Source organism: Ruegeria sp. AG7, assembly GCF_056541545.1.
On the sequence record NZ_JBQFYP010000006.1, the window covers coordinates 225384 to 281642 of the forward strand.

The 56259-nt window shown below is 60.6% G+C and carries 55 protein-coding genes (2 of these 55 running past the window's edge); 32 read left to right on the plus strand and 23 right to left on the minus strand.

Features of this window, described 5'->3' with window-relative positions; translation table 11 throughout:
* A protein-coding gene (locus ACR0BF_RS10590) for a DUF1326 domain-containing protein (RefSeq protein WP_480624874.1) crosses the window boundary here: on the plus strand, positions 1 to 317 show its end. 319 nt of this gene lie to the left of the window's left edge; 317 of the gene's 636 nt are visible here — the last part of the coding sequence; the start codon falls outside the window, past its left edge; it ends in the stop codon at positions 315 to 317.
* A 12-nt stretch (positions 318 to 329) separates the two neighbouring features.
* On the opposite strand, the gene ACR0BF_RS10595 is transcribed toward ACR0BF_RS10590, so the two are convergent.
* Both ACR0BF_RS10595 and pnp read right to left on the minus strand, forming a co-directional pair.
* The gene (locus ACR0BF_RS10595; RefSeq protein WP_480624875.1) at positions 330 to 1334 is read right to left on the minus strand and encodes a Hint domain-containing protein; all 1005 of its coding nucleotides are present in this window, start codon (positions 1332 to 1334) and stop codon (positions 330 to 332) included.
* Between the two features lie 176 nt (positions 1335 to 1510).
* Positions 1511 to 3661 (minus strand): polyribonucleotide nucleotidyltransferase, encoded by a 2151-nt coding sequence (gene pnp / locus ACR0BF_RS10600; RefSeq protein WP_480493947.1) that lies wholly within the window; start codon positions 3659 to 3661, stop codon positions 1511 to 1513.
* Positions 3662 to 3992: 331 nt separating this feature from the next.
* Between pnp and ACR0BF_RS10605 the strand changes: the two genes are divergently transcribed.
* Positions 3993 to 5705, plus strand: coding sequence for an adenylate/guanylate cyclase domain-containing protein (locus ACR0BF_RS10605; protein ID WP_480605473.1), 1713 nt, complete (start codon positions 3993 to 3995; stop codon positions 5703 to 5705).
* A gap of 176 nt (positions 5706 to 5881) precedes the next feature.
* Entirely contained in the window at positions 5882 to 6781 is a 900-nt protein-coding gene (locus ACR0BF_RS10610; protein WP_480493945.1) for a hypothetical protein, read from the plus strand.
* Positions 6782 to 6850: 69 nt separating this feature from the next.
* Here the strand turns inward: ACR0BF_RS10610 and ACR0BF_RS10615 are convergent, their stop codons facing one another.
* The 7 genes from ACR0BF_RS10615 to rbfA all read right to left on the minus strand — a co-directional run bounded on the left by ACR0BF_RS10615 (position 6851) and on the right by rbfA (position 12386).
* Positions 6851 to 8026: a S41 family peptidase gene (locus ACR0BF_RS10615; RefSeq protein ID WP_480474256.1), complete on the minus strand. Its 1176-nt coding sequence runs from the start codon at positions 8024 to 8026 to the stop codon at positions 6851 to 6853.
* A gap of 196 nt (positions 8027 to 8222) precedes the next feature.
* A complete protein-coding gene (rpsO, locus tag ACR0BF_RS10620) occupies positions 8223 to 8492 on the minus strand; it encodes a 30S ribosomal protein S15 (protein WP_480474255.1) in 270 nt (89 codons plus the stop codon).
* Between the two features lie 143 nt (positions 8493 to 8635).
* The gene (locus ACR0BF_RS10625) at positions 8636 to 9670 is read right to left on the minus strand and encodes a calcium-binding protein (RefSeq protein WP_480624876.1); all 1035 of its coding nucleotides are present in this window, start codon (positions 9668 to 9670) and stop codon (positions 8636 to 8638) included.
* Positions 9671 to 9765: 95 nt separating this feature from the next.
* A complete protein-coding gene (locus ACR0BF_RS10630; RefSeq protein ID WP_480624877.1) occupies positions 9766 to 10269 on the minus strand; it encodes a DUF1643 domain-containing protein in 504 nt (167 codons plus the stop codon).
* Between the two features lie 21 nt (positions 10270 to 10290).
* Entirely contained in the window at positions 10291 to 11196 is a 906-nt protein-coding gene (gene truB / locus ACR0BF_RS10635) for a tRNA pseudouridine(55) synthase TruB (protein ID WP_480624894.1), read from the minus strand.
* Between the two features lie 54 nt (positions 11197 to 11250).
* Positions 11251 to 11994, minus strand: coding sequence for a phosphodiester glycosidase family protein (locus tag ACR0BF_RS10640; protein ID WP_480517979.1), 744 nt, complete (start codon positions 11992 to 11994; stop codon positions 11251 to 11253).
* The gene (gene rbfA, locus ACR0BF_RS10645) at positions 11991 to 12386 is read right to left on the minus strand and encodes a 30S ribosome-binding factor RbfA (protein ID WP_480474247.1); all 396 of its coding nucleotides are present in this window, start codon (positions 12384 to 12386) and stop codon (positions 11991 to 11993) included. Before rbfA ends, ACR0BF_RS10640 begins: the two co-directional genes overlap by 4 nt.
* 92 nt (positions 12387 to 12478) lie before the next feature.
* On the opposite strand from rbfA, the gene dapB reads away from it, so the two are divergent.
* Complete coding sequence (dapB, locus tag ACR0BF_RS10650; protein WP_480517976.1) at positions 12479 to 13288, plus strand: 4-hydroxy-tetrahydrodipicolinate reductase; 810 nt, start codon at positions 12479 to 12481, stop codon at positions 13286 to 13288.
* An 86-nt stretch (positions 13289 to 13374) separates the two neighbouring features.
* Here dapB and ACR0BF_RS10655 read toward each other — a convergent pair whose 3' ends face one another.
* The 3 genes from ACR0BF_RS10655 to tmpA are packed head-to-tail and all read right to left on the minus strand — an operon-like array spanning position 13375 to position 15763.
* Positions 13375 to 14043, minus strand: a complete 669-nt coding sequence (locus ACR0BF_RS10655) for an ureidoglycolate lyase (RefSeq protein WP_480474243.1) — start codon at positions 14041 to 14043, stop codon at positions 13375 to 13377.
* A complete protein-coding gene (gene tmpB, locus ACR0BF_RS10660; protein WP_480493940.1) occupies positions 14040 to 14630 on the minus strand; it encodes a (R)-1-hydroxy-2-trimethylaminoethylphosphonate oxygenase in 591 nt (196 codons plus the stop codon). The genes ACR0BF_RS10655 and tmpB overlap by 4 nt, the downstream gene beginning before the upstream one ends.
* Complete coding sequence (tmpA, locus tag ACR0BF_RS10665; RefSeq protein ID WP_480624878.1) at positions 14627 to 15763, minus strand: 2-trimethylaminoethylphosphonate dioxygenase; 1137 nt, start codon at positions 15761 to 15763, stop codon at positions 14627 to 14629. The genes tmpB and tmpA overlap by 4 nt, the downstream gene beginning before the upstream one ends.
* 99 nt (positions 15764 to 15862) lie before the next feature.
* On the opposite strand from tmpA, the gene ACR0BF_RS10670 reads away from it, so the two are divergent.
* Positions 15863 to 16717, plus strand: a complete 855-nt coding sequence (locus tag ACR0BF_RS10670) for a LysR family transcriptional regulator (RefSeq protein WP_480493939.1) — start codon at positions 15863 to 15865, stop codon at positions 16715 to 16717.
* 4 nt (positions 16718 to 16721) lie between these two features.
* Here the strand turns inward: ACR0BF_RS10670 and ACR0BF_RS10675 are convergent, their stop codons facing one another.
* Positions 16722 to 16904: a DUF1674 domain-containing protein gene (locus ACR0BF_RS10675; protein WP_480474237.1), complete on the minus strand. Its 183-nt coding sequence runs from the start codon at positions 16902 to 16904 to the stop codon at positions 16722 to 16724.
* 88 nt (positions 16905 to 16992) lie between these two features.
* Here ACR0BF_RS10675 and ACR0BF_RS10680 point away from each other — a divergent pair, with 88 nt between their 5' ends.
* The 7 genes from ACR0BF_RS10680 to ACR0BF_RS10710 all read left to right on the plus strand — a co-directional run bounded on the left by ACR0BF_RS10680 (position 16993) and on the right by ACR0BF_RS10710 (position 25464).
* Positions 16993 to 18252 carry an RsmB/NOP family class I SAM-dependent RNA methyltransferase gene (locus ACR0BF_RS10680; protein WP_480517971.1) on the plus strand — a complete coding sequence of 420 codons (1260 nt, stop codon included), beginning with the start codon at positions 16993 to 16995 and terminating at the stop codon, positions 18250 to 18252.
* An 89-nt stretch (positions 18253 to 18341) separates the two neighbouring features.
* Complete coding sequence (locus ACR0BF_RS10685) at positions 18342 to 20081, plus strand: heparinase II/III family protein (protein WP_480622584.1); 1740 nt, start codon at positions 18342 to 18344, stop codon at positions 20079 to 20081.
* Between the two features lie 22 nt (positions 20082 to 20103).
* Positions 20104 to 21693, plus strand: a complete 1590-nt coding sequence (purH, locus tag ACR0BF_RS10690) for a bifunctional phosphoribosylaminoimidazolecarboxamide formyltransferase/IMP cyclohydrolase (RefSeq protein ID WP_480624879.1) — start codon at positions 20104 to 20106, stop codon at positions 21691 to 21693.
* A complete protein-coding gene (gene lspA / locus ACR0BF_RS10695) occupies positions 21693 to 22169 on the plus strand; it encodes a signal peptidase II (RefSeq protein ID WP_480474233.1) in 477 nt (158 codons plus the stop codon). Before purH ends, lspA begins: the two co-directional genes overlap by 1 nt.
* 50 nt (positions 22170 to 22219) lie before the next feature.
* Positions 22220 to 22735, plus strand: coding sequence for a DUF3035 domain-containing protein (locus ACR0BF_RS10700; protein WP_480474232.1), 516 nt, complete (start codon positions 22220 to 22222; stop codon positions 22733 to 22735).
* Positions 22736 to 22816: 81 nt separating this feature from the next.
* Positions 22817 to 24157 (plus strand): M16 family metallopeptidase, encoded by a 1341-nt coding sequence (locus tag ACR0BF_RS10705; RefSeq protein WP_480624880.1) that lies wholly within the window; start codon positions 22817 to 22819, stop codon positions 24155 to 24157.
* On the plus strand, positions 24154 to 25464 hold the full coding sequence (locus tag ACR0BF_RS10710; RefSeq protein WP_480624881.1) for a M16 family metallopeptidase: 1311 nt from the start codon (positions 24154 to 24156) through the stop codon (positions 25462 to 25464). Before ACR0BF_RS10705 ends, ACR0BF_RS10710 begins: the two co-directional genes overlap by 4 nt.
* Positions 25465 to 25486: 22 nt before the next feature.
* Here ACR0BF_RS10710 and ACR0BF_RS10715 read toward each other — a convergent pair whose 3' ends face one another.
* The 3 genes from ACR0BF_RS10715 to deoC are packed head-to-tail and all read right to left on the minus strand — an operon-like array spanning position 25487 to position 29700.
* Positions 25487 to 26296 (minus strand): SDR family oxidoreductase, encoded by an 810-nt coding sequence (locus tag ACR0BF_RS10715; RefSeq protein WP_480554417.1) that lies wholly within the window; start codon positions 26294 to 26296, stop codon positions 25487 to 25489.
* A gap of 24 nt (positions 26297 to 26320) precedes the next feature.
* The gene (locus tag ACR0BF_RS10720) at positions 26321 to 28654 is read right to left on the minus strand and encodes an aldehyde dehydrogenase family protein (protein ID WP_480624882.1); all 2334 of its coding nucleotides are present in this window, start codon (positions 28652 to 28654) and stop codon (positions 26321 to 26323) included.
* Between the two features lie 47 nt (positions 28655 to 28701).
* Positions 28702 to 29700: a deoxyribose-phosphate aldolase gene (deoC, locus tag ACR0BF_RS10725; protein WP_480474226.1), complete on the minus strand. Its 999-nt coding sequence runs from the start codon at positions 29698 to 29700 to the stop codon at positions 28702 to 28704.
* 198 nt (positions 29701 to 29898) lie between these two features.
* On the opposite strand from deoC, the gene ACR0BF_RS10730 reads away from it, so the two are divergent.
* From ACR0BF_RS10730 to ACR0BF_RS10755, 6 genes are all read left to right on the plus strand, one after another.
* Positions 29899 to 30852, plus strand: coding sequence for a metal ABC transporter solute-binding protein, Zn/Mn family (locus tag ACR0BF_RS10730; RefSeq protein ID WP_480624883.1), 954 nt, complete (start codon positions 29899 to 29901; stop codon positions 30850 to 30852).
* Between the two features lie 3 nt (positions 30853 to 30855).
* Positions 30856 to 31659: a metal ABC transporter ATP-binding protein gene (locus tag ACR0BF_RS10735; RefSeq protein WP_480517955.1), complete on the plus strand. Its 804-nt coding sequence runs from the start codon at positions 30856 to 30858 to the stop codon at positions 31657 to 31659.
* 3 nt (positions 31660 to 31662) lie between these two features.
* Positions 31663 to 32868: a metal ABC transporter permease gene (locus ACR0BF_RS10740; RefSeq protein ID WP_480493931.1), complete on the plus strand. Its 1206-nt coding sequence runs from the start codon at positions 31663 to 31665 to the stop codon at positions 32866 to 32868.
* Complete coding sequence (locus ACR0BF_RS10745; RefSeq protein ID WP_480474222.1) at positions 32865 to 33794, plus strand: metal ABC transporter permease; 930 nt, start codon at positions 32865 to 32867, stop codon at positions 33792 to 33794. The genes ACR0BF_RS10740 and ACR0BF_RS10745 overlap by 4 nt, the downstream gene beginning before the upstream one ends.
* 261 nt (positions 33795 to 34055) lie before the next feature.
* Positions 34056 to 35918 carry a DNA mismatch repair endonuclease MutL gene (mutL, locus tag ACR0BF_RS10750; protein WP_480493930.1) on the plus strand — a complete coding sequence of 621 codons (1863 nt, stop codon included), beginning with the start codon at positions 34056 to 34058 and terminating at the stop codon, positions 35916 to 35918.
* A 52-nt stretch (positions 35919 to 35970) separates the two neighbouring features.
* Entirely contained in the window at positions 35971 to 37200 is a 1230-nt protein-coding gene (locus ACR0BF_RS10755) for a DNA recombination protein RmuC (protein WP_480517951.1), read from the plus strand.
* A 63-nt stretch (positions 37201 to 37263) separates the two neighbouring features.
* Here ACR0BF_RS10755 and ACR0BF_RS10760 read toward each other — a convergent pair whose 3' ends face one another.
* Both ACR0BF_RS10760 and ACR0BF_RS10765 read right to left on the minus strand, forming a co-directional pair.
* Positions 37264 to 37914: a ChrR family anti-sigma-E factor gene (locus tag ACR0BF_RS10760; protein ID WP_480554421.1), complete on the minus strand. Its 651-nt coding sequence runs from the start codon at positions 37912 to 37914 to the stop codon at positions 37264 to 37266.
* A gap of 10 nt (positions 37915 to 37924) precedes the next feature.
* Positions 37925 to 38581 (minus strand): sigma-70 family RNA polymerase sigma factor, encoded by a 657-nt coding sequence (locus ACR0BF_RS10765; protein WP_480517947.1) that lies wholly within the window; start codon positions 38579 to 38581, stop codon positions 37925 to 37927.
* Positions 38582 to 38732: 151 nt separating this feature from the next.
* Between ACR0BF_RS10765 and ACR0BF_RS10770 the strand changes: the two genes are divergently transcribed.
* The 3 genes from ACR0BF_RS10770 (at position 38733) to ACR0BF_RS10780 (ending at position 39764) form a co-directional block, all read left to right on the plus strand.
* Entirely contained in the window at positions 38733 to 39050 is a 318-nt protein-coding gene (locus ACR0BF_RS10770) for a DUF3775 domain-containing protein (protein ID WP_209505065.1), read from the plus strand.
* A 245-nt stretch (positions 39051 to 39295) separates the two neighbouring features.
* Complete coding sequence (locus ACR0BF_RS10775) at positions 39296 to 39523, plus strand: DUF1127 domain-containing protein (protein ID WP_480474217.1); 228 nt, start codon at positions 39296 to 39298, stop codon at positions 39521 to 39523.
* 37 nt (positions 39524 to 39560) lie between these two features.
* Entirely contained in the window at positions 39561 to 39764 is a 204-nt protein-coding gene (locus ACR0BF_RS10780; RefSeq protein ID WP_480474216.1) for a DUF1127 domain-containing protein, read from the plus strand.
* A 94-nt stretch (positions 39765 to 39858) separates the two neighbouring features.
* On the opposite strand, the gene ACR0BF_RS10785 is transcribed toward ACR0BF_RS10780, so the two are convergent.
* From ACR0BF_RS10785 to ACR0BF_RS10800, 4 genes are read right to left on the minus strand one after another with little or no spacing between them, the layout of a single operon-like run.
* A complete protein-coding gene (locus ACR0BF_RS10785; protein ID WP_480624884.1) occupies positions 39859 to 41001 on the minus strand; it encodes a saccharopine dehydrogenase family protein in 1143 nt (380 codons plus the stop codon).
* Positions 41002 to 41004: 3 nt separating this feature from the next.
* Entirely contained in the window at positions 41005 to 42060 is a 1056-nt protein-coding gene (locus tag ACR0BF_RS10790; RefSeq protein ID WP_480493926.1) for a saccharopine dehydrogenase, read from the minus strand.
* 14 nt (positions 42061 to 42074) lie between these two features.
* Positions 42075 to 42689, minus strand: coding sequence for a glutathione S-transferase family protein (locus ACR0BF_RS10795; RefSeq protein ID WP_480624885.1), 615 nt, complete (start codon positions 42687 to 42689; stop codon positions 42075 to 42077).
* Positions 42690 to 42710: 21 nt separating this feature from the next.
* Positions 42711 to 43361 (minus strand): histidine phosphatase family protein, encoded by a 651-nt coding sequence (locus ACR0BF_RS10800; RefSeq protein WP_480624886.1) that lies wholly within the window; start codon positions 43359 to 43361, stop codon positions 42711 to 42713.
* A 139-nt stretch (positions 43362 to 43500) separates the two neighbouring features.
* Here ACR0BF_RS10800 and ACR0BF_RS10805 point away from each other — a divergent pair, with 139 nt between their 5' ends.
* From ACR0BF_RS10805 to ACR0BF_RS10855, 11 genes are all read left to right on the plus strand, one after another.
* Complete coding sequence (locus tag ACR0BF_RS10805) at positions 43501 to 44697, plus strand: Zn-dependent hydrolase (RefSeq protein ID WP_480624887.1); 1197 nt, start codon at positions 43501 to 43503, stop codon at positions 44695 to 44697.
* A gap of 288 nt (positions 44698 to 44985) precedes the next feature.
* The gene (gene gcvT, locus ACR0BF_RS10810; RefSeq protein WP_480624888.1) at positions 44986 to 46080 is read left to right on the plus strand and encodes a glycine cleavage system aminomethyltransferase GcvT; all 1095 of its coding nucleotides are present in this window, start codon (positions 44986 to 44988) and stop codon (positions 46078 to 46080) included.
* Positions 46081 to 46098: 18 nt separating this feature from the next.
* Complete coding sequence (gene gcvH / locus ACR0BF_RS10815) at positions 46099 to 46464, plus strand: glycine cleavage system protein GcvH (RefSeq protein ID WP_480474211.1); 366 nt, start codon at positions 46099 to 46101, stop codon at positions 46462 to 46464.
* Between the two features lie 113 nt (positions 46465 to 46577).
* A complete protein-coding gene (gene gcvP, locus ACR0BF_RS10820; protein WP_480605527.1) occupies positions 46578 to 49433 on the plus strand; it encodes an aminomethyl-transferring glycine dehydrogenase in 2856 nt (951 codons plus the stop codon).
* Positions 49434 to 49629: 196 nt separating this feature from the next.
* Positions 49630 to 50784 carry a phosphoserine transaminase gene (locus tag ACR0BF_RS10825; RefSeq protein ID WP_480624889.1) on the plus strand — a complete coding sequence of 385 codons (1155 nt, stop codon included), beginning with the start codon at positions 49630 to 49632 and terminating at the stop codon, positions 50782 to 50784.
* A gap of 96 nt (positions 50785 to 50880) precedes the next feature.
* Positions 50881 to 52476: a phosphoglycerate dehydrogenase gene (serA, locus tag ACR0BF_RS10830; RefSeq protein WP_480493919.1), complete on the plus strand. Its 1596-nt coding sequence runs from the start codon at positions 50881 to 50883 to the stop codon at positions 52474 to 52476.
* Between the two features lie 120 nt (positions 52477 to 52596).
* Complete coding sequence (locus tag ACR0BF_RS10835) at positions 52597 to 53325, plus strand: metallophosphoesterase family protein (RefSeq protein ID WP_480624890.1); 729 nt, start codon at positions 52597 to 52599, stop codon at positions 53323 to 53325.
* Between the two features lie 35 nt (positions 53326 to 53360).
* Positions 53361 to 54239 (plus strand): phosphoserine phosphatase SerB, encoded by an 879-nt coding sequence (serB, locus tag ACR0BF_RS10840; protein ID WP_480546631.1) that lies wholly within the window; start codon positions 53361 to 53363, stop codon positions 54237 to 54239.
* Between the two features lie 41 nt (positions 54240 to 54280).
* On the plus strand, positions 54281 to 54610 hold the full coding sequence (locus tag ACR0BF_RS10845; RefSeq protein WP_480493917.1) for an ArsR/SmtB family transcription factor: 330 nt from the start codon (positions 54281 to 54283) through the stop codon (positions 54608 to 54610).
* A complete protein-coding gene (locus ACR0BF_RS10850) occupies positions 54598 to 55026 on the plus strand; it encodes an SRPBCC family protein (protein ID WP_480474207.1) in 429 nt (142 codons plus the stop codon). Before ACR0BF_RS10845 ends, ACR0BF_RS10850 begins: the two co-directional genes overlap by 13 nt.
* A 22-nt stretch (positions 55027 to 55048) precedes the next feature.
* Positions 55049 to 55369 (plus strand): YciI family protein, encoded by a 321-nt coding sequence (locus ACR0BF_RS10855; protein ID WP_480605543.1) that lies wholly within the window; start codon positions 55049 to 55051, stop codon positions 55367 to 55369.
* Positions 55370 to 55374: 5 nt separating this feature from the next.
* Here ACR0BF_RS10855 and ACR0BF_RS10860 read toward each other — a convergent pair whose 3' ends face one another.
* Positions 55375 to 56259: the 3' portion of an asparaginase gene (locus tag ACR0BF_RS10860; RefSeq protein ID WP_480474206.1), read on the minus strand. It continues 114 nt past the right edge of the window; the window shows 885 of its 999 coding nt (coding positions 115-999); its start codon lies off the right edge, out of view; the stop codon is at positions 55375 to 55377.

Here is a 56259-nt window from a genome sequence, read left to right on the forward strand (position 1 = left end):
GGTACGTGTTCAGGGCAATGTGCGAGACGGTCCATGACACGCTCTACCTGCCGATCGAATTCGAGATGGACCTCGAAGAACGCACGGCCAGCGTTTCCGTTGGTGATGTCCTGAAATCCACCGGACAGCCGATCCAGGCCCCACATGGCGGCGGCGCGCATCGTGTGCGCATCGATATCCCCGGCGGGATCGAGTTTTCCATTGCCGAGATCGGCAGCGCCTCGACCCGCTCTGATGCCGCGATCAAGCTGGACCTGAAGGACAGCTATGGCCAGTGGCATCTACTGAAACACGGCCCCGGCGGGGTTGCCCACTGATCGGCACCCCTGTCAGGCGGCGTGTGCAGATGTGTTCGGGACAGGAGTCCAGCAGGGCAGCGTCAGATCCGCCTTCAGCACCCGAACCTCAAAGGGTTTCAGCACCGGCAACGCGGTTGATCCATAGCCACCGGCACCGCAGGCCAGATCCGGGAACAGGGTGAACAGCTCGCGCCTTGTGGCGGGTGCCATCGCGCCCAATGTCGTGCCACCGGGATAGAAGGATTCGGACCAGATGCCTTCGACGTTCACCAGCTCATGCCGGTCAAAGAGGATATGGACGTATTCGACCCCTTGCGCGGGCAGCTCCTGAACGATTGTTCGCCCGTTGATCAGCCCCTTGGCCGGGGCCAGCATCGCGGTCTCGCAATGCATTAGCTCCATCATCGCCGAGGTGGCGGCGATCCGGTGTTGTGGTGAGACGACCAGATCACGGCTTGGGCTGTTTGTCCCGAAACACCCCGCCATGATCCGTACCGGGCAGAGATGAGGGTCCTGCTGCAACTCCTGCGCTGACAAGCGACGCCTGCCGATCCAGCGCACCGGGCGGGTATGGCCCTTGGCGTTGACAACCGGGTCGCCGGGATTCAGCGTCTCGACCCGGCGCAGCCCGACGGGCGTCCGGATCAGGGACCCGGCGGTGAAACACACGAAAGACGGCAAGGTCTGATAGGTGGTTGGCGCTGCCGTCCCGCCAAAGCTGGTCCCCGTGATCGTATCGTTCAACTGCGCCTGACCCGAGGTGACGATGATGTAGCGCGGGTTCGAGAACTGAACCAGAATGAAGGTGACAGGCGCCCCGTTCACCGTTCCCGAATAGCTTTCGAAGGTGCTGAAATTCTGGCTTGTCCCGGAAAAACCGGGCAGGGCCGACAGGTCAAGCTGCGCGCTGTCAGGGTCGGGATCCTGCAACAAGGCGTCATTGTCGGTGATGTCAACGGAATAAGCGGCGGTTATATCGACGCTTTTATTGCTGTAGGGGTCTGCGCTGATTTCGAAAACGGTAATCGAGGCCACGGTCGAAAAGCATCCCTGAATGCAACATGATCATCCTTATGGTTGAGTAAATACACGCATGAAGTGTTAACATTTGATTTACCAAGCCACGGGACACCCGGTGTTCTTGACCGCACGTACAAAAAAAGCCCCGGTCGAAACCGGGGCCTTTCGCATTCAATCTAAGGGTTGGCAGATTACTCGGCGCTTTCCTCTTTCTTTTCTTTCTTCTCGGGAACGATCTCTTCACCGGTTTCCTGATCGACCACTTTCATCGACAGGCGGACCTTGCCGCGATCGTCAAAGCCCAGCAGCTTGACCTTCACTTCCTGACCTTCCTTCAGAACATCCGACGGATGGTTCAGGCGGCGGTTTTCGATCTGGGACACGTGGACCAGACCGTCCCGCTTGCCAAAGAAGTTCACGAAGGCACCAAAATCGACAATCTTGACCACCTTGCCGGTATAGACCTGACCTTCTTCCGGCTCGGCCACGATCGACCAGATCATGTCATAAGCCTTCTTGATCGATTCCCCATCGGGCGATGCGATCTTGATGACGCCATCGTCGTTGATGTCGACCTTGGCACCCGAAACCTCGACGATCTCGCGGATGACCTTGCCGCCCGAACCGATCACTTCACGGATCTTGTCGGTCGGGATGTTCATGGTTTCGATACGCGGTGCGTGGACCGAGAACTCGTTGGTCTCGGACAGGGCTTTGCCCATCTCGCCCAGAATGTGCATCCGACCGTCCTTGGCCTGTGCCAGGGCGGTTTCCATGATCTGAGGTGTGATGCCCGCGACCTTGATGTCCATCTGAAGCGAGGTGATGCCGTTTGCAGTACCCGCAACCTTGAAGTCCATGTCGCCCAGGTGGTCTTCGTCACCCAGAATGTCGGTCAGAACCGCGTAAGACCCGTCATCTTCCAGGATCAGGCCCATGGCCACACCGGCAACCGGGGCTTTCAGCGGAACACCTGCATCCATCATCGACAGCGAACCGCCGCAGACAGACGCCATCGAGCTGGAGCCGTTGGATTCGGTGATCTCGGACACCACGCGGATGGTATAGGGGAAGTCGGTCGGCGCAGGCAGAACCGCCTGAAGTGCGCGCCATGCCAGCTTGCCGTGACCGATCTCGCGACGGCCGGGCGAACCCACGCGGCCCACTTCACCAACCGAATAGGGGGGGAAGTTGTAATGCAGCAGGAAGTTCGATTTGAAGTTGCCGTGCAGCGCGTCGATGAACTGCTCATCGTCGCCGGTGCCCAGCGTGGTCACGGCCAGCGCCTGGGTTTCACCGCGGGTGAACAGGGCAGAGCCGTGTGTGCGCGGCAGCAACGAGGTTTCGGCTTCGATGGCGCGAACATCGGTGGTCGAACGACCGTCGATGCGCTTGCCGCCCTTGACGACGTCACCGCGCAGAATGCCGGCTTCCAGCTTTTTCATCGCCGAACCAAGGTTGGCGTCTTCCAGCTGTTCCTCGGTCAGCGCTTCTTTGATCGTTTCACGGGCAGCGGCAACAGCGGCGGTGCGCTCCTGCTTGTCGGTGATCGCGAACGCGGCGCGCATCTGCTCTTCACCGGCAGCCGACACGGCGGCGTAAAGCTCCGAGTAATCGGGTGCGACGAATTCGAACGGCTCTTTCGCGGCGTCTTCGGCCAGCGAAATGATCAGGTCGATGACCGGCTGGATCTGCTCATGCGCAAAGTTCACCGCACCCAGCATTTCGGCCTCGGACAGCTCATAGGCTTCCGATTCAACCATCATCACGGCGTCTTTGGTACCGGCAACAACCAGATCCAGACGCTGTTCAGGGTTCAGGCGCAGGTCCTGCATGTCGTCCACGGTCGGGTTCAGGACGTATTCGCCATCCACGAAACCAACGCGGGCACCGGCGATCGGGCCCATGAACGGCGCGCCGGAAATGGTCAGCGCAGCCGACGCGGCGATCATCGCAACGATGTCGGGATCATTGACCAGATCGTGGCTCAGCACGGTGCACATCACCAGAACTTCGTTTTTGAAACCGTCAACGAACAGCGGGCGGATCGGACGGTCGATCAGACGCGCGGTCAGCGTCTCTTTCTCGGTCGGGCGCGCCTCGCGCTTGAAGAAGCCACCCGGAACCTTACCGGCGGCATAATATTTCTCTTGGTAATGTACGGTCAGCGGGAAAAAGTCCTGACCGGGTTTTTGGCTCTTGGCAAAGGTCACGTTGGCCATGACGCTGGTTTCGCCCAGCGTGGCAATCACGGTGCCGTCGGCCTGACGGGCAACCTTGCCGGTTTCCAGTGTCAGCGTCTCCTCGCCCCACTGCATCGATTTCTTCGTTACATCAAACATATGCGTATCCTAGAACGGAGCACTCCCGCCCCTGCGGGTCTCCGGTTTTGCATGGCGGCCCCATTGCCGCCGACCCCATTTATCTTCCGTTCGAGTGCCGGGGTCAGGGCACAACGTCTCAGATACCGCGCGCATACATGAGAATGCGTTGGAAGGAAAGCGAAACCGAAAAAGCTGGCCGGATCATGCTGAGGCAGGCCCTGACCCCTCGCAGCGCGATACAAGGCACAGGGGCCGCATGATGGTGCGATGCGTGCCATTGCCCCCCGTCCGGGAAATGGCCTGACAGAACCGGATCACTGCGCTAACCTCACTTTCATTGGGGGTGCGAATGAAAAGACGGCTTACGACAGTGCTGGCGGCTGACGTTGTCGGGTACTCGGCGCTTATGGATCAGGACCGGCAGGGTACACTTGCAGCGCTGAAATCGTTCCGTGACGACACGCTCACTGCCCTGCTGGAAACCCACAACGGCACATTGATCAAAAGCATGGGGGATGGCTGGATCGCCGAATTCCGGTCAACGTCCGACGCGTCGGATTTTGCGATTGCCCTGCAATCCTGCGACAAGCCCGAAGGGCTGCGGCTGCGCATCGGTATTCACACGGGTGAGGTCATCACGGAAGGCGAAGACATTTTCGGTGATGGCATCAATGTCGCTGCCCGGCTCGAAGCATTGGCCAAACCCGACCAGATCCTGATCTCGGACACGGCGCATCACAGCCTTGACCGGGGCGATGCGGCCCTGTTCGACGGCGGCGGGCAGGCCGAGCTGAAGAACATCACGCGCCGCGTTGGTGTCTGGTGCTGGCCAAAGGGTTCAACCGCCCATCTTGCTACACCCGCCGACACTCGTCCGGGGATCGCCGTTCTGCCCTTCGACAACATGTCCGGCGACCCCGAGCAAGAGTTCTTTGCCGACGGCATAACCGAAGACATCATCACGGAACTGTCGCGCTTTCGCTGGCTGATGGTCGTGGCCCGCAACTCGTCCTTCATTTTCAAGGGAAAAACGACGGATATCCGACAGGTCGGCCTGACGCTCGGGGTTCGGTATGTGCTGGAAGGGTCCGTCCGACGCGCGGGACAGCGTGTCCGGATCACCGGGCAGTTGATTGATGCGGAAAATGGCAGCCACCTGTGGGCCGATCGCTTTGACGGAGTGCTGGACGATATCTTCGACCTTCAGGACAAGGTCACGCAAGAGGTCGTCACAGCGATCGAGCCATCGCTGCGCCACGCCGAAACGAACCGGTCCCGCGCCAAGCCGACAGAAAATCTCGAAGCCTATGAACTCTACCTTCAGGCGCTGTCGCATTTTCATCTGCTGACAGATGACGCCAATCGCGAAGCCATCCGGCTGACAACGCTGGCGCTGGACCGCGACCCGGATTACGCCGCTGCCGCAGGGCTGCTGGCCTGGCTGCATATTCAGCGGCTTGTGCAGGGGCTTGATCCCATCGGCGAAGGGCCCAAGGCCGCCATCAGCGCGGCTGAACGCGTTCTCATGAGCGACCGCTCCGACGGCATTGCCATGGCTTATGCGGCGCATTCAATCTCGATGCTGGCCCGCGACCTGCCGCGTGCGCGTGCGGCGTTCAAACAGGCGCTGGCCGAAAACCCCAATGCTGCAAGTGTTCACATGCTCGCCTCCATCAACCTGTGCATGTTGAACCGACCGGATGAGGCTTTGGACCACGCAACACATGCCATTGAACTCAGCCCGAAAGACCCGATGCGTCATGCGGCACATATCGCCCGGGCAAGTGCACTGTTTCAGCTGTGCCGGTATGACGAGGCCGCCGCCGCAGCGCGTGACGCTCTGGCCGTTCGGTCCGGATTTGTCATGAGCCACCTGATGCTTATTGCCGCCTTGGGTCAAATGTCGGATGCCGCAGCGGCGCAGGCGGCGATAAGCGACCTGAAAGCATTGCGCCCGGATATCACCGCTTCCTCGGATCAGACCAGGCTGCCGATCTTTACCGTTCCGGCCTGTTCCGAAAGCTGGCGCGAAGGGTGGAAAAAGGCCGGTCTTCCCGAATAACGGCTGATCTACAGACACGCGTCCTGCTGCTGCCACGAAACGCCGCGCGCGCCCCGGCTGGCGGCGTCCGGGGGGGGCGACTGTCTGTTCAAGTGTGATGTTCACCACAGAGAGAATTCAAAACTCGTCTATTGTGCAGGCTTATTGTGTCAAAGTTAAAGAAAGTAGGTTTACCCATGAAGCTCCATTCCGCCTCTGGCATTTCATTCAACCCTGATGTGTTCGACGAGTCATTCATCGAGATGCTCGACAAGCTCCCCGAGGACGCGGTGGAGGACATCGACCTTGATGCAGGCCCCAAGATGCCGCTGATGACAGCCCCCGCCGCCGAACCAAGCGCGGCGGACGTGGCCGCGATCATGGAAAGCGCATGGGAAGAGCTTTATGCCTCAGACGAAGGGGCCGATATCCGCGCGCTACCGGCCGACCAGCAGGCGCAGATCAAGGCGCGGTTCCTGTCTCCCGACCCGATACCCGAGGCCGAAGCCGCCACGGTTCCCGTCGATGCCGCGCCGTTCTCGGTGCATGAAACTGCGGACAGCCTGATCCTGATGCAGGGGGACACGCCGCTTTTGGGGGCTCCGCTGGGCACCAGCAGGAAAAAGCGCAAGAAGGCCGCGCTGAACACCTTTATCGGGGCCGCCGCCAAGGCGTTTGCCGATATCATCACGATGGCCATGGCCGCGCTGGGGGTTTATCAGGCGCTCGGAACCAAGACGGTGACACGGGCCGGGGCCGGGATTGCCGTCAAATGCAGCGGCCCGATCAGCCGCCACGCCGGTGCAATCGCCAAGGCCGGAACGGCGGGCAGCGATCTGGCCATGATGAAGGCAATGCTGGGCGTCGCCAAGGCGTCCGTCGGGTTCACCAAACTTGCGGGCATCGTTCTGACCGACATGAGCGGCCTTGAAAAAGCCGCTGCGATTGCCACCTGCGTCGGCGGCATGACCCTGGCCGTCGCCTCGGCAAGCGGGTCGTTCTGGCTGTCGATGCTGGCGATGGTAACCGCGGTTGCGATGTTCGTGATCGACACCGCCTTGGCGGTCGATACCTACAAAAAGTGGCAGGCAATCTGACCAGAGACATCAAAAGCCATACCGAGCGGCGTCGCGGATGGGCACCGCGGTGCCGTCGCGGCTGTTTGCCTAAGTGCTCATGCTTCTGAGAACTCGTTGATAGAAGGCGCCGTCCGCATCCTCATCTGCACGACTTGCGACCCATTCCAAATCCAAATTCAGTGCCCCTACGGGAACGATCTTCCGCGCGATTTCGGGCGGAGTGGTTTTGTCAGTCCTTCCATTCTTCCAATCGTGAAAGGCTGATGAGTATCGAACAACCGCCCCGCTGGTCGGCAAATCGAGCAACCCGCCCTCGGCAAAGAACATCAACCCGTCACCCATTTCTTCCCCGATGAGTTTGAGCCTGTTTCCCAAACGATGTTTGAGGATGGCCACAAACACTATCGCCGCGGAAAACGTGAATTTATCAACAAGCACAACAACCTGCTTGCTTGCGATTTGCGAGATCGCGTCTATCAAAGGCATAGTCAGAAGAAAATCGCCGCCGGTGTTTCCGCGAACGTCAATCAAAAGCGTTCCGTTCGGACGGGCGCGCACGCGTTCCACCGCGGCTGAGACGGCTTTGTGCAGCGTTGTTTCGTTCGGAGCAAAAAAGCTCGGCAACGCTATTGATAGCCCAAGATCTTGCCAGTCCTTTATTTCCGCAAAAGTCTCAGGCACCCAGGTTGGATCATCCTTGCCGTGCTCATTTCTCGGGTAGAGCATCGATCCAGGAACAGTGTTTCCATTTGCCACTTTCAGATTGGTTATCTGCCCATTCTCGTCCTGCACACGATACTCGGTCGTTCCACCGTTTGACGAAAAACCCAAACGTGCCAAGGCGTACGGCCAAGCCAAAAGAATCGGTCCGATGACTCGCTTCCTTTGGCACGTTCCCGCAAGAAACTGCTCCGCCTTTGCTTCAATCTGGCTCAAAGCTGCGCCGTTAACCGCAATAAGTTCTCCTCGTGGTGCAGTTATCTCTGGAAACGCGCCGACGAGTTGCACAGAACGCCCTACGCTCACGAACCTCAGCGGAAGCACTTTGATCGCATCGTTCGGGATCAGCCGTGTGTGCCCATTGTCGGGAAGTGCCAGTAGACGCATCGCGGACATCAAGAAGGCTTCGGTGGAGCCTTCCAAGGCGTATCGCCGGGTTTCACTAATGCAATTGTCTATCACCGCATATTCGATCTGCTGAAAGCTGGGATCGGTCGGCAAGACAGTTTCTAAAATTTGGTTTAGGTCTTCCGTGAGCGACATGCCTCACGATGCGCATGGCCGTTCGTCAATGTCCAGATTGGGCTCACCTTGCCAACCAAGATTGAGTTTACCACTGCAGCTTTGGTCGGTTGGAATACTTGACATTCGTCCACATAAGAAAACGCCCGCCAATTGGGCGGGCGTACAAATCTTACAAACCGGGGTTCAGAACCGGTACAAAACGTAACAATTACGTTTAGCGGCGGATGCCCAGCTTTTTGATCAGGTCCTGGTAGCGCGCCTCTTCCTTGCCCTTCAGGTAGTCCAGCAGCTTACGGCGCTGAGCAACCATTTTCAGCAGACCACGACGACCGTGGTTGTCTTTCTTGTGGGTCTTGAAGTGCTCGGTCAGGGTGTTGATGCGCGAGGTCAGGATAGCAACCTGAACTTCAGGCGAACCGGTGTCGCCTTCTTTGGTTGCGAATTCTTGCATGACGCGTGTTTTTTCAGCGGCAGTGATCGACATCGGGGTCTCCTTTTAAGGTTAGAGTTGATGGCGCAGGCCGGGATGTCGTCCAGCACAGGCCCATGGAGAAGACCGCACCGATTCCGATGCGGATGGGCGCGTATAAGCGCATTTGACCCAAATGGCAAAGGGTTTCTGTGGGCTCAGATCATCTGACCGTATTGCGCCAACTGGGCTTCGGTGATCAGCTGAATGTCGGCCGCTGTCATCCCTTCGGCACCATATACCTGCGCAACTTCCTGGCCATCTATGAAAACCCTTGTCAGGTTGGCGTTTTCGGCGTCGACCTCAACCTCGATTGCCGGGTCGGTCTCATCCTCCCACGTCACCAGCAGCTTGTCTTCGCCGGGTTGAAAACCCATCACGGTCACCTGATCGTCGCCGGGGTTCAGCACGATATCATCGGCCCCGGCTCCGCCCGTCACCACGTCTTTGCCGCCTGCCAGAATGGTATCGTCACCCGCACCGCCGTTCAGGAAATCCCTTTCGGCGGCACCTTCTTCGATCCCGAAAACAAAGTCGTTTCCGTCCCCGCCAAAGACAGTATCCTCACCTTCGCCACCGTTCAGAACATCATCCCCGAACCCGCCCTGCAACGCATCATCCCCTGCGCCGCCGTCCAGCCTGTCGTCGCCCTGACCGCCAAACAGTTCGTCCTCACCCGCACCGCCATCCAGAGTGTCGTCACCAAAGTGACCGTAAAGGGCGTCATCCCCGTCATCTCCGAACAAAAGGTCGCCATCCGCCTCACCGTGCAGGATGTCATTTCCCTGCCCGCCCGATATTTCATCCGCGCCGTCGCCCCCGTGCAGAACGTCGTTGCCCTTGGCACCGTTTATCGTGTCGTCCCCGCCGTAGCCGTTGATCTGATCGACACCGTCCTGCCCGGTAATCACGTCCGAACCATCGCCACCGGCAATCACGAGATCGCCTTCAAATTCCGAGATCACAGTCCCGGTGGAGGGTGCCTCGCTACTGTCCGGCGAAGGTTCGGTGTTAGCGTTTTCCGGGTCTTCGACACCTTCACCGATGACCAGAAACTCACCGGTATCAACCTCAGCCGATGGCTCACCTTCCGGGTTTTCATCCGGCGTGTCGTCCTCTTCGATCAGAAAATCGCTCATCGCGTAAGCAGCGCCGCCGATGGCGGCCAGTCCAAGCAATCCGGCCAGAAACATTGAACCCCTCCGAAAGCATGATGCTCCGAGGGTGGAATATCCCATGTCGCCCGTCATCAGGTCAAAGGTAAACCTTTGAAATGGTTAATCCTTTGTCACCAGACCTCAGGCTGCCGCGTATAGGCGATATAAAGCGGATGTTTGGGGTGACCGTCTTTGGTCAGGCCCAGATGGAACAGCGATTGGCCGGTGCCTCGCAACAGGGTCTCGACCGCAGGGCCGCGCTCCAGATGCGCACCATGCGTGCCCCAGGCCGCGATGACCTGATCGGCCCATTGCACGCCGTCCAGAATGGCCGCGTCATTCTCGGGCCCGACCGGATCGGCGGCAGCCCGCATTTTGCGCGGGTCGGTGTCGCGCCAGGCAAAGATGTTCGTGACCTGAAACGCGCCGAACCCAAGCGCGCGTGCGCGCCGTTCACAGCGTTCCACTGTCGGATCGTTCTGCACCTCGGTCGCAGTTGACGGGTTCAGCATCACAAATAATGCCTTGCGCCCTGTCGGGTCCCACACACGGGTCAGGCTATAGCGGTATTTCTCGCAATCGGAATAGATGGCGGTCGAGGGCGCGTCGCCCTTGGTATGGGAACGGGTGATCATGCCCTTCGCCTAACACGGCTCTCAGTCGACGAACACCCGGCTGGGGTGCAATTCACCGGATTTATAGATGCCCACGGCCAGGGCCTTGCCGTCGAACGATGCCCAGGCCTCGTCGCCGTATTCCACGTCCCCAGCCAGAACCATGCCCGGATTGCCATTGCGCAGGCGGGTGGCGCCTTCGGGTGTGCATTTCAGTTCGGGCAGGTCGGACAGGCCGGTTTCCAGCGGGTGCAGATATTCGTCCAGCGCGGTTGTTTTCGCCATTTCGTCGATCTGCTCGATGCTTAACCCGTCCTCGGCCTCGAAGGGGCCGGACCAGATGCGGCGCAGTTCCTTGACGTGGGCGTGACAACCCAGCGCCTCGCCCAGATCGCGGGCAATCGAGCGCACATAACCGCCTTTGCCGCAGGTCATTTCCAGCAGCACGTGATCTTCGTCGGGGCGGTCGACAAGGATCAGTTCCTCGACCCAGAGGGGGCGGGCGGTCAGCTCCACGTCCTCACCATCGCGGGCCAGTTTATAGGCGCGCTGGCCGTCGATCTTCACCGCCGAGAATTTGGGCGGCACCTGCATGATATCGCCCAGAAACCGGGTCAGCGCCTGCTTGATATCGTCATCCGAGGGGCGCGTATCGCTTTGCGCGATCACTTCGCCCTCGGCATCGTCCGTGTTGGTGGCCTGCCCCAGGCGCACAGTGAAGGTATAGGCTTTCAACGCATCGGTGATATAGGGAACGGTCTTGGTTGCCTCACCCAAGGCAATTGCCAGAACGCCGGTCGCCTCGGGATCCAGCGTGCCTGCATGGCCCGCCTTTTTGGCATCCATCGCCCAACGCACCTTGTTGACCACGGCGGTCGAGGTCATGCCCGCGGGCTTGTCCACCACCAGCCAGCCGGAAATGTCGCGACCCTTGCGTTTACGTCCCATCATGCACCTTGAATCTTGCTAAGGCGCGCGAGTTAGCGGATCACTCTGCCGCTGTCAATTTGCGGGCATTTCTTCGACCACGCCGACAATCGGCCCCAGCGAGAATCCGAGATCCGAGCGGTTGCTGGCCCGCTCATACATCCGCGAGATATTGCCGTCGAAAAACAGCGCGTTTGGTGTGCCAAGCACATCGCGGAACAGACGCCCGAATTCGTGGAAGGTGACATAATCTTCCGAGATCGCAAACACCGCTCGCGTACCGTCGGAACTGGTGCCGACCCCATTGCGAACATAAAGCGAGGTCGAATCGGGCAGGAAGCGCGGGTGCAGTTCTCCGTCGATCACAAGCATAGGGCCGGATTGGGTAGCAAAGCGGCAGGTGGGGGCCTGATCCACGTAATCAAGCGTTTCAAACACATCCGCCCGGCCCTTGCGGATGCAGAACACGCCATTGGGCAGCAACCCGAAATTGCCGGGGCCGGGGTTGGCGATCACACGCATCTGTTCCTGCCCGTCCTCGACATAGTGGCCAACCGGTGAACGGTCGTCGTGATACATGCCCGCGTTCATTGCAAAAGCCAGCCGTTTGCCTTCCGGGGCCAGCACTTCGTTGACCGACGAAAAATGCCCCAATACCTGACCGTCTTTGCCGTTCAGAAACAGCCGCAGATCTTCAATGGCGGCATCGACGTTACAAACCGTATAACGTTTGTCCTCATGGGTCAGCTTTTCACAAGTGACCGCGCCTGCCTGCGCGGCCCAGAGAAGCGTCGCCAATGTGACAAACGTGCGGATCACTCGTCCAGATCGCGGCGCACCGCGTCCTGTTCGAACATACGGCGGGTGTCGTCCAGACGGTCAAACGTGTCATCCAGCCGAAAGCGCAGATCGGGCGCGAATTTCAGGCCGACTTTCTTGCCGACCATACGCCGCAGCTCACCCTTGTTGCGGGCCAGCAGCTCGATTACGTCCTCCTGCCCTCGGCCGCCAAGGGGCAGCACATAGGCGGTGGCGATCTTCAGATCGGGCGAGGTGCGCACCTCACCCACTGTGATCGACAAGCGGTTCAGGTCGGGGTCATGGACATCTCCGCGCGCCAGAACTTCGGACAGAGTGCGACGGATCAGTTCGCCGACACGCAGCTGCCGTTGGGACGGGCCGGGGCCATCATGGAATTTGTTCTTTGCCATAATCCCCGATCTAAGCGCAAAGCGGGGCTTTGCCAAGCGGGCGCGAACGGGGTAGGAGGCTTCGAGCCGACTTAACGAAAAGGACCAGCGCAATGACCCATATTCCGGGGATCGTCATCACAGGGGCTTCGGGCCGTATGGGGCAGATGCTGATCAAGACCGTCACCGACAGCGATCAGGCGCGCCTGGTGGGTGTGGTCGAGCGGAAAGGCCATGACTGGATCGGTCAGGACGTGGGCAAAGCGATGGGCGGCCCCGCGCTGGGCGTGACCGTGACCGACGACCCGTTGGAGGCGTTTGCACAGGCGCAGGCCGTAATCGACTTTACCGCGCCCGAAGCGACTCTGGAATTTGCCGCGCTGGCCGCGCAGGCGCGCTGTGTGCATGTGATCGGCACCACCGGCATGTCCGACGAACAGATCGCAGCTTTGGAACCCGCGTCGCGCCATGCGGTGATCGTTCGGGCCGGAAACATGAGCCTTGGCGTCAATCTTCTGGTGCAATTGACCAAAAAGGTCGCGGCCGCATTGGATGAGGATTTCGATATCGAGATCATCGAAGGTCACCACCATCACAAGGTCGATGCACCTTCGGGCACGGCGCTGATGCTGGGTGAGGCCGCAGCCGAAGGGCGCGGCGTCGAGTTGTCGGATGTGTCCGACCGGGGCCGGGACGGCATCACCGGCGCGCGCAAGCGCGGAGATATCGGCTTTCACGCTATTCGCGGCGGCGACATCGTGGGGGAACATGATGTTCTGTTCGCCGCCCCCGGAGAACGCATCGTCCTGCGCCATCTGGCCACGGACCGCGCCATCTTTGCCCGCGGCGCGCTGAAGGCGGCCCTGTGGGGGCAGGGCAAGGCGCCGGGTCAGTATGACATGGTCGATGTGTTGGGGTTGTAGGCGCTGCTAAACATACGCGGTCAAATCAACAAATCGAATGAATGCGGTGCTCCAAAAAAGCACCGCAGCAACAAGCGGTGCTTTTCTTACAAGTCCCTGATCTTGTCGGCGCGCAGCGGGCAGGCGAGGTAGACGCCAAATTCCTGACCGATATCAGCGCTGACCCGCGCGTGTACTGCACCCTGCCGGTCGAGGAACCGCTGGTTGTTTTCAACCGGGAATATCCCCTCGTGCCAGATACCGGGATGGATATACAGCCCGCGCGAACCGTCGCACCAGAACGCCACCACCTTTTCCGGCGTCAGGTTGTCGCCGGGCAACGCGGCAGGAATGATGAAGGGCTTGTTGTCGAGCGGCCAGAACATCTGCCCGCCATCCGGGTGATAGTTCATGTGCCACAGCAGCACCTGATCGCGGGGCGCTGTTTGGCGGCTTGTCTGCGCCTGCTGCGGATCGGTTGACCATCCCAGGACATAGTGGCCATTGACCGCTTCGTTCTCGCCGTAAAGCACGTCTCCCTTCCACTCACCGCGAAAGGTGCCTTCGACCCAGCCGCCTTCATCGCCTGTGCCTTCGTCGATCGGCCGCCACCCCTGTTGTGGCCAGCGGGTGATCTCGATCTCGAACTCTTCGGGATCATCGACCAGACATCCATAACCTTTGACCGAGGCGTCCGTTGCGCGGATCAGGGGAACCTCGTGCCAGGGCAACGAGGGTTTGGTGCTGGCTTCAAAGATATATTCCGGGGCGTTCATGCGGCCTCCATGTGCTTGTCGACCATACGCTGCACCATCGGCGCAAAATGTGCAAAGTCAGGGGTTTCCATATCCGCGCGTTTTCCGGCCTCATCCAGATAGCGGACCTGAATGATCTCTTTCAGGTTCGGGTTGGCTTCGAACGCGGCAACTTCTTGGGCGCTCATCGGGCCACCTTGCAGTTCCAACGTGTGAACCGATGCGGCGGACAAGCGATTGAAATATTCGGGCTTGGTGGCACACAGATACCGCTTGGCCGCCACGTGATAGCGGCAGCAATCGGTGATGACCGAAGGGAAGAACTGCTCCAGTACCTCGGCGCCTGCGTCCTCATGGTGGCGGTCTTCGGTGTCATCCGGGTGGTAGGTGCCGAACTCGGATGTGAAATGGCCGATGTCATGCAGCAATGCGCCGACGATGATTTCCTCGGGCATCCCGTTCTGCTCGGCAATGGTGGCGCCTTGCAGCATGTGCTGGGCCATGGTGACAGGCTCGCCCAGATATTCTTCACCGCCGCGGCGCGCAAAGATGTCACCGATGAAGGCAACGATATTGTCCCGGTTCAGGGTCGAGAAATCGGGTTTCATTCCGCTGCCTCCGGCTGCGCCATCTCCATCGCCGCCAGTGTGGACAGCAACCCGTCCTTGTCGGCGTAACATCCCTGCAACCAGCGCGATCCGGCTCCGGAATAGCCAAGCCGCGCGTGCAGGACGCGGGTGTTGTCGACGATAAAACTTTCCCCCGGTTCCAGTTTGAAGGAAACGCCCATCGCCGGATCGTCGATGATATTCCCCAATTGGCGATAGGCGGCGTAATAAGCCTCCATCTTGTCGAACGGCACGTCTACGAAGGGGGCAGAAGAGCGGTTGTTGAAGCGGATGCCGATCAGCTCGCCATCCGGCGACAACTCGATCATCGGACGGCGTGACCGCAGGCAGACCCCGTCCGAGCCCTTGTATTCGAACCGCGCCGGATATCCGGCCATCAGGGCAAAGCCTTCGGGGTTTGCGTCACGCAGTTTTTCGATAGCGCGGAAGCCATCAACAACGATGGAATCCCCGCCTTCAGCCGAGTTTTCCAGACAATAGAGGATTTGCAAGGTCGGCACCGGGTCGCGATAGGGGTTGTCGGTATGCGCCTGAAGGCCAAGCCCGGTATAGGCAAGGTTGGTCGGGTTCACCTCGGTCCGCACTTCGAAATAGGGGCCATAATTGGTTTCGCGGACATAGCCGAACAGGCCAGCGACCTTCAGCAGCGATTCAGGCTCGGTCGGGCCGCCGGTCAGCTTGGCAAAGCCGAACTCGGCCACAGCGGCCAGCCAATTGCGCTTGGCAGCCGGGTTGGCATGGACCTCGTTCCAATCGCCGCTGGGCGCGGCGATGCCACTCTCCCAGGTCGTGATGCCGGCGGCGATGCGACCCAGCGCAATGTCATGATCGCGGTCATAGCTGTTTTCGGCCAACCAGTCCGCCGGGAAGGTAACGGTTTTGCCCTCAGGCTGGAACGTGACTTGCAGGTCACCCGCGACCACCTCGACTGAACTGACCGAAATGTCGGCAGGAATATCGCCGATGGTGATCAGGCGCTGACCGTTGCCCGGTGCGCGGGTATCAGCGTCCAGCGCGTTGTCGCGCAGCCAGATGGCGTGGAAACGGGCCTTGGTCCCGGTGTCAAACGCGACTGTAACAATCGAGGTGTCGTGGGTGGCGGTGCGCAGCATTGGGGGTCTCCTGTTCGGCGCGGGCTTTGGTTGAGCAGATACGCCGTTCGTGGCATTACGACAATTAATCCTTATTTCGGCTGAGGCTTGGAAAAACTAATGGCTAAGAATAAGACCGGATTACCGCCGCTGGATTGGTTGCGCGTGTTCGAAGCCGCCGGGCGGCTTGGCGGGTTCTCGGCCGCGGCGAAAGAGTTCGGGTTGACGCAGGCCGCTGTCAGTCAAAGGATCGGCAATCTTGAGGCGTGGCTGGGCCGGTCCCTGTTTGTGCGCGAGGCGCGCGGCGTGTCGCTGACGGTCGAAGGTGAAAGCTATCTGCCGCTCGTGCAGGACAGCCTGCTGGCGTTGGAACGCAACACCGAGGATCTGTTTGGAAAATCGCCACGCGAACTCAGGGTCGCCGGGTTGTCGTCAAACATTCACGCCCTTGTTGTACCAGCCCTGCCTGTGTTCCGAAATCTGCGCCCCGAGGTGCGGGTGATGACCGACTCGGTTGCGCGCCGGTCGTCGCTGGACGAGGAACGCACCTGGCTGCAAATCCGCTATGGCAGGGGGGTGTGGGCCGGGCGCGACGCGGTATTGATCGCGCGCGAGGTGCTGGTGCCGATGGCCGCGCCGGGTGTTGAATGGGGTGCCCCCCTGATCGATCTGCGCGGTGAACGTCCGGGCTGGCGCGAGTGGGTCCGGAAATGCGGGCATGGAGAAGTCGCGCCATCACATGTCAGTTTCGATTCGATGGAGCACGCCGTTTCGGCGGCAAGGCGCGGAATGGGGATCGTTCTGGGCTCGGTTCCGCTGGCGTCCGGTGACCTAAAGGATGGCCGGTTGCGCAGGTTGGAGCTGCCAGAGCTGCAAACCAAGGACGGGTATTGGCTGTCATGGCCTGAAGATCGGGCGCAGTCCAGGAAACAGCGCGCCCTGATCGATGATTTTCTGAAGGCCCTGCGCGGTTGAGGGCCTAGAAATCGATGGCGATGCCTTTCTTTTCCCAATCGCCGTAACGGGCGGGGTCCAACCCATCGCGTCCGCCCAGTTCCTTGGGCATTTCCCTGGCCTCGGCCCGGGCTTTTTGGCGGCGTTCTTCCGCTTCAGCCAGCGCGCGTTGGGCGGCGGGGGGCAGGTCTTTGCGGTCGTCACTCATGACATCGGGTTCCTTTCCGTGCATAGCCTTGATATACGCCCGCGTCCGCCAATGGCAATGCGGGCACAGGTCACATGAAGGCAGTACCATGACAAACAGCGCGACAGCAGCACGGCGCAGCGCAATCTATCTATTGGATCAGGTTCTGGGCGAAGGCCGCCTGTTGTCTGAATGCCTCGCTGCGGGCGCTTTGGATCGGTTGGGGCCAGAGGATCGCGCGCGTGCCCAGCGGCTGGCGTCGGAAACCCTGCGCGGGCTGGAGCGCGCCGACCGTCTGCTGGACAACCACCTGAACCGAACACCCGCCCTGACCGTACACAACGCGCTGAGGCTGGGTGCGGTCGAACTGTGCAACGGGGAAGCCGCGCATGGGGTGGTGAACTCCATGGTTGAAATCATCAGCCGCTCGCGCAAGCACGGGCGTCTGAAAGGGCTGGTGAATGCTGTTTTGCGCAAGGTCGCGTCCGAGGGTCCAGAGGCATGGCCGAAAATGCGTGTCCCGCGCCTGCCGGAGTGGTTGCGAGAACCTCTGATCGCGGCCTGGGGTGCCGAAGCGGTTGCCGGTATGGAACAGGCGCATTTCGCGGGCGCACCACTGGACCTTACACTGAAGCCGGGGGCAGAAGGCCCCCCGGGCGAAAAGCTGCCCACCGGGTCTGTGCGTATTCAGGATGCGGGTCAGGTCTCGGCCTTGCCGGGATACAAGGCTGGGGATTGGTGGGTGCAGGACGCGGCAGCCGCGCTGCCGGTGCGTGTTCTGGCACCGAAGGCGGGCGAGAAGGTGTTGGACCTTTGCGCGGCTCCGGGCGGCAAAACGATGCAACTGGCTGCGGCGGGGGCGGATGTGAAGGCGCTGGATGTATCCGCGGCGCGCACCGAACGCGTGCGCGAAAACCTCGCCCGGACCGGGTTGCAGGCAGAGGTCATCGTGGGTGACGCTCTGGACCATCAGGGTCAGTACGACGCAATTTTGCTGGACGCACCCTGCTCGGCTACGGGTACGATCCGCAGGCATCCTGACTTGCCTTTTGCCAAGGATGGCTCGGAATTTGGCGGACTGATTGATTTGCAGGCGCAGATGCTGGCCCATGCGTGGACGCTGCTGAAACCCGGCGGGCGGCTGGTCTATTGCACCTGTTCGCTCTTGCCGGATGAGGGCGAGGTTCAGATCGAAGACGCGCTGGGCATGTATCCGGACATGCGTGTTGATCGCGCCGCTCTGAACTTACCCGGCATCGAAGACAACTGGATCACTGAGGAAGGCGGCCTGCGTCTGCGGCCCGATTACTGGCCCGAGCGCGGGGGTATGGACGGGTTCTATATCGCCTGCCTGAACAAATCCGCCTGAGTGCACGCTTTTCGATGACTTGACGATCGGCGCGGTCTATCGTTGGGTCTCAAGCGCCAGCAGAGCGCAAGGGGCAGAGTAACACGCGCATGTCAAATTCGGACACCATGGCCAGTCGGTGGATGCGGTTGCAGAACCGTTTCTACGCGCGTCTCAGCCAACGGCAAAAGGCCGCCACGGGGTTTGTTGCGCAGCCCCAGCCGCGTACCGTTGGTTCGTTTGCGCGCGGGCGGCAGCTGGTTGCGGGGAATCTCTTGTTCGCCGGCTATCTGGTCGAGGCAGACGATACCGCGTTGTGGGATGTCATTGCCCCCAGCGCCGGCTTTGACGAGGAACGCCATGGTTTTGCATGGCTGGATGATCTGGCCGCTGTCGGTGATATGCGCGCACGGGAAAAAGCGCAGCGCTGGGTTTGGGGCTGGATCGAGACGCATGGCCGCGGGCAGGGCCCGGGCTGGGTGCCTGACCTGACCGGGCGGCGGGTGATGCGCTGGATCAACCATGCGCTTTTTCTGCTGCGCGGGGCAGATGAAAAGCAAAGCAAACTGTTCTTTCGGTCTTTGGCGCAGCAAACATGGTTCCTGTCCAAACGCTGGCAGGCCGCGACGCCCGGGTTGCCGCGTTTCGAGGCGCTGGCCGGTCTTGTGCAAGCCGGATTGGCGCTGGAGGGGTTGGAGCAGATGGCCGATCCGGCCCTGCGGGCTTTGGCTGGTGAGTGTGACCGGCAGGTGGATGCGAAGGGCGGTATTCCAACACGCAACCCGGAAGAGCTGCTTGAGGTGTTCATGCTGCTCAGCTGGACGTCGGCGGCGCTGAGCGATCTTGGACGCGGCACACCTGTCGCGCAGGCCAAGGCGATCAAGCGGATCGCACCGACCTTGCGCAGTCTGCGCCATGCGGATGGCGCGCTGGCGCGGTTTCACGGTGGCGGGCGCGGGGTCGAAGGGCGGCTGGAACAGGCGCTTGCGCAAAGTGGCGTCAAGCACAAGGCGGCGACCGAACTGCCAATGGGCTATGCCCGCCTGGCCGCAGCACGCACCACGGTGATCGTGGATGCCAGCGCGCCGCCCTCCGGAGCGGCCTCATTCAACGCGCACGCCTCAACGCTGGCGTTCGAGCTGACCTCGGGGCGCCGCCCTTTGATCGTGAATTGTGGATCGGGGGCCAGTTTCGGGCTGGATTGGCGCCGTGCCGGGCGTGCGACCCCATCTCACTCAACCCTGTGTCTGGACGGGTTCTCGAGCGCGCGGTTGGCCAACCCGTTGCCGGGCCGCGAAAGTCAGGCGCTGGTCGACGCGCCACAGGACGTTCCAGTCGATTTTGAAGATGCGTTCGAAGGCATCCGTTTCATGGCCGGGCATGACGGATATGTCAAAGTCTTCGGGCTGACCCACGCGCGCACATTCGAATTGCGCTTTGACGGGCGTGAGCTGACGGTCGAGGATATTCTGCTGACCGCAACCGACAAGGCCAAGCGTCAGTTCGACAGGGCGTTGGACGCCTCGGGCCTCAAGGGCATTGGCTATGACATCCGTTTTCATCTGCATCCTGACGTTGATGCGGCGCTGGATCTGGGCGGGGCGGCAGTGTCGATGGCGCTCAAAAGCGGCGAGATCTGGGTTTTCCGCCATGATGGCGTGGGAAAATTATCTGTCGAACCAAGTGTTTACCTTGAAAAGGGCCGTTTAAAGCCACGCGCGACAAAACAGATCGTTCTATCTGGCCGCGCAATGGAGTATGCGACGCGCATCCGGTGGACGCTGAGCAAGGCGCAGGATACAGCCTATGCCGTGCGCGATACGCACCGGGACGAGCCCAAGTTTGACTGACGCCAAAAGGACCTTTGGACCCATGACCGACCTTCATCCCGTGCGCCGCGCGTTGCTTTCCGTTTCCGACAAGACCGGGCTGATCGAGCTGGGCAAGGAGCTGTCCGAACGCGGGATCGAACTGTTGTCGACAGGCGGCACCGCCAAGGCGCTGCGCGATGCAGGGCTTGAGGTTCGCGATGTCAGCGAAATCACCGGGTTCCCCGAGATGATGGATGGCCGGGTCAAGACGCTGCACCCGATGGTGCATGGCGGGTTGCTGGCGCTGCGCGACAATGACACCCATGTTGCGGCGATGGAGGAACATGGCATCGGCGCCATCGACCTGCTGGTCGTAAACCTCTACCCGTTCGAGGCAACAGTCACCAAGGGCGCGGGCTATGACGAGTGTATCGAGAATATCGACATCGGCGGCCCGGCGATGATCCGCGCGGCCTCAAAAAACCATTCCTTTGTGAACGTGGTGGTGGATGTCGAGGATTATTCGTCCCTGCTGGATCAGCTGGAAGAAAACTATGGCAAGACATCCTATGGCTTCCGCCAGTGGCTGGCGCAAAAGGCCTATGCCCGAACAGCGGCCTATGACGCCGCTGTTTCGAACTGGATGGCGGATGCGCTGCAACTGGACGCTCCCAAGCGCCGCGCGTTTGCCGGTGAGTTGAAGCAGACCCTGCGGTATGGCGAAAACAGCCACCAGCAGGCAGCGTTCTACACGGACGGCACCAACCGCCCCGGTGTCGCCACCGCCGTACAGCATCAGGGCAAGGAACTGAGCTATAACAACATCAACGACACGGACGCGGCCTTTGAACTGGTGGCCGAGTTTGATCCAGCGACAGGCGCGGCTTGCGCCATCATCAAACACGCCAACCCTTGCGGTGTAGCCACAGGTGCAACCCTTCTCGAGGCGTACAAGGCGGCATTTGACTGCGACCGCACCTCGGCTTTTGGTGGCATTGTTGCGCTGAACCAGCCGTTGGATGCAGAAACAGCGCAAGAGATCACGGGCATCTTCACCGAGGTTGTGATTGCCCCCGGTGCCTCGGACGAGGCCAAGGCGATCTTTGCCGCCAAGAAAAACCTGCGCCTGCTGACGACCGAGGCGCTGCCGGATGTAACCGAAGGTGGCAAAACCGTCCGTCAGGTGGCTGGCGGGCTGTTGGTGCAGGATAAGGATAACGGCTTTATCGGCATGGACGACCTCAAGGTCGTGACCAAGAAAGCCCCGACTGACGCGCAGATGCGTGACCTGTTGTTCGCGTGGAAAGTGGCCAAACACGTCAAATCCAACGCCATCGTCTACGTCAAGGATGGCGCGACCGTGGGTGTTGGCGCGGGGCAGATGAGCCGAGTGGATTCGGCCCTGATCGCGGCCAAGAAAGCCGAACGCATGGCTGAAACGCTGGGCTTGCCGCAGCCGCTGACCATCGGTTCGGCCGTGGCATCGGATGCGTTTTTCCCCTTCCCCGACGGGTTGATGGAAGCCGCCGAAGCGGGCGCGACCTGCGTCATTCAGCCGGGCGGGTCCATGCGCGACGATGAAGTGATCGCCGCAGCCGATGAGGCCGGACTGGCGATGGTCTTCACCGGTATGCGTCATTTCCGTCACTGATGCGGTCACGCCTGCTTCTCTGGGCAGCCTTGGCCGCCTTTGCGATCGACCAGATCAGCAAATATCTGGTCGTTCACGTCCTGCGCGTGGCTGAACGGCCCGACGGTATCGATGTTCTGCCACCGCTGCTGGTGTTCAAATACGGCGAGAATCGAGGCATTAATTTCGGCCTGTTTCAGGGCGACTCTGAGGCCGCACGCTGGTTTCTGATCAGTGTGTCCGTGGTGATCTGTATCGGTGTTCTTGTCTGGCTTGGTCGTTCGACGCGTTCGAAATTCATGTTGCTCTGTGGCGGCCTTCTGATCGGCGGAGCGCTTGCGAATGTGATCGACCGGCTCCTCTATGGGTTTGTTCTGGATTTCCTGAACATGTCCTGCTGTGGCATCAACAACCCGTTTGTGTTCAACTTGGCGGATGTGTTCATATTCGCCGGAGCGCTGGGGCTGGTTTTGTTTGACGGCAAAAAGCCCTCGTGACGCGCGGAATGATTTGCGATAAAAGCGCCTGAAACAGGCTGGAGACACCAATGCGGATGCCGCGCGCCATATTTGTTCTGACAGTTGCCGCTGCGGTCGCGGCATGTTCGAATCCCGGACTGCGGGATCTGGCGCCTCCGGGACAGGGTCCGGATGAATTTTCGGTATTGCCAGTCAAGCCGCTGACCCAGCCTCAGGATTACGCGTTTCTGCCGGCACCCACGCCGGGTGGCGGAAACCTGACAGACCCGACCCCCAAAGCCGATTTGGTGGTCGCGCTGGGTGGTAATGCCGCCGCCCTGAACCCCAACGCTGGTGTGCCGTCGTCGGATGCGGCGCTTGTGACGGCGTCCAGCCGTTATGGCGTGTCACCCGATACGCGGCAGGTGGTCGAAGCCGAGGACGCCGCATTCCGCAAACGCCGGGGCCGCTGGACCGGTCTGCGCCTGTTCCCTGTCGACCGCTATAATCAGGTCTACGAACGCCAGTCGATCGATCCGTATTCGGAAACCGAAGCCGCCCGCCGGGCCGGGGTCGAGACTCCAACCTCGCCGCCGAATGAATAATTCTTAACTTTCCGTCATCGGGCTTGAACCCGGGCCGCACCACCGTAGTTTGAATGACAGAAACGAAACGGAGGATGCCCCATGGTTCGGGCCCTTGCCTTGTCGGCTGCCCTGATCGCCACCACACCGGCTTTTGCCGAGGGTGGGAAAGAAGCGGTCACCACATTCACTTTGGACAACGGCATGGATGTCGTCGTGGTGGAAGACCACCGCGCGCCTGTTGTGCAGCACATGGTCTGGTACCGCGCCGGATCGGCGGATGAGCCGATCGGGTCGTCGGGTGTCGCGCATTTTCTTGAACACCTGCTGTTCAAGGGCACAGATACTTTGGCACCGGGCGAATTCTCGGCCACCGTCGCGGCCAATGGCGGCAACGACAACGCGTTCACTTCGTATGATTACACTGCCTATTTCCAGCGCGTCGCTGCCGACCGGCTTGAGCTGATGATGCGCATGGAATCGGACCGGATGCGGAACATTCGCCTGAGCGAAGAAGATATCGTGACCGAGCGCGATGTGATCCTTGAAGAACGCAACCAGCGCACCGAGAACAACCCGCGCGCCCTGTTCGGCGAACAGATGAGCGCAGCACAATACCTCAATCACCGTTATGGCGTGCCGATCATCGGCTGGAAGCACGAGATGGAAGAACTGGAACTGGAAGACGCGCTGTCATTCTACCAGACCCACTACGCGCCCAATAACGCCATTCTGGTTGTCACCGGAGACGTTGATCCCGCCGAGGTCCGCACTCTGGCCGATCAGTATTACGGTGTGATTCCCGCCAATGCGGATTTGCCGGAACGGGTCCGGTCGCAGGAACCCCCGCAAACCGCCGAACGCCGTCTGACTTTCAAGGACCCTCGCGTGGCGCAGCCCTACATCCAGCGCAGTTACCTGGCGCCGGAACGCGATCCGGGCGATCAGGAAAAGGCGGCAGCCCTGTTTCTGTTGGCGGAACTTCTGGGGGGCAGCACGACCTCTTACCTGAACGAAAAGCTGCAATTCGATCAGAAAATGGCTGTTTATACCGGGGCGTTCTATCGTGACGTCTCGCTGGATGACACAACATTCGACCTGCTGGTCGTTCCCGCCGAAGGGGTTTCCCTGCAAGAGGCCGAGGATGCCATGGATCAGGCCGTGGCCGATTTCATTGCCGAAGGTGTCGATGAGGACGATCTGAACCGTATCAAGATGCAGTTGCGGGCCGCGCAGACCTATGCACGGGACAATGTGGACGGGATCGGCAACCGCTATGGGCGCGCCCTGACCAGCGGCCTGACAATACAGGACGTGCAGGCATGGCCTGATATCCTTCAGACCGTGACCGGAGACGAAATCATCGCCGCCGCCCGCGACGTTCTGCAACCCGAGGCGTCGGTCACCGGCTGGCTGATGCGCGATGATGAGGTGACGCAATGAAACGGTTTCTCGCAACGCTGATTACCTGTCTGGTTGCACTGCCCGCTTTGGCCGAGATCGAGATCGAGGAAGTAACCTCGCCCGGCGGGATCACCGCATGGCTGGTCGAGGATCACTCCATCCCTTTCACCGCGCTTGAGCTGCGCTTCCGTGGCGGTACGTCGCTGGACGACCCGGACAAGCGCGGCGCGGTCTATCTGATGAGTGGGTTGATCGAGGAAGGGTCCGGCGAAATGGACGCGCGGACCTATGCGCGCGAGCTTGAGGCGCTGGCCGCATCGTTCCGCTATAACGCCGGTGACGACACGGTTTCGATTTCCGCACGTTTTCTGACCGAAAACCGGGATGAGGTTTCCGACCTGCTGCGTGAGACGATTCACGAACCGCGCTTTGATCAGGACGCGGTTGACCGTGTGCGCGCGCAAATCCTGTCCGGGCTGCGATCAGATCAGACCGACCCGAACGAGATTGCAGGCCGCAACTTTGCCCGGATGGCCTATGGCGATCACCCTTACGGTTCCGAAGGCAAGGGCACGATCGAAAGTGTCTCGGCGCTGACACGGGATGATGTGGTAACGGCGTATGAAAGCGTTTTTGCCAAGGATCGCCTTTATGTGGGGGCCGTCGGCGATATCACGGCCGAAGAACTGGGCGCATTGCTTGACACGTTGCTCGCCGACCTGCCGGAAACGGGCAAGCCCATCCCGGGCAAGGCCAACGTGACCATCCCCGGCGGGATCAGTGTTGTCGAGTTTGACACCCCGCAATCCGTGGCGCTGTTTGGCCATGCCGGAATAGATCGGGACGATCCCGATTTTTTTGCCGCCTATATCCTGAACCACATCCTTGGCGGTGGCGGGTTCGAAAGCCGTCTGATGCAGGAGGTGCGCGAAAAGCGTGGCCTGACTTATGGGGTTGGAACCTATCTTGTGCCCAAGGATCTGGCCTCGGTTTACCTGGGGTCGGTGTCATCGGCCAATGACCGCATTGCCGAGGCGATAGAGGTTATTCGAAACGAATGGGCGCGCGCCGCCACCGAAGGGGTGACGCAGAAGGAACTGGACGATGCCAAAACCTATCTGACCGGCGCTTATCCGCTGCGCTTTGACGGCAACGGACAGATTGCCGGGATCATGGTGGGGATGCAGATGGAGGGATTGCCCATCGACTATATCGCCACCCGCAATGACAAGGTGAACGCGGTCACACTGGAAGACGTGAACCGCGTTGCATCCGAACTGTTGGACCCGGACGGCCTGCATTTCACTGTTGTTGGAAAGCCGGTTGGTCTGGAAACTACCAACTGAACTGCAAGGGGTGAGTTGCGGCTCACCTCTTTTTCATACTCCGCAGCATATCGCCCATCATCTGCCCGAACTTGCCCGATCCGCGCTGATAGAGTGCCCCGTCCACGGCCAGAACCGTGCCGCTGATATAACTGGCCAGATCCGAGCTGAGGAACAGGCAGGCATTGGCCACGTCCTGCGGTTGACCCCAGCGGCCCAACGGCACGTCCCGGCGAAGTTCTTCGTGGGCGTTTTGGGTGGGCGCAAGGCGTCTCGCACCTTCGGTGCCTTCGATGAACCCCGGCACAACCGAATTCACCCTTATCCCCTCGACACCCCATTCCATTGACAAGGTGCGGGTGATCTGGTCGACTCCCGCCTTGGCGGCGCAGACATGGGACTGGCCCTCATACGGCAGATAGGATTGCGGGGCCGAGATATTGATGATGCTGGCACCGGGGCGTTTGAGGAACGGATAGGCCCCCTTCATCACGTGGATCGTGCCCATCAAGTCGATATCGATCACGGTCTTGAACGCGTTGACTGACATTTCGGATGCCAGCGCCGGGAAATTGCCCGCCGCGCCCGAGATCAGCACATCGAAATCCCCGAAGGCGTCATGGAACTGCTTCAGTCCCGCCGCCACAGCGTCGGCATCGCGCACATCAAACGCAGCCCCAATCGAATCCTGTGCGCCCGCGGCCTTCAGCGCAGCGATGGTGTCATCGACCTTTTCCTGCGACCGGCTGGCCACGGCCAGTTTGGCGCCCGAGGCCGCAAAAGCCTCGGCAATGCCGCGATTGATACCGCTGGTTCCGCCAATCACGATGACGGTTTTTCCTGAGAAATCCATTTAGGCCTCCCTTGGCAGGGAGCCCTACTCGCCGTAGGGCACCCAGATGTTTTTCACTTCGGTTGCAGCCTGAAGGAAGCGGCGGGAATGGTCCATGCTCCAATCAAATGCCGTCGCGTTATTGACCCAGGTCCGTTTCAGGTTCCCGGCTGAAACGACCTCGATCTCTTTCGACAGGTCGGTGGACGAGAACGACCAGACAGCGTCGACATTCAGATGCGAGGCCAGGGGTTTGGCCAGTTCCGCATGACTACCGGTCAGGATGTTGACCACACCAGCGGGCACGTCCGAAGTCTCAAGGATCTGGTAGAAATCCGTCGCCGCCAGCGGGTAGGGCTCGCTGGACACCAGAACCGTCCGGTTGCCCATCGCAATCGCAGGCGCCATAGCCGAGACCAGACCCAGCAGCGGCGCCTCGTCCGCACAAAGCGCGCCGATCACGCCAACGGGTTCCTTCATGGCGATGGCCACGCCCCGGATCGGAACGCCATGCACCTGACCGTCATATTTGTCGGCCCATGCCGCGGCAGTGAACAGGCGCTGGATCGAGGCCTCAACTTCTTTCGCGCCGTCTTTCCTGCCGGTCATGGCGTCGATCCGCGCCGCGAACTCACCAGCGCGGGCCGAGAGGTTTTCGCCGATGTAATACAGAATCTGGGCCCGCAGATGGCCGGTGGTCTTGGACCAGCCTTTTGCACCTGCCGCAGCCTCGACCGCGTTGCGCACGTCCTTGCGGTTGGCAAGACCCACATGGCCCAGCAGGCCGGACTTGCCCCAGATGGGTTTTGAATATCCGCTGTCGGGTCGTGCCTGCTTGCCGCCGATATACATCTTGGCGGTGCGGTCGATGGGGTCGACCGGGGCCCCTTCGCCCATGGCTGCCTCGACCTTTGTCAGCGGCTTGGCCTTACCCTTGGGTCTGATATAGGCGCTCAGCCCTTCCCAACCGCCTTCGCGGCCAAAGCCGCTTTCGCGGACCCCACCGAACCCGGCAGCGGCGTCAAACAGATTGGTGGCATTCACCCAAACCACGCCCGCAACCAGCTTGGGCGCGATATCCAGCGCAAGGTTCACATTCTCGGTCCAGACAGTCGCCGCCAGACCATACCGGGTGTTGTTGGCCAGCTCGACCGCCTCTTCCGGTGTGCGGAAAGTCGAAGACACCAGCACCGGGCCAAAGATCTCTTCCTGCATCAACGGGTCCGAGGTCTCGAGCCCCGAGATCAGTGTCGGCGGGTAATAGCAACCGTTTGCGGGAAGATCGCAGGCGGCTTGGTGCACATGGCCCGCAGTGTTGCTTTCGACCATTCCCTTGATGGTCTGCAACTGAACCGGGTCCACAACTGCGCCCACGTCGATGCATTTATCCAGCGGATTGCCGACGCGCAGCGTGTCCATCCGAGCGCGCAGCTTGTCGTGGAAACGGTCGGCGATGCCTTCCTGCACCAGTAGGCGCGAGCCCGCACAACAGACCTGACCCTGATTGAACCAGATCGCATCCACCAGCCCTTCGATGGCTGAATCGATATCGGCATCGTCGAACACGACATAGGCCGACTTGCCGCCCAGTTCCAAAGTCAGTTCCTTGCCCGAACCCGCCGTCGCCTCGCGAATACTGCGGCCTACCGAGGTCGAGCCGGTAAAGGCAATCTTGTCTACGTCCGAGGCCACGATCATCTCACCCACGGCACCGTCTCCGGTGACGATGTTGACGACACCTTTCGGCAGACCGGCCTGTGTGCAGATATCGGCAAACAACAGCGCCGTCAGCGAGGTATATTCAGCCGGTTTCAGAACCACCGTATTCCCCATCGCCAGCGCAGGCGCGATCTTCCACGCCAACATCAGCAAGGGGAAGTTCCACGGAATGATCTGACCGCACACACCCAGCGCTTCGGCGTCGGGCAGCTCGCTTTCCATCAGCTGCGCCATGCCGGCGTGATAATAGAAATGCCGCTGCGCGAGCGGAATATCGATGTCACGCGATTCCCGGATCGGTTTGCCGTTGTCGAGGCTTTCCAGCACCGCAAACAAACGCGAATGCTTTTGCAGCAGGCGCGCAATTGCATAGAGATACCGCGCACGGCCCGCGCCGCCCAGTTTCTCCCAATTCGGCTGAGCCTTGCGCGCGGCGGCTACAGCGGCGTCCACGTCGGCCTGCTTGGCCTGCGTCAGTTTCGCCAGAACCTCCCCGGTCGCAGGGTTGCGGCTGTCAAACCCTTTGCCAGGCTTGGTGAACGCACCATCGATATAGTGTCCGAACTTGTCGCCTTGATCGACCAGCCAGGCCAGCGCCTCGGCGGCGCTTTCGGGGGCGGGGCCGTATTCCATGGTCTCAAAAATCTCTTTGACTGTCATGACTTCATCTTTTCCCAAATACTCACTGTCCAGACATATCCACGGGCTCAGCCCATCGAATGCCTGTAACCAGCCGAGTAAGCCCCGGTCACATAGTGTTCCAACTGCCGCTCGATATCGCCCAGCAACGACGAGGCGCCAAAGCGGAACAGATCCGGTTCCAGCCAGCGGTCGCCCAGCTCGTCCTTGATCAGCGACAGATAAACCAGCGCGTCCTTAGCTTTCGAAATACCACCCGCAGGTTTATACCCGACCCGATATCCAGTGCGGTCATAGTAATCGCGGATCGCGCGGATCATTACCAGCGACACGGGCAGGGTGGCGTTGACGCTTTCCTTGCCTGTCGAGGTCTTGATGAAATCCGCCCCGGCCATCATGCAGACCAGCGAGGCGCGCGCGACATTGCGCAAGCTGCCCAATTCTCCGGTCGCAAGAATGGCTTTGACATGGGCATCGCCACAAGCCACGCGGAACGCCTTCATCTCATCATACAGGGCCTGCCAGTCACCTGACAGCACATGACGGCGCGAAATCACGATGTCGATTTCCTCGGCCCCGGCTTTCACGCTTTCCTCAATCTCGGCCACGCGCAGATGGAACGGGGACAGGCCGGCGGGAAAGCCGGTGGACACGGCAGCGACCGGAATGCCAGTGCCTTTCAAAGCGTCCACAGCGGTTTCGATCATATCGTGATAGACGCAAACCGCCCCTGTCGTGATCGGCGGCATGTCCAGAGCCTGAAGAACCGAAGGCGCAACCGGCTGACGGGCCTTCGCACACAAGCGGCGCACACGGCCCACCGTATCATCGCCCGACAGCGTGGTCAGGTCGATCATCGTGATGGCTTTCAGCAGCCACGCAGCCTGATATTCCTTCTTGACCGAACGGCGGCCCGGCAATGTGGCCGCACGGCGTTCAATCGCGGAAGTATTGGCCTGAACGGCGCGCACCCAGTCCAGATCCAGTTCCATTCCTGGGTTCCGGGGTTCGGTCACTTGCGGCAGATGCGCGGTGCGCACGGGGCTTTCTGAGCTCTGCGTATCCATGGTTACGTCCTTTGGGAGGTTTGCGACAAAATCGCACGGGTGGCCCGGGAATGGAAGGTGTTCCGGCGCAATGATCGAATATTTTTGACCATTTGGACAAATAACAGAGGTTTTCTTGCGAATAATTCTCATTAGCGTTGACTTAGTTGCGAATGGTTCTCATATTTGATCCAACACGTATCCAAATCGAGGTTGGAAATGATTCGTCGGCATTACCTTGCACTTTTGGCTCTGGCCCTTTCGGTGCCAGCCATGGCGTTTGCCGGGGCACCGCTGAAAGTGGTGGCCACAACGGGCATGATTGCAGATGCGGCGCGTCAGGTCGGTGGTGATCTGGTTGAGGTCAGAGGGCTTATGGGCCCCGGCGTTGATCCCCATGCCTATCGCCAGACGCGCAGCGATATTGTGGCGATGACCCGAGCAGACCTGGTTCTGTGGCACGGCCTGTATCTCGAAGCGCAAATGGAAGACTTCTTTCATGATCTTGAGCGGAAACGGACCGTTATTGCGGTTGCAGAAGGCGTAGACAAGTCCAGGCTGCGCGCGCACGACAATTATGCCGACAAGTATGATCCGCATCTATGGATGACGCCCGTGCTGTGGCGCGAGGTTGTTGTGGAGGTGCAGCGCGCCCTGACCGAAGCCCGCCCCGAAGCAGCCGAGGTTTTTGCCGCCAATGCACAAGCCCATCTGGCGGACATAGATCGTCTGACGGCCTATGCCGAGGAAACCTTGTCTTCGGTACCGGATCACAACAAGGTTCTGGTCACCGCCCACGACGCCTTTGGCTATTTCGGCGAAAGTTTCGGGTTCGAGGTTCTGGGCATTCAGGGCATCTCGACCCAATCCGAGGCGGGCCTGAACCGGATCGGAGAGTTGGTTGACCTGTTGGTTGATCGCCGGATCACGGCGGTCTTCGTCGAAAGCTCGGTTTCTGACCGGTCGATCCGCGCGCTGATCGAAGGGGCCGCCGCCAAAGGGCACGAGGTGAAGGTCGGGGGCGAGTTGTTCTCGGACGCCATGGGCGAGGATGGCACCTACGAAGGCACTTACATCGGGATGCTGGATCACAATATCACCGTCATCGCAGGCGCATTGGGCGGAGAAGTTCCCGATCGCGGCATGAACAGCAAACTGTCAGCGGGGTTCTGAGAGATGCTGGGGCTGATCAGCAACGAAGGTGTGACGGTCCAGGAACAAAACCTGGATAACAGCCCTCTGGCTGTGCGGGGGCTGACGGTTTCCTACGGACAGAAACCTGCGGTCTTTTCGGTTGATATGACGGTTACGCCCGGCGCGATGACCGCCATTATCGGGCCAAACGGCGCTGGAAAATCAACGCTGCTCAAGGCGGCGCTGGGCATCGTTACGCCATTGTCGGGGCAGGTGACAGTATTTGGTCAGCCGCTGAATTCGCAACGCGCACGTGTCGCCTATGTTCCCCAACGTGCCAGTGTGGACTGGGATTTCCCGACACGGGTGATCGACGTGGTTCTGATGGGTCTGTCGCGTGAACTGGGCCTGTTGGGCCGCTTGCGCGCGCGCCACAAGGCCCGTGCGATGGATTGCCTGAACCGTGTCGGAATGCGCGATTTCGCGGATCGCCAGATTGGCCAGCTGTCCGGTGGCCAGCAACAGCGTGTGTTTCTGGCGCGTGCTCTGGCTCAGGATGCTGATCTGTATCTGCTGGACGAGCCGTTTGCCGGTGTCGACGCTGCTACTGAAAAAGCCATCATCGCGGTGCTGAAATCACTGAAAGAGTCCAGTAAGACAGTCGTTGTCGTGCATCACGATCTGGCCACCGTGACCGACTATTTCGACCACGTTTTCCTGATCAACACCCGCAAGGTGGCCGAAGGGCCGGTGGCCGAGGCGTTCACTGCCGAAACGCTGCAATCGGCCTATGGTGGCAGGTTGGCAACGGCACAGATCGATCAGATTTCACGCGCGCTGGGATAACTCATGCTTTGGGATGCTCTGACCCTTCAGCTTGGCTATAACGCCACGCTGGTAGCCATCGGTGCGACATTGCTGGGCGTGTCGGCGGGCGTAACGGGGACATTCCTGTTTCTGCGCAAGCGCGCCCTTGTCAGCGACGCAATCAGCCATGCAACCCTGCCGGGCGTCTGTATCGCATTCATGGTGCTGGTCGCTCTGGGCGGGGACGGGCGCAACCTGCCGGGCCTGCTGGTTGGGTCCGCAATTTCAGCCTGGGTTGGTCTGTTGTGCATGAACTGGCTGACACGGCGTACCCGCCTGGCTGAGGACGCCGCGATCGGTGCGATCCTGTCTGTGTTCTTCGGCTTTGGGATCGTGCTGCTGACGGTCATCCAAACCATGGGGGTTGGCCGTCAGGCCGGGCTGGAAGGTTTCCTGTTGGGTTCGACCGCCGGAATGCTGTGGGCCGATGCGGTGATCATCGCACTTGGTGGCGCCTTGACCTTGGCTCTGGTGCTGATCATCCGCCGTCCGATGACCCTTGTCGCATTCGACCCCGAATATGCAGCGGCGCGCGGGTTGCCGGTGCATCGTATCGATCTGGCCATGATGGGGCTGGTCATGGCCGTGACCGTGGTCGGCCTGAAAATCGTCGGCCTGATCCTGATCGTGGCTTTACTGATCATTCCGGCAGTGACCGCCCGGTTCTGGTCTGACCGCTCGGAACGCGTTGTTCTGTTGGCCGGGCTGGCCGGTGGTCTGGCCGGATATATCGGCGCTGCCATATCCGCATCTGCGCCCAATCTTCCAACCGGCCCGATTATCGTGCTGGTCAGCTTTGCCTTTTTCCTCGCCTCCCTCTTCTTCGCCCCGATGCGCGGCGTTCTGGCGGCAGTGCTGCGGCATCTGCGGTTTCAGCGCCGAGTGCATATTCGTCAGGGGCTTCTGGCGATGGCGCAAGGGCAGAAGATCTATGAGCCCCTGACCTTGCGTTTGCTGCGGCGTGCCGGGCTGGTCCGGGCGGATGGCGTGGCGACGGACACCGGCAAGGCCCGCGCGGCCAAAGCCCTGCGGGATGAAAAGCGATGGGAAATCGTGCGTGCCGATCAGGCGCACGAGGCGACAGCTGCGCTCTATGACGGGTTGCGCGATATCGAAACCGTTCTGACACGGGACCAGATTGATGAGATCGACCGCCAGATTGGCGGACCGCAAGGGATACCGGCATGAGTGGTGAAGAATTCGTCCCGCTGTCTCTGACGCCGCTGCTGATCGGAACATTTGCGGCCATCGCCTGTGCCTTGCCCGGCAACTTTCTTGTGTTGCGAAAACAGGCGCTGATCGGCGATGCGATCAGCCATGTGGTGCTGCCGGGTATCGTTGTTGCGTTCCTGCTGACAGGTGCCATATCCACTTGGCCGATGATGTTGGGCGCGGCCGGGGCCGCGGTTCTGGCTGTTGTCCTGATCGAGGCCATTCGCCGACTGGGGCAGATCGAACCCGGGGCCGCCATGGGCGTGGTCTTTACCACAATGTTCGCGGCAGGCGTTCTGCTGCTTGAGCAGACGGATACGTCAACCGTGCATCTGGATGTGGAACATGCGCTTTATGGCAATCTCGAAAGCCTGATCTGGCTGGACGCGACCGGGTGGTCTTCGTTGCTTGACGCTCAGGCCCTTGCCGGATTGCCCCCGGAACTGCCCCGTATTGCGCTGACACTGGTGGGTGTGATGCTGTTTACATGGCTGTTCTGGCGACCGCTGAAAATATCCACCTTTGACGAAGGTTTCGCCCGCACGATTGGTATTCGCACGGGACTTCTGGGCATGGCGCTCGTCATCACTGCGGCTATCGCGGCGGTTGCCGCTTTTGACGCGGTAGGCTCGATCATCGTGATCGCGATGTTTATCTGCCCTCCGGCAGCCGCGCGGATGCTGACCAACCGGCTTGAGGCGCAGATTGGCTGGAGCGTCGTGATCGCTATAACCTCTGCCGTGACAGGGTATGTGCTGGCAGGATACGGGCCCCTGTGGCTGGGCGCAGCGGATGCGGTCAGTGCGGCAGGGATGATCGCAACGATGTCCGGGCTGATCCTGGCGCTGGCGGCCATGTTTGGCCCATGCCGCACACGTGTTGGTGTTCAGACATCAGCCTGAGACGGCATTTTCCTGCCGCAGATGCCCGAGCGTCATCGGCCAAACTCTGCCCAGATGCCGTTAAGGTTAATCTTAAGCAGATTTTTGGGAAGTCTCATGCTAGAGGGCTGCCCATTGACTAGCTGAACACACCACTCACTTTGGTACGCCCGGATGGTACGGAATGGGATTCATTCACAGCTGTCCGGGTGCCCCTTTCCGAACAGAAGACATGCTCAAACCGGTGGTAGAATCGTGCGCGGTTGTGCTAGGTCTAGGGGTATGGCGCAGACAAACCCCAATATCAGCGAAAATCGCCCCGTGATCAGACAGCTTGACGATGCTGCGATCAACCGTATTGCGGCGGGTGAAGTGGTGGAACGCCCGGCCTCGGCCGTCAAGGAACTGGTCGAGAATGCACTGGATGCCGGGGCCACGCGTGTAGCCGTCGAAATCGCCGACGGGGGAAAGACGCTGATCCGCGTGACCGACGATGGGTGCGGTATCCCGGCTGAAGATTTGCCGCTTGCCCTGTCGCGCCATGCCACATCAAAGATCGACGGATCGGATCTGCTGAATATCCACACCTTCGGGTTTCGAGGCGAAGCCTTGCCTTCGTTGGGGGCTGTCGGACGCCTGACCATAACCAGCCGTGCGCCGGGTCTGGATGCGGCGCAGATCCATGTCGCGGGTGGCAAGATGGGTTCGGTCAAGCCTGCCGCCCTGCGCGCGGGCACGGTGGTCGAGCTGCGCGATCTGTTCTTCGCCACCCCCGCCCGGCTGAAATTCATGCGCACCGATCGGGCCGAGGCGCAGGCGATCACGGACATGGTGAAGCGGCTGGCGATGGCTGAGCCATCCGTCACATTTACCCTGCGCGATGTCTCGGGCGGTGGCGTAGGCCGCGTGATCTTCCGCGCGGATCGCGAGAATGGCGACCTGTTTGACGCCTTGCACGCCCGTCTTGCCCGTGTGATCGGGCGCGAGTTTGCTGAGAATGCGCTGCGGGTCGATGCCTCGCGCGACGGCCTCAGGCTTTTTGGCTATGCGGCCCTGCCGACCTATTCCCGTGGCGCTGCGGTGGCGCAGTACCTTTTTGTCAACGGGCGTCCCGTGCGCGACAAGATGCTGACCGGCGCTTTACGGGCGGCTTATTTCGATTTCCTAAGCCGGGACCGTCACCCGGCTGCGGCATTGTTCATCGACTGCGACCCGACATTGGTTGACGTGAACGTTCACCCTGCCAAGTCCGAGGTCCGGTTCCGCGATCCCGGCGTTGCGCGCGGGCTTATCGTATCCAGCCTGCGCCACGCATTGGCAGAGGCCGGGCATCGCGCGTCCTCGACCGTGGCCAATGCGACCTTGGGTGCAATGCGACCGGAACCCGCGCAGTCTGCACCAGCGCGGGTCTATCAGATGGATCGCCCGTCGCCTGCAGCGCGCCAGGCTGCGTACCGGGCACAGGCTCCGGGTTTTGCGGAACTGGCGCATGATTACAGCGGCAGCATTGTCGATCCGATCCCGGTTGCACCCGCTTCGCAGGGTCAGGAGCCTGATGCCCAGAATCTTCCACTGGGCGCCGCGCGCGGACAGGTGCATGAAAACTACATCATCGCCCAGACTGCCGATGGAATGGTGATCGTTGATCAGCACGCCGCGCATGAACGGCTGGTCTATGAAAAGCTGAAAACACAGATGGCCAAGACGGGCGTTGCGGCGCAGGCGCTTTTGATCCCTGAGATTGTTGAGTTGTCCGAAGGTGACTGCGCCCGTCTGATGGCTGTCTGTGATGACCTGTCCCGTTTGGGGCTGACCATCGAACCCTTTGGCGGAGGCGCCATTGCCGTGCGCGAAACCCCGGCCATTCTGGGCGAGGTCGATGCGCGCGCGATGATCCTGGATATCCTCGACGAACTGGCCGAACAGGGCGAAAGCCAGATGGTGCAGGCAAGGATCGAGGCGATTCTCAGCCGGGTTGCCTGCCACGGCTCGGTTCGGTCCGGCCGCCGTATGCGGGCCGAGGAAATGAACGCGCTGCTGCGCGAGATGGAGGCGACGCCGCATTCCGGCCAGTGCAATCACGGGCGACCAACATATGTGGAACTGAAGCTAAGCGACATCGAACGCCTGTTCGGGCGCAGTTGATCCATTGGCCACTGCAGGTTAGTAAGAATAAAACAAGAACATTCGAGGCGACATGATCAAGATTGCAGGAACAGAATATGCACTGGATGACCCGGTTGTTCTTATCGTGGGCGGAACAGTTGCGCTGATCCTGCTACTGCTGTTCCTGTCGTTGCGCGCCGCTAATCGCTCGGCCCGGATGGCGGAACCGCTGGCGCGGCAGATGGCGCTTCTGGGTCAGCATGTGCAGCAGCTGGGGCAGGGGCAGGAACAGTTGCGCGGCGGCTTGCAGCATGTTTCGGACACGCAAGCCAACGCGCAGGTACAGGTGATCCAGACGGTCGAGGCACGCTTGTCCTCGGTCCAGCAGCAGATGAATGACCGGCTAGCGGATAACGCGATGAAATCGGCCCGCGCGCTGGCCGAGATGCAGGAACGGATGAAGGAAACCCTGCACGGTTCGTCAAAACAGACGGCGACATCACTGACGCAGCTGCAGGAACGTCTGGCCGCCATCGACAAGGCGCAGGACAATATCACGAAACTTTCGGGCGATGTTCTCAGCCTTCAGGATATCCTGTCGAACAAGCAGCGGCGCGGGATGTTTGGTGAGATTCAGCTGAACGATATCGTGTCCAAGGCACTGCCCGCGGACAGCTATTCGCTGCAAGCCACCTTGTCGAACGGCAGGCGCGCGGATTGCCTGGTGCATCTGCCTAACCCGCCTGGCCCGATCGTGATTGACGCGAAATTCCCGCTTGAGGATTTCGAAGCACTTGCCGCCGCGCAGACCAAGGCAGATGTTGAAAGATGCCTGCGGGCTTTTGGCGCTGCCGTGAAAGTGCATATCAAGGCCATTTCCGAGAAATACATCCTCGAAGGGGAAACCGCTGACGGTGCCCTGATGTTCGTCCCGTCCGAAGCGATCTATGCCGAGCTGCACGCCCGCCTGCCCGATGTGGTGCGCGAAGGGTTCTCCGCACGGGTCTGGATCGTCTCTCCCACCACCTGCATGGCCACGCTGAACACGATGCGGGCGATCCTTAAAGATGCGCGCATGCGTGAACAGGCCGGTGCGATCCGCAAAGAACTGGGATTGCTGCACAAGGATGTGGACCGTCTGGGTGACCGCGTTTCAAACCTCGACCGTCACTTCGGTCAGGCGGCCAAGGATATCTCGGAAATCAAGATCAGTGCCGAAAAGGCCGGCCGCCGGGCGCAGCGGTTGGATAATTTCGACTTCGAAGAAATCGCGCCCGATACTGAAACAGAGGTTGTACCTCTGGCGCGTCACGAAGGCTGAGGATCCTGTTGAAAAACTGAACCGGCACCGGGCCGGTTCTGATGGGCCAGCGCCTGCAAGCGTTCAGATACGCAGAAAGGGCTGGAACAGGCGCGGCATCAGCTTGTTGAATTTCAGCGGCGCATCCGTAACCGCCAGACAAATGCAGTCTTCCGAGATATCCGCCACAGGCGTATGTTCAAGATCCTCGTCAGCGATCTCGACATCGCCGCGGGCAAAGCGGTCAACCTCGTCCGAGAAAGCCCCTTGCAGAACCATTGTCAGCTCCATGCCGTTATGGCCATGATCCGGTACGGCGGCACCGGCTGGGATGAACAGCAATCGGGCGGTGGCGTCTTTAGTGGTCGGCAGGATCGCCTGTTTGACGCCCATGCCAATCGGCCTCCAGCGGATGTCCTTGACTGTTCCACCCACGTAATCCTGCAACGGGGCCGGCAGAACTGCACATCCCGGGCGAACGGGCTTGGGCGCCGGAGCACCCTTGGCGATCAAAGCCATCGTGGCCGCCAGAGAGGTTTCGCTCATGCTGACTGCCTCACTCTGCTTGTCAAGAACTTGCCCGCCAACGGCGTCATAGCTTTCTGCGCGCGCACGGCAGTGGTCGCATAGGGACAGATGCGTGGCGACCATCAGATCGAAGGCTTCGGGCAGGTTGCCTGCGGCATAGGCCATCAGCAGGTCATCTATCAGGTGATGTTTGATCAACTTGTTCATCTTACTCATCTCAATTCATCGCGTGGCGCAAGCGATCCAGCGCCAGCCGTATCCGTGACTTGATAGTTCCCAGTGGCAATCCGGTTTGTGACGCTATTTCCCGGTGACTCAGGTCGCCGAAATACGCCTTCTCGATCAGGTCCCGCTGCGCATCCGGTAACGCCTGCAAGGCGGTGCGCAGTTGCGCGGTTTCCTGTTGCAGCGCGATGACGTCATCCTGATCGGGCTCTGCCTCGGGACCCCAACCCAGATCCTCGGGTTCAGGACGGCGTTGCTTGCGCAGCACGTCAATGCGCTTGTTCCGTGCGATGGTGAACACCCACGTGGCCACAGTGGCACGCGTCGGATCGAACAGGTGGGCCTTGTGCCACAAGGTCGCCATCACCTCTTGCGCGCACTCTTCTGCCATGGCGGCATCAGCCCCTGACTTCATCAGAAAGGCCTTGATACGCGGCGCGAAGTGCTGGAACAGATCGGCAAATGCCGCCTGATCCTGCGCATCCCGGATGCGTCTGACGTGGTCCACCCATTCGGCCCTGGTCTCGCGCTTGCCGTTGATGTCGTTCACCCGCCTACCCTTGATGTGTTTGTTGATGCGCCAAGGTTGAGGGGCGGGTGTTTCAACCGCTGGTCCGTCCAAGGTCGCTGTATTGGTCTGGGTAAACATAACCACATTACGGCGCACGCCCCAAGCCGGATCACTTTATTGGGACATTTCGATCGCGGCGCTGATCCACTTGTTTGTTCAAGATCAAAGACGCAGGCCGCTGTCGGTGGTTGTGATGGCGTAACAACCGCGAACACGAGGAGTGGAAGAGATGTTGGAAATCTCGGCAAGAAAAGTCGCCCAGGTCGCCATGATGGGCCGCGAACTGAACCGGGCCGAGGGCGAGTTGCGGGCATTCATCGACCGCATGAGCGAAGACGAGCAGGCCGAACTGGTTGCCATCATGTGGATCGGGCGCGAGAGCTTTTTCGCGGAAGATCTGGCCGAGGCCATCGCCACCGCCAAGTCCGAGGCTTCGACCCCCTGTGCAGACTACCTGATCGGAACACCGCACATGTCTGACCACCTTGAGAATGGTCTGGACGCACTGGGAATATCTGCGGAAGACGTAGAAAACGATCTGATGTAGGCCCTTCGGCGGCATCACCCAAAAACAGACTTGTGCGTTGGTCGCCAGCGTCGGATACCAAGGCCAACGCGCCTTCCGCTGCGCGGGCACTCCTGTAAGTGAGGAACAGGTAGGGCGGACCGGCCGCGAATAGCTGCACGCGTCATCTCAACAAACTTTAATGATTCCGACTGGCGGCCTTAACGGTGACCTCCCTTATTTGAAGCTATCACAACCAAGCAACTCAAATTTCGGAGGAACCAGCAATGACCCATGCACAGACGATTGACACTCATAAGGGCCTCTTGGACGGCCTCTTTGCCAAATATGCCGACGCAAAAGTTGAACATTTCCGACGTCAGATTTTCTCAAAAACCGTTCGGAAGCTGGAAAAGCTCAGCGACAAGCAGCTGAACGATATCGGCATTCCCCGCGACCAGATCCGTCGGCGCGCTTATCACAGCGTGTATCACAACGCACCCTACCAGCAGTGACCCGAAAGTTTCGCAACCCTTGCGTGAGGTAATCAGTATGTTTGACTTTATCCCCTCAACCAATCAACCGACCCCGGCCGCCAGCGCCTTGTTGCTGTTTGATCGCGCCATGCGCATTCGAGCCATCAGCCCGGATATCGTTCGGGCCGCTCAGCATCTGAACGGCCTGACCGACCATCAGCTGGCAGAGCTTGGCATCAACCGCAGCGATGTCGAAGACACCATCGAGCGCTATATCTGAAGATACCTTCAGAGAAATCCAGACGAGTTTACCATGCCTGAAGAAGAACAATGAAAGCCATTCCAGAAACTCTGGAATGGCTTTTTTCGTGCGATCAGGCCGTATGATCCACGATCTGCAAGTGCTGGGCCAACCTGTCGATCTCGGCCATCCAGCCCTGTACTAGTTTTGGGTCGCTCGGGGCTGCGTGAACGCCTGCCGGGATGGCGCGGTTCAAAACGGCCTCGACGGCAAGTGAAACCGGGATCGATACCAGACGCGCCATTGCTGTGCCGCGCTCATCGCCCCAGGCGTCCATGACATAGGTCTTGTGCCATACAGGAACGCCGTCTTTCTCGGCTTTCAGTCCAACACACAGCACAACGCGGTCGGGCTCACCTTCGTCATAGGCGTTTTCGCTCCAGAACTGGTCAGACATCTCTTTCAGACGCGCATCCCCTTCCGGACCCGACAGGGTTTCGATTTCACGGAACACATCCGACCACGCATCCGCCCAACCGTTCAGGCGCAGGGTGCCGCGGACGAATTCTCTGACTGGCCAGTGATCCTCGAACTGGTACCGCGCCTTGAACGGGATCGAGTCGCGGTTGGGATAGACCTCGAAACTTTCCGGCGTTGGCAGCGGCGCGATATAGCTGCTGATCGCATCCCACGGACGGGCAACGTCCAGCGGGGCATAGTCGCGGATCGACTTCGACGGCGACCGCAGCGCCTTGAGCACACCCATCGGCGACCAGCTGAACTTGTAGCGGAACGGGTTCGGGATCTTGGGAATGCCACCGCAATACGAAATAAAGCTCAGGTGGTTTTGCGGATCGAACGCATCCGAGGCGCGATAGTCATCGACCAGTGCATGGGCCATCAGGTGGTCGATGCCCGGATCCAGACCAACTTCGTTGACCAGCGCCACACCGGCCTCGCGCGCCTTGTCGTCCAGTTCGCGCATTTCGGGCGCGATATACGATGACGAAACGAAATTGGCCTGTTTCGCAATCGCCAGTTCCGCCAGTGGTACGTGCCAGTCGCCCGGCAGCATGGACACTATCACGTCGCCCTTCTCGAGCACATCACCCAGAGCGTCGATGTCGAAGGCGCGAATATCGTTGGTCAGGTCCCCAACCTCGGCCCTGGCTTTTTCGACCGTCCGGTTCCAGACAGTGACCTTGTGACGGCCCTCGATCAGGCGGCGCAGGCCGGGGATGGCCGACAGGCCGGTGCCACACCAGTGAATCGTCATCGCTCAGATCCCTTCGATATGTGTTTTGTAAGTTGCTTCTGCCCGACCCCAGACGCCGCTGTCCAGATCGGTCAGGGTCAGAAGCGACGGCAAAAGCTGTGCCGCATAATCTTCCGAACTTTCGACCGGCAGCATCGACGGCAGGTTATCGATGGCCATCACGTCCATCACCGGATCGGTTGCCACGCGCAAAGCGGGCGCGTCCCATGTGGTTGCACGGTCATAGACCGGCACCGGGTTGTAATCACTGTCCGGGTCGCAGGCGACATCGCCGATAGCAGTCAGGTTGCGCGGGGCAGTCAACGCCTCACGCGGAACAAAGACCGGGGTTCCGGGGCGCGCGAAGATGCAGTTCAGGAACAGGTCGTGGTCCAGAATTTCCGGAAACGGTCCGCCGCTGGCGGTTTCCGCCATGTCCCATTTGGTGACGTCGACGCCCATCGCGTCGCACAGGTCTGCGGCCCCCGTACCCACGCGACCCAGTGCACCGATCACGATGGCGCGGGGGCGTGGGGCTCCGGTGGCGTCCAACTCGGCCAGCAATTCAGAGTTCAGAACGTCTTTGCCTGCATACACCCCAACCGGCGGGCATGCCTCGCCCCGTTGCTGTGCCGCCCACGTCTTGAGCGTTACCGCAGCACCGGCATACCCGGCCCAGTAACCAAAGGCGGCAACGCGGCGGCCATCTTCGCTCACCAGATATTCCAGATCATAAAGCGTGCCGCCCCCGGCCTTGAACCGCTCCAGCAGCGCACGACCCGAATGCTGGCCCTTATAGGCATGGCCGAACATGATGTGGCGATGGGGCAGGGGGGTGCCATCTTCGGGCAGTTCCTTGAGGCCAAAGATGATCGCATCCAGCGGGGCCTCGGGCCACGAATTCTCAGCCGCGATTGCACAGCCAGCGTCCTTGTAGCCATCAATCGGAATGGCGCGGACATGGCTTTCCTCAACCGTCACGCGGATACCTGCGGCGATCAGTGCTGCGGCTCCTTCGGGTGTCAGCCCCACCCGTTCCTCGTTCGGGCGCTGTTCCGCCCTGACCCAGAGATGTGTCATCTTAGTTCCTTTTGTCAGAGCATCCCGGCAGCGCGCACCGCCTGAACCGAAGGCCGTGCCTCCATCGCCTCGCGGAAGGCGATGATCCTGGGAAAGGCCGAGACATCGACGCCGTCGCCTTCCAGCCAGCTGCAAACCACATAAAGATAGGCATCGGCCAGAGAGAACGCGTCCCCCAGAACAAACGGCCCGCGCAGCCCGTTTGACGAGATATAGTCGCAAGATGCAGTCATCGTCTGCGCGACCTTGTCCGTCATGTCTTTCCAGCTGGATTTCTTATCGGCCCAGCGATGCCCGCGCAGCTTGTGGGCGTGGTTCACATGCATGGTCGAGGCCAGATAGAACATTACCTCACGCATGCGGGCGGCCATGACCGGATCAGCTGGTACCAACCCGGCCTCGGGTGCCTTGACCGCAATATATTCCAGCAACGCGCCGGTCTCGGTCAGGATGCCGCCATCGACCACCAGCGCCGGAACGCGCCCCTTGGGATTGATCTGCTTGTAGGCCGGTTTTGTCTGTTCCCCATCGGCAAAGTCCAGCTTGATTGCTTCATAGTCCAGTCCGGCCTCTTCCAGAGCAATCGCAACAGCGACCGAGATGGTTCGGGGTGCGTAATAAAGCTGCATCGGGGATCTCCAATCTGCTTCCTACAGGTGGGTCTGCGCAAACTGCCGGTCAGGTGCTTCCAGATGCGGCACCGCATTGAACAGGACCGGGCTCAGCTGCGCGCCAATCGGGTGCAGACGATGCATCGACGTGTTCATGATGGCAAGGGCCACCCGCGCCATCGACGGGATGTCCAACCCCATCGCCTGCCGCACCACCATCGAGATCAACCCGCCCGAGGTCACGACGATGGCCGGTCCGCCCTCGGTCCCGATCTCGTGCAGCGCATCGCGGACGCGGGCTTCAAACGCCTCGAAGGTTTCCGGAGCGTTCTCGATCTTTCCGCTGGCCCAGGCCGCGAAGGTTTTGGGCAAGTGTTCGACAAATCCCTCTCGATCGGTCGGGATTTCGACGCCATGCTGTTCTTCGAATAACTGTGCAAGGGTGAAATACTCGATCTCGTTCAGCCGTGCGTCGTAGACAGAATCGGTCAATCCCATGCTGGTGACCGTCTCGGTGTGGCGGGTCAGGGTGCCACAATAGACGCGTGTATAGTGGCTGCGGGTGTCACGCAGATGCGCGCCCAGCCAGCGGGCCTGTTGATGGCCCAGATCGCTCAGCTTGTCATAGCTTGCTTCGTCGCGCGCTGTCGTGTTTGCCTGCCCGTGGCGCACCAATGTGATATGTGACATGTCGCTCCCTCTTGCGCCGAAGTCTTAGGGCAGGTTCCTTGCCGGGACCAGAGGGGTTTCTTGATCTCGCCGGAAAAACATTCGCAGCTGTCCGGTTTCTGGCTATGGTCGCCCTGACCAACTGCGCCCGGAGGGATTCATGGCCGTCGATCACACGCGTTTTCTGGATGATCTGCACAAGCTGCGTGAATTCGGTGCCTCGGGTGTGGGCAAAGGAGTCATCCGCCCGGCCTATTCAAAAGCGGATATCGCGGCGCGCCAATGGCTGGCGGACCGTATGGCCGACGCAGGTCTGACACCGCATTTCGACCCGGTCGGCAACCTGTTCGGGCTGGCGCCTGGCCGTTCTCTGCTCATGGGGTCGCATTCCGACAGCCAGCCCGAAGGCGGCTGGCTGGACGGCGCGCTCGGCGTGATTGCCGCGCTGGAGATCGCGCGGTCCAGCGACCAGCCGATCTCGGTCGTCAGTTTTCAGGATGAAGAAGGCCGGTTCGGTGTGACCACGGGCTCGGCGGTCTGGTCCGGCGGTCTGCCGCTGGACAAGGCCGATGTGTTGACCGACGGTGCCGGCGTCAGCTTTGGTGAGGCCAGATCTTCCATGGCGAACCTGTCGCAGGGTTTTGTCGATCCCGCGCGGTTCAGTGGCTTTGTCGAGATGCATATCGAACAGGGCCCCTCTCTGGACGCTGCGAACGAGCAGATCGGCGTCGTTACCGATATCGTCGGCATCCGGGACATGTCGGTCACTTTCGAAGGGCAGCAGAATCACGCGGGCACCACGCCGATGCATTTGCGCCGCGATGCGTTTCAGGCGTTGTCACTGTTCAGCACGCGCCTCAACGAACGGTTTCGCAACGTGGTGACACCGCAAACCGTCTGGACCATCGGGCGGGTCGACCTTCACCCCAATGCGTCGTCCATCGTGCCGGGTCGGGCGCGGTTCTCGATGCAGTGGCGCGATGGCGATCCGGATCGGCTGTCGCGGATGGAGGAGATCATCCGTACCTCAGCCCAGGAAGTAGCCAGGGAACGGGACATGGTATTGACCTACGGCCCTTTGCTTGGGTTGGAACCTGTCACGATGGATCAGACCCTGCGCGTGGCGCTGGAACACGGTGCCGAACAGGTGGCCCCCGGCAGGTGGCGCAGGATGCCGTCGGGCGCGCTGCACGATGCCACAAACGTGTCGCGCCTGATGCCTGTTGCGATGCTGTTTGTGCCCTCAATCAACGGTATAAGCCACGATTTTTCCGAAGATACCGCCGAAAGCGATCTTGTGGCCGGGCTGAGGGTGCTGGATCTCGCAGTGCAGTCACTTGAAGGGCGGGTGCGATAAGGTGCGGGTAAAATACTGTTTTTACAGGCCATTGCGGTTGGTTTGTCTGGTGTTATCGTCGCGCTCGAAACTGTGATCGGCAAACCCATGCAAAAGTCAAAAGACCAATGTTGCCTAACGGAAAAAAGTTTCCTATAGGAACGCAAAGGATGCATACGCCCGTATACAGACTTGTCCCACAGGCGGTACTCTGTTTCGCAAGTTGACCGGAATCCTTGCAAAATTGATAGCGTGGGGCAGACTGACGGGAATGCGTTCGAAACCGAAAGATACGAAAAGGTATCCAAGATGACCGAGATTAGACGCACGCCGTTGTATGGGCTTCACGTTGAGTTGGGCGGCAAGATGGTTGATTTTGCCGGGTGGGAGATGCCAGTTCAGTATCCGCTGGGGATCATGGGCGAGCATAAGCAGTGCCGCGAGAAGGCGGCGTTGTTTGATGTGTCGCATATGGGTCAGGTGATTTTGCGGGGCGAGAATGTGGGCGCGAAGCTGGAAGCTCTGTGCCCGCAGGCTTTTGCGACGCTGAAGGACGGCAAGGCGCGGTACGGGTTCTTCACCAATGCCGAAGGCGGGATCATGGATGACCTGATCGTGTCGAATGCGGGGGATCATTACTTTGTGGTCGTGAACGCGGCGCTGCGCCATCAGGACATTCCGCATATGCGCGACAATCTCGAAGGTGTCGAAGTGACCGAGATCTTCGACCGCGCGCTGGTGGCCGTGCAAGGTCCCAAGGCCGAGGACGTGGTGGGCGCGCTCTGCCCTGCGGCGTGCGACCTCAAGTTCATGGAAACCACGATTGCTGACATCCTGGGTGTCGAATGCCGCATCTCGCGGCTGGGCTACACGGGTGAGGACGGGTACGAGATCTCGATCCCCGAAGACAAGGCGATCGAGATTACCCGGGCGTTCCTGGCGCATGAGGATTGCGAACCGGCGGGTCTGGGCGCGCGCGACAGCCTGCGGCTGGAGGCGGGTCTGTGCCTGTACGGCAATGACATTGACCAGAGCACCTCGCCGGTCGAGGCCGGCCTTGGCTGGGCGATGCAGAAACGCCGCAAGGAAGAAGGCGGCTTTCCGGGTGCGGAACGTGTGCAGCGCGAACTGGCCGAGGGGCCTGCGCGCAAGCTGGTGGGCATCAAGCCCGACGGCCGCGCGCCCGCGCGTCAGGGGGTCGAGGTGCAATGCCTTGAGGGCAACACCATCGGTCAGATCACCTCGGGCAGCTTTGGCCCCACGGTCGGCGGCCCGGTTGCAATGGGCTATGTGTCCGCGGGCCATGGCGAGCCGGGCGAGAAGGTCAACCTGATCATCCGGGGCAAGGCGCAACCGGCGCAGATCGTGGCGCTGCCCTTCGTCAAACAGAATTACAAGCGTTGAAGTCAGGAGAGAGACACCATGGCAACCTATTATTCCGAAGAGCATGAATGGCTGGCGGTCGAAGGCGACACGGCCACGCTGGGCATCACCAAACACGCGGCCGAGCAGCTGGGTGAGGTGGTCTTTGTCGAGCAGCAGGAAGTGGGCGACGAGTTCGACAAGGACAGCGAGATCGGCGTGATCGAATCCGTCAAGGCCGCCTCCGAGCTTTACGCGCCGGTTGATGGTGAGATTATCGAGGTGAACGAGGCGCTGGCCGACAATCCCGGCGCGCTGAACGACGACCCCGAAGGCGAGGCCTGGATCTACAAGATCAAGATCGCCGATGCCGCGCAGCTGGAAGATCTGATGGACGAAGCCGGCTACAAGGCCTTCATCGGCTAAATCCGGCCCGGAGCCCCAGAGACCGGGGCTCCCCGCTTCATCTTTTTCCAAATACTCCCGCCGGAGGCATCTGCCAGAGCGGCCGGGCGAGACATTCTTTGAGGAGCGCTGCAATGGCCTTCAAACTGACCGACTACGAAGCCTATGACTTCGCCAATCGCCGCCACATCGGCCCGTCGCCCACCGAGATGCGCGACATGCTGCAGGTGATCGGCTTCAAGACGCTGGACCAGCTGATCGACGCCACCGTCCCGCCCGCGATCCGGCAGAAGGAGCCGCTGGACTGGGGCCCGGCGATGACGGAACGCGATGCGCTCTTTCACATGAAGCAGGTGGCGGGCAAGAACAAGGTTCTGACCTCGCTGATCGGTCAGGGCTATTACGGCACCACCACCCCGGCGCCGATCCTGCGCAACATCCTGGAAAACCCGGCCTGGTACACCGCTTACACGCCCTATCAGCCCGAGATCAGCCAGGGCCGGCTCGAAGCGCTGCTAAACTTCCAGACCATGGTCAGCGACCTGACCGGGCTCGATGTGGCCAACGCCTCGCTGCTGGACGAAGCCACTGCCGCGGCAGAAGCCATGGCAATGGCCAAGCGCGGCGGCCGGTCCAAGGCCAATAACGCGGCCTTCTTCGTCGACCGCAACTGCCATCCGCAGACCATCGCGGTCATCAAAACCCGCGCCGAGCCGCTGGGCATCGACGTGCAGGTGGGCGATCCCGATCAGCTGGATGCAGGTGCCGTCTTTGGTGCAATCTTCCAGTATCCGGGCACCCATGGCCATGTGCGCGACTTCACGAACGAGATCGCGGCGCTGCATGAACATAACGCCATCGCCGTTGTCGCCGCCGACATCCTGTCGCTGGCGCTGCTGAAATCCCCCGGCGAGATGGGCGCGGATATCGCCATCGGCTCGACCCAGCGCTTTGGCGTGCCGATGGGTTATGGCGGCCCGCACGCCGCGTATATGGCGACCACCGACAAGCTGAAGCGCTCGATGCCGGGCCGGATCATCGGGGTCAGCATCGACAGCCGCGGCAACAAGGCCTACCGCCTGGCGCTGCAGACCCGCGAGCAGCACATCCGCCGCGAAAAGGCGAACTCGAACGTCTGCACCGCGCAGGCGCTGCTGGCGGTCATTGCCTCGATGTATGCGGTCTATCACGGACCCGACGGCATCAAGGCGATCGCGCAATCGGTGCACCGCAAGACCTCGCGCCTGGCCGCCGGTCTGGAAGAGGCGGGCTTTGCGGTGGAACCCGAAGTGTTCTTCGACACCATCACGGTCGAGGTCGGCCACCTGCAGAACGTGGTGATGGAGGCCGCCGTGGCCCGTGGCGTCAACCTGCGCAAGGTCGGCGAGACCCGCGTGGGCATCAGCCTGGACGAACAGACCCGCCCCGAAACCATCGAGGCGGTCTGGGGTGCCTTCGGCATCGACCGCAAGGATGACAGCTCGAACAAGCAATACCGCCTGCCGGATTACGCGCTGCGCGAAAGCGAGTACCTGACCCACCCGATCTTCCACAAGAACCGGGCCGAGGCCGAGATCACCCGCTATATGCGCCGTCTGGCCGACCGCGATCTGGCGCTGGACCGGGCGATGATCCCGCTGGGCTCGTGCACCATGAAGCTGAACGCCACGATCGAGATGATCCCGGTCACCTGGCCCGAGTTCGGCAACCTGCATCCCTTCGTGCCCGAAGATCAGGCGCGGGGCTATCACGAGATGATTGCGGACCTGAACGACAAGCTGTGCCAGATCACCGGCTATGACGCAATCAGCCAGCAGCCCAACTCGGGCGCGCAGGGCGAATATGCGGGCCTTCTGACCATCCGCAACTATCACTTCGCCCGTGGCGAAGGGCAGCGCAATGTCTGCCTGATCCCGACCTCGGCCCATGGCACCAACCCGGCTTCGGCGCAGATGGTGGGCTGGCAGGTTGTGCCGGTGAAATCGGATGACAAGGGCAACATCGATCTGACTGACTTCCGCGAAAAGGCGGAAAAGCATTCGGACCATCTGGCCGCCTGCATGATCACCTACCCCTCGACCCATGGCGTGTTCGAGACCACCGTGCAGGAGGTCTGCCAGATCACCCATGATCACGGCGGTCAGGTCTATATCGACGGCGCCAACATGAACGCCATGGTCGGCCTGTCGCGCCCCGGTGACATTGGCGGCGATGTCAGCCACCTGAACCTGCACAAGACCTTCTGCATCCCGCATGGCGGTGGCGGCCCCGGCATGGGTCCGATCGGCGTCAAGGCGCATCTGGCCGAGCATCTGCCGGGCCACCCGGAATATGGCACCGCCGTGGGTCCGGTCTCGGCGGCCCCATTCGGCTCGCCCTCGATCCTTCCCGTCTCATGGGCCTATGTGCTGCTGATGGGCGGTGCGGGGCTGACGCAGGCCACCAAAGTGGCGATCCTGAACGCCAACTACATCGCGGCGCGGCTCAAGGACGCCTATCCGATCCTCTACACGTCGGAAACGGGCCGGGTGGCGCATGAATGCATCCTCGACACAAGACCGCTGGATGAGGCGGCGCATGTCACCGTCGACGATGTGGCCAAGCGTCTGGTCGATTCAGGCTTCCACGCCCCCACGATGAGCTGGCCGGTGGCCGGAACCCTGATGGTCGAGCCCACCGAATCCGAACCCAAGGACGAGCTCGACCGTTTCTGCGACGCCATGCTCTCGATCCGCTCGGAAGCGCAGGACATCATCGACGGCAAGATCGACGCGGAAAACAACCCGCTGAAAAACGCCCCTCACACGGTGCGTGATCTGGTCGGCGACTGGGACCGCCCCTACACCCGCGAACAGGCCTGCTTCCCTCCGGGCTCCATGGGCGTCGACAAATACTGGTCCCCCGTCAACCGCGTCGACAACGCATACGGCGACCGAAACCTCGTCTGCACATGCCCACCCATGGACGCATACGAAGACGCCGCAGAGTAACATAACCCAACCCCGCCGAAACATCGGCGGGGTTTTTCGCCAATCGGAAACGCGTGTTCTGATTTGTGCCCGTTTCAGATGTCGTTTTCACCCGGTAAAGCGTCTTTTCTGCTTGCTGCAGGTGCGAAGGCCCCCTAGGTCTGTCCGTGGGACACCCCTCCCCAACGAGGGGCGTGTATCTGGAAGGGTAATACACATGACGATCGAACAACCGGCGACGCGGCCGGCAAATCCGCGTTTTTCTTCGGGCCCCTGTGCCAAACCCCCCACATTTGACCTGACAAAACTGGCTGATGCCGCATTGGGCCGGTCGCACCGCGCCGCTGTCGGCAAGGATAAGCTGAAGGCGGCCATCAAAGGCACGCGCGAGATTCTGGGCATTCCGGCGGATTACCGCATTGGCATCGTTCCCGCCTCGGACACCGGCGCGGTTGAAATGGCGCTGTGGTCTTTGCTGGGTGCGCGCAAGGTCGAGATGCTAGCCTGGGAAAGCTTTGGGTCCGGCTGGGTGACCGATGTGGTCAAGCAGCTGAAGATCGACGCCGAGGTGAAGACCGCGGATTACGGGCAGATCGTTGATCTGGCCTCGGTCGATTTCGCAAATGACGTGGTGTTCACGTGGAACGGCACAACCTCGGGTGTACGGGTACCCAATGGCGACTGGATTGCCGATGACCGCCAGGGCCTGACGATCTGCGATGCAACCTCGGCGGCCTTTGCGATGGATCTGCCCTGGGACAAGCTGGATGTAACAACCTTCAGCTGGCAGAAAGTGCTGGGCGGCGAAGCGGCCCACGGGATGCTGATCCTCAGCCCGCGCGCCGTTGAACGGCTGGAAAGCTATACCCCCGCATGGCCGCTGCCCAAGATTTTCCGCCTGACCAAGGGCGGCAAACTGATCGAAGGCATCTTTACCGGGGCAACGATCAACACGCCGTCAATGCTGGCGGTCGAAGATTATCTCTTTGCGCTGGACTGGGCGCGATCGGTGGGCGGATTGCAGGGGCTGATCGCGCGTGCGGATGCCAATGCGGGTGCGGTACACGCGTTCTGCGACCAGAACGGCTGGATCGCAAACCTGGCAGAGGATGGGGCGACACGGTCGAACACTTCGGTCTGCCTGAAGTTCACCGACGCGCGTATTCAGGACGGTGCAGCCTTTGCCAAGGCAGTCGCCAAGCGACTTGAAGCCGAGAATATCGCACTTGATATCGGCGCTTATCGCGACGCGCCTGCGGGCCTGCGCATCTGGTGCGGCGGTACGGTTGAAACCTCGGATATTCAGGCGATGCTGCCCTGGCTGGCATGGGCCTTTGCGACCGAGATCAAAGCGCAGGCGCAGGCTGCCTGAGTTTCATGTGCCGGGCTGAAGCCCGGCCTACCCCATCACTGATGTAAGGCGGGCGTCAGCGCGCTACCCTCTGAAGAATTCAAAGGACCAACCAAAATGGCTCCCAAAGTACTCGTATCCGACAATCTCAGCGAAACCGCAGTGCAGATTTTCCGCGACCGCGGCATCGACGTGGATTTCATGCCCGAGCTGGGCAAAGACAAAGACAAGCTTGCCGAGGTGATCGGTCAATATGATGGCCTCGCCATCCGTTCGGCAACCAAGGTTACACCGACCCTTCTGGAAAAAGCCGACAGGCTGAAGGTCATCGGCCGCGCCGGGATCGGCACCGACAATGTCGACAAAGAGGCGGCCTCGAAAAAAGGGGTGATCGTGATGAACACACCCTTCGGCAACATGATCACCACCGCCGAACACGCCATCGCGATGATGTTCGCCGTGGCGCGGCAAATCCCCGAGGCCAGCACCTCGACCCATGCGGGCAAGTGGGAAAAGTCCAAGTTCATGGGGATCGAGCTGACCAACAAGACACTGGGCGTGATCGGTGCCGGTAACATTGGTGGCATCGTGTGCGAACGTGCGTTGGGCCTGAAGATGAAAGTCATCGCTTATGATCCTTATCTGGGCGAAGAGAAAGCGTCCAAGATGGGCGTCGAAAAGGTCGAGCTGGACGAACTGCTGGCGCGCGCCGATTTCATCACCCTGCATGTGCCGCTGACCGATCAGACCCGCAACATCCTGAGCCGCGAAAATCTGGCCAAAACCAAAAAGGGTGTACGGATCATCAACTGTGCCCGTGGCGGTCTGGTCGATGAAGTGGCTCTGGCCGAAATGCTGCAATCCGGTCATGTTGCCGGAGCGGCCTTTGACGTGTTCAGCGAGGAACCCGCCAAGGACAACGCATTGTTCAACCTGCCCAACGTGGTCTGCACGCCCCATCTGGGTGCGGCGACCACCGAGGCGCAGGAGAACGTGGCCTTGCAGGTGGCTGAACAGATTTCGAACTACCTGCTGACGGGCGCGGTCGAGAACGCGCTGAACATGCCCAGCGTGACAGCGGAAGAAGCCAAGCTGATGGGGCCGTGGATCAAGCTGGCAGGTCATCTGGGCAGCTTCATCGGCCAGATGACGGATGAACCGGTCAAGGCGATCAACATCCTCTATGACGGTGTGGCCGCTGAAATGAACCTGGCTGCGCTGAACTGTTCGGTGGTCGCGGGGATCATGAAAAAGTTCAACCCCGAGGTGAACATGGTCTCGGCCCCTGTGGTCGCGAAAGAACGCGGGATCAAAATCTCGACCACCAATCAGGATAAGTCAGGTGTTTTTGATGGCTATATCAAGGTCACGGTCGTAACGGACAAACGTGAACGGTCGATCGCGGGTACGGTGTTCAGCGATGGCAAGCCGCGCTTCATCCAGATCAAAGGCATCAATATCGATGCCGAGGTCGGCGCTCATATGCTGTACACCACCAACGAAGACGTGCCCGGCATCATCGGCACGCTGGGTCAGACCATGGGTGAGAACAACGTTAACATCGCCAATTTTACCCTCGGCCGCACAGAGGCTGGCGGCGAAGCGATTGCGTTGCTCTATGTCGACGAACCGGTCCCGGCCGAAGCACGGGCAAAGCTTGCCGAAACAGGTCTGTTCACGCAGATCAAACCGCTGGAATTCGACGTCGCCTGATCGCGGCTGTTGAGTTTGAGGAACAGTTCAGGACCCGGTTATACGAATACCCGGGTCCTTTCTTCTCTGATTTCGCAATCTGAGTCACAAGCGAGCTGACTCATACCGCCGGAGGATTCTATGACATTGCCAGTCTATGCCATTGGTGATCTGCACGGGCAGGTGGCCGAACTGGACCGCGCGCTGTCTCTGATCCAAAGCGATGGCGGCCCCGATGCGCAGATCGTGTTTCTTGGTGATTACGTGGATCGCGGCCCTGACAGTCGCGGGCTGATCGACCGCCTGATTGCCGGGCGTGATGCTGGCCGGAACTGGATTACTCTTCTGGGCAATCACGACCGCATGTTTGCCTGGTTCATGGAGGACACTCCGCGCCACGATCCGCATTTGTTGGTGGGATACCACTGGCTGCATGACAGGTTGGGCGGGGTCGACACCCTGCGCAGCTATGGGGTGGAATTCGAAGGTCAGATCCGCCTTGAAAACCTGCACCGTATGGCTCAGACAGCCGTGCCGAAGTCGCACCTGACCTTCCTGCGCGATCTGGTGGCGATGCATCAGACGCCCGAGATTGCCTTTGTTCATGCGGGTATCCGTCCGGGTGTGCCGCTGAATGAACAGAAGGCAAGTGATCTGATCTGGATCAGACAGGACTTCCACGACTACCACGGCCCGCATCCCAAACTGATCGTTCATGGTCACACGCCTGTGGATCAGGCGACGCATTATGGCAACCGGATCAATCTGGACACGGGGGCCGGATACGGACGCCCGACGGGCGTCGCCGTATTCGAGGGACAGAATTGCTGGGAACTGACCGAACAAGGTCGAACACTGTTGACGCCCTGACCGTCCCGCATGGGTATGACACTGGAGATTGGAATATGTACGTCGCCACTTTGCTGACCAACCCGGTTGCACCCTCGCTGGACCGTGCCTTGCCTGAATCGCTGCGCAACGCGTGGGGCGGTGGAGATGTCCTGTGGCTCAGCCCGGACGAGGCGGTCGAGTTTGAGCTGAGTGACATGCCCGCCAATCGCTGGGACGTTTGGGCAGACTTGCAAGGCATGGGCGTGGACCTGATTGTGCAGCCCGCACAGGGGCGGCGCAAAAAGATGCTGTTGGCCGATATGGACAGCACCATGATCCAGCAGGAATGCATTGACGAACTGGCGGATGAGGCTGGCGTCGGCGAAAGGGTCAAGGACATCACCGCCCGCGCCATGAACGGAGAGCTGGATTTCGAAGGTGCCCTGATCGAACGGGTTGGCCTGCTGAAGGATCTGGATGAAAGCGTCATTGGCAAAGTCCTGCGCGAACGGATCACCCTGATGCCCGGCGGGCAGGCGTTGCTGGCAACGATGCGGGCCAACGGAGCCTATGCTGCACTGGTGTCCGGTGGCTTTACCGCCTTCACCGCGCGGGTGGCAGAGCTGCTGGGGTTCGATGAAAACCGCGCCAACACTCTGCTGGCCGCAGATGGCAAACTGACGGGCGATGTGGCGCGTCCCATATTGGGGCGGCAAGCCAAGATCGAGGCGCTTGAGCAGATTTCCACGCGTCTTGGGTTGTCCGAAAATGACGTGATCGCCGTGGGCGACGGGGCCAATGATCTGGGCATGCTGGGGCGGGCCGGAACCGGCGTTGCCCTTCATGCCAAGCCGTCGGTGGCTGCGAAATGCGACGTGCGGGTGAATCACGGCGACCTGACGGCACTGCTTTACCTGCAAGGGTACAGTCGCGCGGATTTTGTCGAATCCTGACAGGGCTTTTCATTATTTAACATTTGTGTTAAATAGTGGTCATGAGCACGCTTCTGACCACCTTTTCCGCTTTGTCCGATGCCACCCGGTTCTCGATTGTCGAGCAGCTGATGGAGCAGGGCGAACTGCCCGCCGGTGACCTGATCGAAGGGCGCGGAATGTCCGGTGCTGCGATTTCGCGCCATCTGAAAGTGTTGCGCGAGGCAGGGTTGGTGCAGCAGCGCGTGCGGGGCACCCAACGGATGTACTCCATCCGGTCCGACGGGCTGCGGATGATTGCCGACTGGACGATCTCCAAACGGCAATTCTGGGAAAGCAGCCTCGATCGCCTCAGTGATATCATCGAAAGGGAGAAGTCATGGCCGACCTGAAACTGGAACGGGACTTCCCCGTCAGCCCAGAGGATCTGTTTGCATGGATCAGCGACGGCAGCCGGTTGTTGCAATGGTGGGGGCCCGAAGGGATGCATGTCCCCGAGCATAATCTGGATTTCTCGCGCACCGGCCCGTGGTATTCGGTCATGGAAAACAGCGAGGGCCAGCAATACAAGGTCTCGGGCCACGTCACGCATGTCGACCCTCCAAACTCGGTGGGGTTTACCTGGGGCTGGCATGACGATCAGGATCAGCGCGGGGCCGAAAGCCACGTTTCCTTCACAGTCACAGCGACGGGCACAGGGTCACGCTTGGTTTTGGACCACCGCGAACTGGCCGATGCCGAAGCAGCCGCGAACCACAATCAGGGCTGGACGTCTTCGCTGCGCAAACTCGAAGCGAAGTGCAAATAAGGTTTCATCAGGGAGGAGCGATATGCCCCAGTATTTGTTTGTCTATCACGGGGGACACACCCCGACCGACCCCGCCGAGATTGAGGCGACCATGGCCGCTTGGGGCGCATGGTTTCAGGGTATGGCCGAAGCGTTAGAGATCCCCGGCAACCCGGTCGGACAGTCCTATACGGTCAGCAGCAGCGGGGTTCTCGACAATGGCGGCGCAAACCCGGCCTCGGGCTTTACCGTGATCAAGGCCGACAGTATCGAAGCCGCGACCGAGATGGCCAAGGGCTGTCCGATGGTCGTCAACGGCTCGGGCTCGGTCGAGGTGGCCGAGGTGCACGAGATCGAGATGTAGGGGCCTTAGCCGGGGAAACCCGGCGCAGGTTTGATCACTCCGCATTCCAGCCCCCGGCGGCTGTATTGCGTGGCGTTCATGAACTTGCGGGTGGCCGGGTGATCGGCCTCCAGCACACCAAGGCTCACCAGAATAGCGGCGATGGCGCATTCGCTGGCCCGCGTGGTGCCATCGGTGATCTTCAGCGCAACGCCCATGCGTTTTTCCGGGATGATGGCCACAAACACCGCCTCGGCTCCGGTCTTGATGGCAACACGCCCGTTCATGGCGCGCATCAGTTCGGTGCAGGCACGTGTCTCACCGGCTACCAGTTGCGGGTGTTTTACCATTGCCGCCACCAATTGCACCGCCGCCTCGCTGGAACGGTCGGACCGATCCGAGGCGCTGGCGAACCATGCCATCGACCGGGCCAGCCCGGTCAGCGACACGGCGAAATTCGGGGCGGAACAGCCGTCAATACCGTAACCGGGGCTGGTTTCGCCTGACGTCTCTTCGATGGCAGACAAGCAGGCCTGCTGCACCGGGTGATCGATTTCCAGATATTCCGGCCCTGCGCCCATATGCTGACCCAGTGTCAGGAAACCACAATGCTTGCCGGAACAGTTGTTGTGGATCTGGCACGGGGTGTCATCCGCCAGGATCAGCCGATCCCGCGCGGCAGTGTCCGCTGGCTCCTGTGGCCCGCAGCGCAAGTCGTGCTCGCTCAGCCCCAGATGATCAAGCCACGCTGTTACGCGGTCGGTATGGATCGCAGCCCCATTGTGTGACGCGCAGGCCAATGCAAGATGTTCGCTGTTCAATCCGTATTTTGCAGCGGCTCCCGACGTGACCAGCGGAAGCGCCTGAATCATCTTGGCGGATGAGCGCGGATAGATAACCGCCTGCGGGTC

Bases quoted from the DNA above. Each gene is read 5' to 3' on its own strand.
- pnp (WP_480493947.1), bottom strand. From the start codon at position 3,661: ATGTTTGATGTAACGAAGAAATCGATGCAGTGGGGCGAGGAGACGCTG.
- ACR0BF_RS10605 (WP_480605473.1), top strand. From the start codon at position 3,993: ATGAAAAGACGGCTTACGACAGTGCTGGCGGCTGACGTTGTCGGGTAC.
- ACR0BF_RS10610 (WP_480493945.1), top strand. From the start codon at position 5,882: ATGAAGCTCCATTCCGCCTCTGGCATTTCATTCAACCCTGATGTGTTC.
- ACR0BF_RS10615 (WP_480474256.1), bottom strand. From the start codon at position 8,026: ATGTCGCTCACGGAAGACCTAAACCAAATTTTAGAAACTGTCTTGCCG.
- rpsO (WP_480474255.1), bottom strand. From the start codon at position 8,492: ATGTCGATCACTGCCGCTGAAAAAACACGCGTCATGCAAGAATTCGCA.
- ACR0BF_RS10625 (WP_480624876.1), bottom strand. From the start codon at position 9,670: ATGTTTCTGGCCGGATTGCTTGGACTGGCCGCCATCGGCGGCGCTGCT.
- ACR0BF_RS10630 (WP_480624877.1), bottom strand. From the start codon at position 10,269: ATGATCACCCGTTCCCATACCAAGGGCGACGCGCCCTCGACCGCCATC.
- truB (WP_480624894.1), bottom strand. From the start codon at position 11,196: ATGGGACGTAAACGCAAGGGTCGCGACATTTCCGGCTGGCTGGTGGTG.
- rbfA (WP_480474247.1), bottom strand. From the start codon at position 12,386: ATGGCAAAGAACAAATTCCATGATGGCCCCGGCCCGTCCCAACGGCAG.
- dapB (WP_480517976.1), top strand. From the start codon at position 12,479: ATGACCCATATTCCGGGGATCGTCATCACAGGGGCTTCGGGCCGTATG.
- ACR0BF_RS10655 (WP_480474243.1), bottom strand. From the start codon at position 14,043: ATGAACGCCCCGGAATATATCTTTGAAGCCAGCACCAAACCCTCGTTG.
- tmpB (WP_480493940.1), bottom strand. From the start codon at position 14,630: ATGAAACCCGATTTCTCGACCCTGAACCGGGACAATATCGTTGCCTTC.
- tmpA (WP_480624878.1), bottom strand. From the start codon at position 15,763: ATGCTGCGCACCGCCACCCACGACACCTCGATTGTTACAGTCGCGTTT.
- ACR0BF_RS10670 (WP_480493939.1), top strand. From the start codon at position 15,863: ATGGCTAAGAATAAGACCGGATTACCGCCGCTGGATTGGTTGCGCGTG.
- ACR0BF_RS10675 (WP_480474237.1), bottom strand. From the start codon at position 16,904: ATGAGTGACGACCGCAAAGACCTGCCCCCCGCCGCCCAACGCGCGCTG.
- ACR0BF_RS10680 (WP_480517971.1), top strand. From the start codon at position 16,993: ATGACAAACAGCGCGACAGCAGCACGGCGCAGCGCAATCTATCTATTG.
- ACR0BF_RS10685 (WP_480622584.1), top strand. From the start codon at position 18,342: ATGTCAAATTCGGACACCATGGCCAGTCGGTGGATGCGGTTGCAGAAC.
- purH (WP_480624879.1), top strand. From the start codon at position 20,104: ATGACCGACCTTCATCCCGTGCGCCGCGCGTTGCTTTCCGTTTCCGAC.
- lspA (WP_480474233.1), top strand. From the start codon at position 21,693: ATGCGGTCACGCCTGCTTCTCTGGGCAGCCTTGGCCGCCTTTGCGATC.
- ACR0BF_RS10700 (WP_480474232.1), top strand. From the start codon at position 22,220: ATGCGGATGCCGCGCGCCATATTTGTTCTGACAGTTGCCGCTGCGGTC.
- ACR0BF_RS10705 (WP_480624880.1), top strand. From the start codon at position 22,817: ATGGTTCGGGCCCTTGCCTTGTCGGCTGCCCTGATCGCCACCACACCG.
- ACR0BF_RS10710 (WP_480624881.1), top strand. From the start codon at position 24,154: ATGAAACGGTTTCTCGCAACGCTGATTACCTGTCTGGTTGCACTGCCC.
- ACR0BF_RS10715 (WP_480554417.1), bottom strand. From the start codon at position 26,296: ATGGATTTCTCAGGAAAAACCGTCATCGTGATTGGCGGAACCAGCGGT.
- ACR0BF_RS10720 (WP_480624882.1), bottom strand. From the start codon at position 28,654: ATGACAGTCAAAGAGATTTTTGAGACCATGGAATACGGCCCCGCCCCC.
- deoC (WP_480474226.1), bottom strand. From the start codon at position 29,700: ATGGATACGCAGAGCTCAGAAAGCCCCGTGCGCACCGCGCATCTGCCG.
- ACR0BF_RS10730 (WP_480624883.1), top strand. From the start codon at position 29,899: ATGATTCGTCGGCATTACCTTGCACTTTTGGCTCTGGCCCTTTCGGTG.
- ACR0BF_RS10735 (WP_480517955.1), top strand. From the start codon at position 30,856: ATGCTGGGGCTGATCAGCAACGAAGGTGTGACGGTCCAGGAACAAAAC.
- ACR0BF_RS10740 (WP_480493931.1), top strand. From the start codon at position 31,663: ATGCTTTGGGATGCTCTGACCCTTCAGCTTGGCTATAACGCCACGCTG.
- ACR0BF_RS10745 (WP_480474222.1), top strand. From the start codon at position 32,865: ATGAGTGGTGAAGAATTCGTCCCGCTGTCTCTGACGCCGCTGCTGATC.
- mutL (WP_480493930.1), top strand. From the start codon at position 34,056: ATGGCGCAGACAAACCCCAATATCAGCGAAAATCGCCCCGTGATCAGA.
- ACR0BF_RS10755 (WP_480517951.1), top strand. From the start codon at position 35,971: ATGATCAAGATTGCAGGAACAGAATATGCACTGGATGACCCGGTTGTT.
- ACR0BF_RS10760 (WP_480554421.1), bottom strand. From the start codon at position 37,914: ATGAACAAGTTGATCAAACATCACCTGATAGATGACCTGCTGATGGCC.
- ACR0BF_RS10765 (WP_480517947.1), bottom strand. From the start codon at position 38,581: ATGTTTACCCAGACCAATACAGCGACCTTGGACGGACCAGCGGTTGAA.
- ACR0BF_RS10770 (WP_209505065.1), top strand. From the start codon at position 38,733: ATGTTGGAAATCTCGGCAAGAAAAGTCGCCCAGGTCGCCATGATGGGC.
- ACR0BF_RS10775 (WP_480474217.1), top strand. From the start codon at position 39,296: ATGACCCATGCACAGACGATTGACACTCATAAGGGCCTCTTGGACGGC.
- ACR0BF_RS10780 (WP_480474216.1), top strand. From the start codon at position 39,561: ATGTTTGACTTTATCCCCTCAACCAATCAACCGACCCCGGCCGCCAGC.
- ACR0BF_RS10785 (WP_480624884.1), bottom strand. From the start codon at position 41,001: ATGACGATTCACTGGTGTGGCACCGGCCTGTCGGCCATCCCCGGCCTG.
- ACR0BF_RS10790 (WP_480493926.1), bottom strand. From the start codon at position 42,060: ATGACACATCTCTGGGTCAGGGCGGAACAGCGCCCGAACGAGGAACGG.
- ACR0BF_RS10795 (WP_480624885.1), bottom strand. From the start codon at position 42,689: ATGCAGCTTTATTACGCACCCCGAACCATCTCGGTCGCTGTTGCGATT.
- ACR0BF_RS10800 (WP_480624886.1), bottom strand. From the start codon at position 43,361: ATGTCACATATCACATTGGTGCGCCACGGGCAGGCAAACACGACAGCG.
- ACR0BF_RS10805 (WP_480624887.1), top strand. From the start codon at position 43,501: ATGGCCGTCGATCACACGCGTTTTCTGGATGATCTGCACAAGCTGCGT.
- gcvT (WP_480624888.1), top strand. From the start codon at position 44,986: ATGACCGAGATTAGACGCACGCCGTTGTATGGGCTTCACGTTGAGTTG.
- gcvH (WP_480474211.1), top strand. From the start codon at position 46,099: ATGGCAACCTATTATTCCGAAGAGCATGAATGGCTGGCGGTCGAAGGC.
- gcvP (WP_480605527.1), top strand. From the start codon at position 46,578: ATGGCCTTCAAACTGACCGACTACGAAGCCTATGACTTCGCCAATCGC.
- ACR0BF_RS10825 (WP_480624889.1), top strand. From the start codon at position 49,630: ATGACGATCGAACAACCGGCGACGCGGCCGGCAAATCCGCGTTTTTCT.
- serA (WP_480493919.1), top strand. From the start codon at position 50,881: ATGGCTCCCAAAGTACTCGTATCCGACAATCTCAGCGAAACCGCAGTG.
- ACR0BF_RS10835 (WP_480624890.1), top strand. From the start codon at position 52,597: ATGACATTGCCAGTCTATGCCATTGGTGATCTGCACGGGCAGGTGGCC.
- serB (WP_480546631.1), top strand. From the start codon at position 53,361: ATGTACGTCGCCACTTTGCTGACCAACCCGGTTGCACCCTCGCTGGAC.
- ACR0BF_RS10845 (WP_480493917.1), top strand. From the start codon at position 54,281: ATGAGCACGCTTCTGACCACCTTTTCCGCTTTGTCCGATGCCACCCGG.
- ACR0BF_RS10850 (WP_480474207.1), top strand. From the start codon at position 54,598: ATGGCCGACCTGAAACTGGAACGGGACTTCCCCGTCAGCCCAGAGGAT.
- ACR0BF_RS10855 (WP_480605543.1), top strand. From the start codon at position 55,049: ATGCCCCAGTATTTGTTTGTCTATCACGGGGGACACACCCCGACCGAC.